The organism is Amaricoccus tamworthensis, from assembly GCF_049800875.1.
GTDB classification, from domain to species: Bacteria; Pseudomonadota; Alphaproteobacteria; order Rhodobacterales; family Rhodobacteraceae; genus Amaricoccus; species Amaricoccus tamworthensis.
Genome location: NZ_JBNAFV010000012.1, coordinates 1 through 57,671 on the forward strand (window position 1 = coordinate 1; position 57,671 = coordinate 57,671).

General features: G+C 59.5%; 53 protein-coding genes, 1 tRNA gene and 1 pseudogene (1 of these 55 running past the window's edge). 26 read left to right on the forward strand and 29 right to left on the reverse strand.

What is annotated here, in order from left to right; translation table 11 throughout:
- A partial coding sequence (locus tag ACP15P_RS16310) for a transposase (RefSeq protein WP_424929514.1) occupies positions 1-706 on the forward strand: 706 nt, incomplete at its 5' end.
- 9 nt (positions 707-715) lie between these two features.
- Positions 716-1,012 (forward strand): annotated as a pseudogene (locus ACP15P_RS16315) (transposase); the annotation flags it as partial.
- Positions 1,013-1,025: 13 nt separating this feature from the next.
- Here the strand turns inward: ACP15P_RS16315 and ACP15P_RS16320 are convergent.
- The 14 genes from ACP15P_RS16320 to ACP15P_RS16385 form a co-directional block, all read right to left on the reverse strand.
- A complete protein-coding gene (locus ACP15P_RS16320) occupies positions 1,026-1,859 on the reverse strand; it encodes an AAA family ATPase (protein WP_424929515.1) in 834 nt (277 codons plus the stop codon).
- 6 nt (positions 1,860-1,865) lie between these two features.
- Entirely contained in the window at positions 1,866-2,066 is a 201-nt protein-coding gene (locus ACP15P_RS16325) for a hypothetical protein (RefSeq protein ID WP_424929516.1), read from the reverse strand.
- Complete coding sequence (dndC, locus tag ACP15P_RS16330; RefSeq protein ID WP_424929517.1) at positions 2,067-3,227, reverse strand: DNA phosphorothioation system sulfurtransferase DndC; 1,161 nt, start codon at positions 3,225-3,227, stop codon at positions 2,067-2,069.
- A 737-nt stretch (positions 3,228-3,964) separates the two neighbouring features.
- Positions 3,965-4,372: a hypothetical protein gene (locus ACP15P_RS16335; protein WP_424929518.1), complete on the reverse strand. Its 408-nt coding sequence runs from the start codon at positions 4,370-4,372 to the stop codon at positions 3,965-3,967.
- Positions 4,344-7,127, reverse strand: a complete 2,784-nt coding sequence (locus ACP15P_RS16340; protein ID WP_424929519.1) for a BPTD_3080 family restriction endonuclease — start codon at positions 7,125-7,127, stop codon at positions 4,344-4,346. Before ACP15P_RS16340 ends, ACP15P_RS16335 begins: the two co-directional genes overlap by 29 nt.
- Before the next feature lie 3 nt (positions 7,128-7,130).
- Positions 7,131-10,400, reverse strand: a complete 3,270-nt coding sequence (locus ACP15P_RS16345; protein WP_424929520.1) for a site-specific DNA-methyltransferase — start codon at positions 10,398-10,400, stop codon at positions 7,131-7,133.
- A gap of 59 nt (positions 10,401-10,459) precedes the next feature.
- The gene (locus tag ACP15P_RS16350; protein WP_424929521.1) at positions 10,460-11,395 is read right to left on the reverse strand and encodes a tyrosine-type recombinase/integrase; all 936 of its coding nucleotides are present in this window, start codon (positions 11,393-11,395) and stop codon (positions 10,460-10,462) included.
- A gap of 139 nt (positions 11,396-11,534) precedes the next feature.
- Entirely contained in the window at positions 11,535-11,960 is a 426-nt protein-coding gene (locus tag ACP15P_RS16355; RefSeq protein ID WP_424929523.1) for a helix-turn-helix domain-containing protein, read from the reverse strand.
- On the reverse strand, positions 11,960-12,163 hold the full coding sequence (locus ACP15P_RS16360; RefSeq protein ID WP_424929524.1) for a helix-turn-helix domain-containing protein: 204 nt from the start codon (positions 12,161-12,163) through the stop codon (positions 11,960-11,962). Before ACP15P_RS16360 ends, ACP15P_RS16355 begins: the two co-directional genes overlap by 1 nt.
- 135 nt (positions 12,164-12,298) lie before the next feature.
- On the reverse strand, positions 12,299-13,240 hold the full coding sequence (locus ACP15P_RS16365; protein WP_424929525.1) for a hypothetical protein: 942 nt from the start codon (positions 13,238-13,240) through the stop codon (positions 12,299-12,301).
- Entirely contained in the window at positions 13,230-14,447 is a 1,218-nt protein-coding gene (locus ACP15P_RS16370; RefSeq protein WP_424929526.1) for a tyrosine-type recombinase/integrase, read from the reverse strand. The genes ACP15P_RS16365 and ACP15P_RS16370 overlap by 11 nt, the downstream gene beginning before the upstream one ends.
- Before the next feature lie 130 nt (positions 14,448-14,577).
- Positions 14,578-14,667: transfer RNA gene (locus ACP15P_RS16375), tRNA-Ser, on the reverse strand.
- Positions 14,668-14,802: 135 nt separating this feature from the next.
- Positions 14,803-16,374, reverse strand: coding sequence for an SGNH/GDSL hydrolase family protein (locus tag ACP15P_RS16380; RefSeq protein WP_424929527.1), 1,572 nt, complete (start codon positions 16,372-16,374; stop codon positions 14,803-14,805).
- A 68-nt stretch (positions 16,375-16,442) separates the two neighbouring features.
- On the reverse strand, positions 16,443-17,126 hold the full coding sequence (locus ACP15P_RS16385; RefSeq protein WP_424929528.1) for an N-acetylmuramoyl-L-alanine amidase: 684 nt from the start codon (positions 17,124-17,126) through the stop codon (positions 16,443-16,445).
- Between the two features lie 50 nt (positions 17,127-17,176).
- Here ACP15P_RS16385 and ACP15P_RS16390 point away from each other — a divergent pair, with 50 nt between their 5' ends.
- Together ACP15P_RS16390 and ACP15P_RS16395 are read left to right on the forward strand one after the other, a co-directional pair.
- Complete coding sequence (locus tag ACP15P_RS16390) at positions 17,177-17,806, forward strand: hypothetical protein (RefSeq protein ID WP_424929529.1); 630 nt, start codon at positions 17,177-17,179, stop codon at positions 17,804-17,806.
- Between the two features lie 57 nt (positions 17,807-17,863).
- A complete protein-coding gene (locus ACP15P_RS16395; RefSeq protein WP_424929530.1) occupies positions 17,864-19,213 on the forward strand; it encodes a CoA transferase in 1,350 nt (449 codons plus the stop codon).
- Positions 19,214-19,243: 30 nt separating this feature from the next.
- Here ACP15P_RS16395 and ACP15P_RS16400 read toward each other — a convergent pair whose 3' ends face one another.
- Genes ACP15P_RS16400 through gatC form a run of 3 tightly spaced genes read right to left on the reverse strand, consistent with a single transcriptional unit; the run spans position 19,244 to position 21,667 of the window.
- Positions 19,244-19,852: a hypothetical protein gene (locus tag ACP15P_RS16400; RefSeq protein WP_424929531.1), complete on the reverse strand. Its 609-nt coding sequence runs from the start codon at positions 19,850-19,852 to the stop codon at positions 19,244-19,246.
- 40 nt (positions 19,853-19,892) lie between these two features.
- On the reverse strand, positions 19,893-21,380 hold the full coding sequence (gatA, locus tag ACP15P_RS16405; RefSeq protein WP_424929532.1) for an Asp-tRNA(Asn)/Glu-tRNA(Gln) amidotransferase subunit GatA: 1,488 nt from the start codon (positions 21,378-21,380) through the stop codon (positions 19,893-19,895).
- Positions 21,380-21,667, reverse strand: a complete 288-nt coding sequence (gene gatC / locus ACP15P_RS16410; protein ID WP_424929533.1) for an Asp-tRNA(Asn)/Glu-tRNA(Gln) amidotransferase subunit GatC — start codon at positions 21,665-21,667, stop codon at positions 21,380-21,382. Before gatC ends, gatA begins: the two co-directional genes overlap by 1 nt.
- 167 nt (positions 21,668-21,834) lie before the next feature.
- Between gatC and ACP15P_RS16415 the strand changes: the two genes are divergently transcribed.
- Complete coding sequence (locus tag ACP15P_RS16415; protein ID WP_424929534.1) at positions 21,835-22,527, forward strand: metal-dependent hydrolase; 693 nt, start codon at positions 21,835-21,837, stop codon at positions 22,525-22,527.
- Positions 22,528-22,630: 103 nt separating this feature from the next.
- Positions 22,631-23,761, forward strand: coding sequence for an aminotransferase class V-fold PLP-dependent enzyme (locus tag ACP15P_RS16420; protein WP_424929535.1), 1,131 nt, complete (start codon positions 22,631-22,633; stop codon positions 23,759-23,761).
- A gap of 4 nt (positions 23,762-23,765) precedes the next feature.
- Here ACP15P_RS16420 and ACP15P_RS16425 read toward each other — a convergent pair whose 3' ends face one another.
- Positions 23,766-24,218, reverse strand: coding sequence for a nucleoside deaminase (locus tag ACP15P_RS16425; RefSeq protein WP_424929536.1), 453 nt, complete (start codon positions 24,216-24,218; stop codon positions 23,766-23,768).
- Between the two features lie 85 nt (positions 24,219-24,303).
- Here ACP15P_RS16425 and ACP15P_RS16430 point away from each other — a divergent pair, with 85 nt between their 5' ends.
- Positions 24,304-25,107, forward strand: coding sequence for a pseudouridine synthase (locus ACP15P_RS16430; protein ID WP_424929537.1), 804 nt, complete (start codon positions 24,304-24,306; stop codon positions 25,105-25,107).
- On the opposite strand, the gene ACP15P_RS16435 is transcribed toward ACP15P_RS16430, so the two are convergent.
- Positions 25,094-25,300, reverse strand: a complete 207-nt coding sequence (locus ACP15P_RS16435) for a cold-shock protein (RefSeq protein ID WP_424929539.1) — start codon at positions 25,298-25,300, stop codon at positions 25,094-25,096. The genes ACP15P_RS16430 and ACP15P_RS16435 overlap by 14 nt on opposite strands.
- 401 nt (positions 25,301-25,701) lie before the next feature.
- Here ACP15P_RS16435 and ACP15P_RS16440 point away from each other — a divergent pair, with 401 nt between their 5' ends.
- From ACP15P_RS16440 to ACP15P_RS16465, 6 genes are read left to right on the forward strand one after another with little or no spacing between them, the layout of a single operon-like run.
- On the forward strand, positions 25,702-26,604 hold the full coding sequence (locus tag ACP15P_RS16440) for a 5-bromo-4-chloroindolyl phosphate hydrolysis family protein (RefSeq protein WP_424929540.1): 903 nt from the start codon (positions 25,702-25,704) through the stop codon (positions 26,602-26,604).
- Between the two features lie 17 nt (positions 26,605-26,621).
- Entirely contained in the window at positions 26,622-27,812 is a 1,191-nt protein-coding gene (locus ACP15P_RS16445) for a toxic anion resistance protein (RefSeq protein WP_424929541.1), read from the forward strand.
- An 11-nt stretch (positions 27,813-27,823) separates the two neighbouring features.
- On the forward strand, positions 27,824-28,849 hold the full coding sequence (locus ACP15P_RS16450; protein ID WP_424929542.1) for a DUF2927 domain-containing protein: 1,026 nt from the start codon (positions 27,824-27,826) through the stop codon (positions 28,847-28,849).
- 13 nt (positions 28,850-28,862) lie between these two features.
- A complete protein-coding gene (locus ACP15P_RS16455; RefSeq protein ID WP_424929543.1) occupies positions 28,863-29,975 on the forward strand; it encodes an SPFH domain-containing protein in 1,113 nt (370 codons plus the stop codon).
- Positions 29,976-29,988: 13 nt separating this feature from the next.
- Positions 29,989-31,110: a TFIIB-type zinc ribbon-containing protein gene (locus ACP15P_RS16460; protein WP_424929544.1), complete on the forward strand. Its 1,122-nt coding sequence runs from the start codon at positions 29,989-29,991 to the stop codon at positions 31,108-31,110.
- A 2-nt stretch (positions 31,111-31,112) separates the two neighbouring features.
- Positions 31,113-32,081, forward strand: a complete 969-nt coding sequence (locus ACP15P_RS16465) for a hypothetical protein (protein ID WP_424929545.1) — start codon at positions 31,113-31,115, stop codon at positions 32,079-32,081.
- A 6-nt stretch (positions 32,082-32,087) separates the two neighbouring features.
- Here the strand turns inward: ACP15P_RS16465 and ACP15P_RS16470 are convergent, their stop codons facing one another.
- The 3 genes from ACP15P_RS16470 to ACP15P_RS16480 form a co-directional block, all read right to left on the reverse strand.
- A complete protein-coding gene (locus ACP15P_RS16470) occupies positions 32,088-32,729 on the reverse strand; it encodes an SOS response-associated peptidase (RefSeq protein ID WP_424929546.1) in 642 nt (213 codons plus the stop codon).
- Between the two features lie 69 nt (positions 32,730-32,798).
- Positions 32,799-34,406 (reverse strand): bifunctional metallophosphatase/5'-nucleotidase, encoded by a 1,608-nt coding sequence (locus ACP15P_RS16475; protein WP_424929547.1) that lies wholly within the window; start codon positions 34,404-34,406, stop codon positions 32,799-32,801.
- Between the two features lie 125 nt (positions 34,407-34,531).
- Positions 34,532-35,914, reverse strand: coding sequence for a GntP family permease (locus ACP15P_RS16480; protein WP_424929548.1), 1,383 nt, complete (start codon positions 35,912-35,914; stop codon positions 34,532-34,534).
- A gap of 241 nt (positions 35,915-36,155) precedes the next feature.
- Between ACP15P_RS16480 and ACP15P_RS16485 the strand changes: the two genes are divergently transcribed.
- From ACP15P_RS16485 to pap, 5 genes are all read left to right on the forward strand, one after another.
- The gene (locus ACP15P_RS16485) at positions 36,156-37,541 is read left to right on the forward strand and encodes an aminotransferase (protein WP_424929549.1); all 1,386 of its coding nucleotides are present in this window, start codon (positions 36,156-36,158) and stop codon (positions 37,539-37,541) included.
- The gene (locus ACP15P_RS16490) at positions 37,541-38,485 is read left to right on the forward strand and encodes a DMT family transporter (protein ID WP_424929550.1); all 945 of its coding nucleotides are present in this window, start codon (positions 37,541-37,543) and stop codon (positions 38,483-38,485) included. The genes ACP15P_RS16485 and ACP15P_RS16490 overlap by 1 nt, the downstream gene beginning before the upstream one ends.
- 44 nt (positions 38,486-38,529) lie before the next feature.
- Entirely contained in the window at positions 38,530-38,868 is a 339-nt protein-coding gene (locus tag ACP15P_RS16495; RefSeq protein WP_424929551.1) for a DUF952 domain-containing protein, read from the forward strand.
- Entirely contained in the window at positions 38,865-39,917 is a 1,053-nt protein-coding gene (locus ACP15P_RS16500; RefSeq protein ID WP_424929552.1) for a quinone-dependent dihydroorotate dehydrogenase, read from the forward strand. Before ACP15P_RS16495 ends, ACP15P_RS16500 begins: the two co-directional genes overlap by 4 nt.
- Before the next feature lie 457 nt (positions 39,918-40,374).
- Positions 40,375-41,835, forward strand: a complete 1,461-nt coding sequence (gene pap / locus ACP15P_RS16505; protein ID WP_424929553.1) for a polyphosphate:AMP phosphotransferase — start codon at positions 40,375-40,377, stop codon at positions 41,833-41,835.
- Between the two features lie 15 nt (positions 41,836-41,850).
- Here pap and ACP15P_RS16510 read toward each other — a convergent pair whose 3' ends face one another.
- Genes ACP15P_RS16510 through ACP15P_RS16520 form a run of 3 tightly spaced genes read right to left on the reverse strand, consistent with a single transcriptional unit; the run spans position 41,851 to position 44,113 of the window.
- Entirely contained in the window at positions 41,851-43,158 is a 1,308-nt protein-coding gene (locus ACP15P_RS16510; protein ID WP_424929554.1) for an MATE family efflux transporter, read from the reverse strand.
- Complete coding sequence (locus ACP15P_RS16515; protein ID WP_424929555.1) at positions 43,155-43,673, reverse strand: PaaI family thioesterase; 519 nt, start codon at positions 43,671-43,673, stop codon at positions 43,155-43,157. Before ACP15P_RS16515 ends, ACP15P_RS16510 begins: the two co-directional genes overlap by 4 nt.
- On the reverse strand, positions 43,673-44,113 hold the full coding sequence (locus ACP15P_RS16520; protein ID WP_424929556.1) for a PaaI family thioesterase: 441 nt from the start codon (positions 44,111-44,113) through the stop codon (positions 43,673-43,675). Before ACP15P_RS16520 ends, ACP15P_RS16515 begins: the two co-directional genes overlap by 1 nt.
- A 234-nt stretch (positions 44,114-44,347) precedes the next feature.
- Between ACP15P_RS16520 and ACP15P_RS16525 the strand changes: the two genes are divergently transcribed.
- From ACP15P_RS16525 to ACP15P_RS16560, 8 genes are all read left to right on the forward strand, one after another.
- Positions 44,348-44,743, forward strand: coding sequence for a MerR family transcriptional regulator (locus tag ACP15P_RS16525; RefSeq protein WP_424929557.1), 396 nt, complete (start codon positions 44,348-44,350; stop codon positions 44,741-44,743).
- A gap of 14 nt (positions 44,744-44,757) precedes the next feature.
- A complete protein-coding gene (locus ACP15P_RS16530) occupies positions 44,758-46,518 on the forward strand; it encodes an acyl-CoA dehydrogenase C-terminal domain-containing protein (protein ID WP_424929558.1) in 1,761 nt (586 codons plus the stop codon).
- A gap of 184 nt (positions 46,519-46,702) precedes the next feature.
- Positions 46,703-47,344 carry a glutathione S-transferase family protein gene (locus ACP15P_RS16535; RefSeq protein ID WP_424929559.1) on the forward strand — a complete coding sequence of 214 codons (642 nt, stop codon included), beginning with the start codon at positions 46,703-46,705 and terminating at the stop codon, positions 47,342-47,344.
- A gap of 12 nt (positions 47,345-47,356) precedes the next feature.
- Positions 47,357-48,568, forward strand: coding sequence for an acetyl-CoA C-acetyltransferase (locus tag ACP15P_RS16540; RefSeq protein WP_424929560.1), 1,212 nt, complete (start codon positions 47,357-47,359; stop codon positions 48,566-48,568).
- Positions 48,569-48,753: 185 nt separating this feature from the next.
- Entirely contained in the window at positions 48,754-49,206 is a 453-nt protein-coding gene (locus ACP15P_RS16545; RefSeq protein WP_424929561.1) for a hypothetical protein, read from the forward strand.
- Positions 49,207-49,273: 67 nt separating this feature from the next.
- Positions 49,274-51,475: a 3-hydroxyacyl-CoA dehydrogenase NAD-binding domain-containing protein gene (locus ACP15P_RS16550; protein WP_424929562.1), complete on the forward strand. Its 2,202-nt coding sequence runs from the start codon at positions 49,274-49,276 to the stop codon at positions 51,473-51,475.
- 199 nt (positions 51,476-51,674) lie between these two features.
- Positions 51,675-52,427 carry a hypothetical protein gene (locus ACP15P_RS16555; protein ID WP_424929563.1) on the forward strand — a complete coding sequence of 251 codons (753 nt, stop codon included), beginning with the start codon at positions 51,675-51,677 and terminating at the stop codon, positions 52,425-52,427.
- Positions 52,428-52,508: 81 nt separating this feature from the next.
- Positions 52,509-53,522 (forward strand): hypothetical protein, encoded by a 1,014-nt coding sequence (locus ACP15P_RS16560; protein ID WP_424929564.1) that lies wholly within the window; start codon positions 52,509-52,511, stop codon positions 53,520-53,522.
- Positions 53,523-53,531: 9 nt separating this feature from the next.
- Here ACP15P_RS16560 and ACP15P_RS16565 read toward each other — a convergent pair whose 3' ends face one another.
- The 4 genes from ACP15P_RS16565 to proS form a co-directional block, all read right to left on the reverse strand.
- Complete coding sequence (locus ACP15P_RS16565) at positions 53,532-54,212, reverse strand: ABC transporter ATP-binding protein (RefSeq protein WP_424929565.1); 681 nt, start codon at positions 54,210-54,212, stop codon at positions 53,532-53,534.
- The gene (locus ACP15P_RS16570) at positions 54,205-55,491 is read right to left on the reverse strand and encodes a lipoprotein-releasing ABC transporter permease subunit (protein WP_424929566.1); all 1,287 of its coding nucleotides are present in this window, start codon (positions 55,489-55,491) and stop codon (positions 54,205-54,207) included. Before ACP15P_RS16570 ends, ACP15P_RS16565 begins: the two co-directional genes overlap by 8 nt.
- Positions 55,492-55,608: 117 nt before the next feature.
- Positions 55,609-56,310 (reverse strand): DUF599 domain-containing protein, encoded by a 702-nt coding sequence (locus ACP15P_RS16575; RefSeq protein ID WP_424929567.1) that lies wholly within the window; start codon positions 56,308-56,310, stop codon positions 55,609-55,611.
- Between the two features lie 74 nt (positions 56,311-56,384).
- A protein-coding gene (gene proS / locus ACP15P_RS16580; protein WP_424929568.1) for a proline--tRNA ligase crosses the window boundary here: on the reverse strand, positions 56,385-57,671 show its 3' portion. 51 nt of this gene lie beyond the right edge of the window; 1,287 of the gene's 1,338 nt are visible here — the last part of the coding sequence; its start codon lies beyond the right edge, outside the window; it ends in the stop codon at positions 56,385-56,387.

Below are 57,671 nucleotides of genomic sequence, written 5' to 3' on the forward strand. Positions count from 1 at the left end.
TGGCATGATCGAGGCATTACGTGTTCTGAAAACCTGCAGGAAAACAGCAGTCTCCGCCCGCCGCGTTGCCCTTCAGCTTATCCAGAACAACATTGTGAGCGCCCCGGATCACCTGCGAGAGCAACTCCGTTCCATGAGCCGGATGCAGCTGATCCGAACACTTGCGGCATGGCGACCCGATCTGACGGACAGCGGGAATGTAACATCGGCCTATCGGATCGCACTGAAATCGCTCGCACGCCGGTATCTCGAGCTGACCGATGAGGCCGCTGACCTCGATACCCTGATCAGGGAAATCGTCGACAGTTTGGCACCGGACCTGATTGCCCGGCCATCAATAGGGTATGAGACCGCGGCACAGCTTTTGATAACCGCTGGCGATAACCCGGAGCGTTTGCGGTCGGAGGCAGCGTTTGCCGCACTCTGCGGGGTCAGTCCTGTTCCCGCTTCATCAGGAAAAGTACAGCGTCACCGTTTGAACCGGGGCGGAGATCGGGCAGCCAACTCTGCCCTCCACATCATCGCCATAGGCCGTCTGCGAACCGACGCGCGAACGAAAGTATATGTTGAGCGTCGGGTCGCAGACGGCCAGTCAAAAATGGAGGCAATCCGATGTCTGAAGCGCTACATTTCCCGGGAGGCCTACCACATCATCCGAAAACGAAACCTCGAGATCGCGAAAACCAAATCAGCACTTGACTGTTAGAAGGGCATCCAGGGTTCGCAATTCACCAGCACGGGTTTCACAGATGTGCTGCACGACGCCAGGGTGAAGATCTCCATGGATGGCCGCGGCCGATGGATCGACAACCGGATGGTGGAACGACTGTGGCGATCCCTGAAATATGAGTGCGTCTATCTCAACGCCTTTGAGACCGGTTCGGAAGCCAGGGCAGGCATTGGTGCCTGGATGGAATATTATAATGACAGACGCCCGCACTCATCCCATGGTCTGATGACGCCGGCGGAGGCCTATGATACCCACGATCCAAAACTCAGAACCGCCGCCTGAAATGAAACCCACGTCAAAGCTTAAGCAGGCGGAAAACCGGTCGAATATCTGGGACCATCTCTCTGAGGCTTGGCTCGATCTCAGCGTATCGCTCGGCCTTCTTGTCATGCTCGAATGTCAGCTGATGGCGGTCGAGCTCCAGCTTCTCAATCGTCCTGTCCGAGACGTTCGGAGAGTCCTTGCGCCGGACTTCCGCATAGCTGCGCAAATCCTTGGCTAGTGTCTTTAGAACAGGAATGCCGAGCAACCCTTCAATGCCGGAGCGGACTTGCGCCGACATCTCGCGCTCGGCAAGAACGCTGACCTGTTCGCCGTCAAACATGAAGAAATGCGCAAGCGTAAATGGCAGCAGGTTTTCTGCAATAAACTCACGGAACCAGTCCGCACGATCATTGCCCTGCAAGGCTCCAGCACCAACCGCCTTGCGTGTTGTCCCCTGAAATATATGGATTTCTTCATCTTGCGGGCGGTAAATACCGGCATCGTTAAAATGCCAAATACGCTGTATTTCCAGCGGCTCGTCATCATCATCCATGAAGGTCAGCTTGACCGAACAAGAATTGCGGCCAGCTTGCGTCGCGCCTCTATGCAGGGCTTTTTCCAAGAAGGCCTTGTAGGACGTCGCAAGCCTTTCTTTGTCGCCGCCCGAAAAAGGAGAGCGCGCAATAAGCGGCAAGCCATCACGACCAAACATCCCAAGCACAATGGCTTCAAACAGACTGGTCTTGCCATAACCGTTTGGCGCGCCAATCAGAATGATATTTTTATCAGAAGCCGGAGCAGGAAATTCGAAATTTGCCGTTGTGTAGGCTTTCCAATCTCGAAGAGTAATTTGAGAAATATACATGTGCGCTCATTCGTCCAGCTGAATACGGTCCAGAATATCATCAAAGGAGTCCCAAAGGCCGGCGCGGCGTTGTTTGCCAGTTTGTTCAACTTCTGACTGCACCAATTCCTCAAACTCAGCGAACAAGAGCCCGCTTTCCTTGCAGGCTGCCTTGATCATGGACCGTCCATCTTTGTTATCGAGTAGTACGACGACGTTGCGTGGCATCTATTTGTCCTTCTTGATCTCACGAACGCTCATTGGCCTAGCATTGGCATAGGTACCGATCTCTGCTGACCAGATTTCATGGATCAAATCAATTTCTTCCTGTGTGATCAAGGCTTGTCCCGTCTCCTTCTCAAGACCCCTAAGCCGCTCAAGGACTTCAGAGCGGGTCTGAAGCGTGAAAGGGCCAGGCACAAACGTGCCGCCGTCGGTAATCGTGATGCGCCCATCTCGCCGACGTGCCTGCCTGCGCTCCTTGTCGTTGCGAATAGAAACAAGCCAGTCGCGGAAGTCCAGCAAGGGACCAAACTCCGTGTAGCCATACTCGACAAAGCCCTCAAGGCTGCGATCCTTTTCGACAACCGTGCATGTCCAGCAGCCAAAACGTGAGGATGTGCTCCCGCAGGACGGGGCATCGTCTTTGGAGGTAACAACAGGGCACTCACCGCCGCTTGCTTCGCGGTACAGGCGGATCAGCTTCAGGTGTGATCCGCCCCATGGCGGCTCATTCAGGGCAAGAAACTCCCATACATCATCTGTATCAAGCTCGACAATTGGCCGGAACACCATGCAGCCTTGCAGATCATTGTGCTTGTTTAGCCGCTCACCATTGTCGTAGCGGCCAACAGAGGCCGCGCGCGTGGCGCTTTCTGAACGTCGAACACCAAGCAGCAGTATCACTTGTCCTGCTGTATCGGCCAAACTCTTGATATAGCGGCTTGTCGGTAGAATTTTCATCCGGTCTGTGCACCACCGGAATGAGCGATTGGGAGACGGATAGCCGCGTCCGATCAGATTGACCCAAAAAGATTGTTCCGGAGAAGGCCGTGTAATCTTTGTAATAACGGGTAATCCAAATGCGTCGGCTGCGCTTTGAATTTCATTTGTGCTTTCAATAATGTGCTGAACGAGGAGCGGGCTTTCGACCAGAGTATCATTCGCTACAATATGTACAGGCCGTTTTCTCTCACTGGGCGGCAATTTCATCAGCATTTCGAATGCAAGATGAGTTACGAGGGTGCTGTCTTTCCCTCCAGAATATCCTATGATCCAAGGGTAATTGTGATCCTGACGGTACTCATCGAGCAAATCAGCTTGAATCTTTTCAAAGGCTGAGGTGCTGTCCGGCTCCATCATTGTCGCTGCTGCGCTGTCTAGCCCCATCGTTTGCCCCATGATTCTGATTTTTCTGCTGTATCTTGTGTAGCAGCCGCGTTCGCCCACTGTAAATTGCGGATCACACCTTGATACGCGGCGTGAGCGCTTCTTGCCATATCTTCATGCCTTGCGGATCGGCAGTGGCTTCAGCCATGCAAGCTCATCAGGAACCAGCCCCCAACGCCATCGAGGGCCTCAAGCTCGGTTTGCAGGAGTTTGCACGCACAGCTGATCCCAAACGGTCTTTATTAGCTTGGTGCAGCCTTGTGGCGTCGCAGAAAAAACGCTCTCCTACAGCTTTCATTGATGTCGACTGTCAAAATACTTGAATGATCGGTTAGCACGTGTGCCTAACTTTTTCTTTTTGCCCATCGCGCCGGGTGCTGCATCACGGCGCCCCAATTCGGCCGAGCCATTGCCATCGCACCCCAAATTTTCATCCAGGTCCCATCTGAGCCGGACGCGACTCCAATCCAACTCAGATTTGAGTGAAAACATAAATCAATACTGTCAAAGACTTACAAGCTGAACACCCAATCCGCACAGTCATGAGGTCCGGAGAATATCGGCCCGGAGAGACCGCTTCCCGACCACCTGGCGCCAGCGCCAGTGCTCAGCCCCTCCCGCATAACCCTCGAAAACAACGACAAAATCCGGCCGCGGGCGGATCGGGAGAACAGTTTCTCAAGGGCAAGTGGCGGAGACGAAGTCCGCTTAATTTTTTGTTCAACTATCTGAAAAATTTAACTAAAAAATTTTACTTTCGAATTCATACCACAAAAAATACCACCGTAGGCAAAATTCGCAAAGTTCCATTGCCGGGAACAAAGGTGCTTTTGCATGTCCCGAAACGCGTTTCGTGTAATCGAGAAATCTCCCACGCGCTTCTTGCTTTCGCCAACGCTACCGTACTTCGCGATAAGGAAAACGCCGAGCATCTTCGTTGCCAGCTCGTCTTCGCCCGGTTGCGCGCCCGGCACATCCATGGACTGGGCTCTGGCCATAGTGATTGCATCCTCGGCCATTTGCGGAACCCCGCGCAGATATGCGGCAGACTGTGTCTCCTGCCCGACGATGCCATGATAAACCTCATTCCTTAGAGTATGCAAAAAACCTAAACCGTCAGCCCCGGTCCCAGTTTCTTTGAACAATGTCCGCAACCTCGTTGGGGGAAAACGCAACATCCCAAGACCACTGCCCTAAGCCTCCTGCGGCATTTACAGCCTCAACCCACTCTGCCAAAGCGTCTCTTTTTGCCTTGTTTTGTGGGCTGTCCGCACCTTTGATTTCCAATGCCAACAGTTTGCCGTTGGTGAACTTCACAAGAAAATCGGGAATGTATCGCCGACGAGAACCAGACCATAAATACTTTATTTGAAATCCTAGGTGATCGTTCTTTGCATACGCCAATACTTCGTCTGATTGCTCAAACACCTTGGCAGCGTAACCTTCCCAGGAGGAGTCACCAACCAAGTGGCTGATGTGCGACTTGACGACCGGAAAATTGGGTTTCGTCGTGTACCAGGTCCGCATCTGAGCCGTAGAGCCAATGGGATTTTCCTCGTCGAAAATCGGCGTTAGGCTTGTTCGGTTTTGCTCGTCAACGCTTTGCATAAGATGCTGAACGATCAGGTCGATGTTCAAAGCTATCAAGATGCGACGGCGCAGTGGATCAGAATGAAAGAAAGAAGGTATCTGAAGAACATCGGAGGCGATGAACTCTTCCACGATCCGCACCAATTGGGCTGCGAGGAGGTCTTCTGAGCCCTTGAAGCCATGGTTCATACTGGCAAAACCCTTACGAGCTGCTTGGAACACAAGCCGCTGTAACCGGAAGCCATCAGGGAGCTTTTCGAGATCAATCGATGACATTTTGCCGAGATCGGTTGCGCCACCAAGCGCAGGCGCGAGATCGGCGCTGATCGGTGTTGAAGCAGGGTCAAGCGTCAGCGTTTCAACGTTGGTCCAATCAACTGCCAACTCTCTGCGCACCACAGACTCGACGCGTACGACATTAGGCCACTTAATCTCAAGATTCGCTCTTTCGGGGACAACCTCAATTTGTGTCGATTGCTTCGCTGTCGGCGGAGCTTCTCCGGGATCACCCGACTCTGAAATCGAAAGCGGCACTCCGAACACGTTCACGTATTCAGGCAAGAAAAGGCCGTCTTCATCGCGGTCGTATGATACGCGTCTCAATCCCCGACCTACTACCTGCTCGCAAAGCAGCTGAGACGTAAAGGCGCGCAGGCCCATGATATGGGTGACATTCTTCGCGTCCCAACCCTCTGAAAGCATTGCGACTGAGATCACCTTCTGGAGGTCTTGGCCAGCCTGGCCGCGCTTGCCGACATTGTCGATTATCTCGCGCAGCAGTTCTTCCTTCTTCAGCTCACCGAGCTGGCGCTTCCTCGTTTCAGGAATGTCAGAGGCCTTAACGATCTCCTGCAAGCGCTGATCATATGCTTTGTCCGAAGTGGCCGCCTCGCCGATCTCCGCCTTGTCCAGCACCTTGGAGTCCACGCGCAGGGTCTTGTTCGGGGCCTGAAGCTCAGGCCAATGGGCGTCACCCTGATTGAAATAGTTCTCGATCCGGGCGGCTGTCTCTGTCCGGTTGCAGACCGTCAGCATGACCGGCGGTGAGTGATGCCCGGCTTCGGCCCAGTCCTTTGCCGTCTCGCGCCAATCGGCGCCAAGAAGTGTGTAAGCATCCTGTACGAGCTTTGGCAGCGCCTCGTGCGGCTCTGCCCTCGCTCGGTTCAGATCTTCGGAGACCGATTTGTCACGATAGATGTGGTAGAGCTTCGATCGCAACGTTTTGGAATCCGGCAGCGCATCATCCCGCACCACTACGCGCGGCGTCTTTACCAGCCCTGCCTCAATTGCATCGTTCAGCCCGAAATCCGAGATGATCCAATCGAACAGCGCCGTGTCGGTGCTCTTCTTGCCAGTGGGGGCAAAAGGGGTCGCAGATAGATCAAAGCATCGCTGAATGCGGCGGGTCTTGTGGATGCGGTCCAGACCTTCGATCCAGCGCGTCGCCTCGTCCAGGTCGATACCCTGTTCCGCCGCCTGCTTCTTGGAAATCTTCAGCTCTGGCGGTTTACGATAGGCGTGGTGCGCTTCATCGTTGATGACGATGATGTCCTTGTGCGCGGCCAGCTTGCCAAGCACACGGCGGGTGAACGCCTCGTCGGATTCCTTGCCCTTCTGCACGACCGACCGCTGCACCTCTTTCAACGGCATGAGCGTGTGCCAGTTCTCGATCAGCACCTCAGCCTGGTTCAGCTTCTGGCGCATCGATTCAGACGGACACAGGTTGAACTCGTCGTAGTAACTGCCCTCAGAAGGCAGCAATACCTGCAACCGGCCCTTTACCGTCAGGCCAGGGGCCACGATGAAAACCGCACGGCTGAAATCCTTGTTCCGCTTCGGGTAGGTGAGCGAGTTCAGCACCTGCCAGGTGATGATCATCGCCATCACCGTCGTCTTGCCCGCGCCGGTGGCCATCTTGTTGCACAGCCGTTCCCACGCGCCACCATCTCCCGGCACATGAATGCCTTGCTTAAAGGCGTCCGCGCCCTCGACCCACCAGATCAGCGTTTCAATCGCTTCCAACTGGCAGAAATAGAACGGGTGCTGGCGCGCATCCTCGTCATGCCAGTGCTCCAACAGCTTGCGCGTCACGATGGTCACACCGGGATAACCATCCTCACGCCACTGATCCACGCGATCACGGATCGTGTTGACCATGGCCAGCACTTCGGTGCGCTTGGTGTTGTTGCGCGCGTCGAAGACTTCATAGCTGGCAGGCCGCCGCTCTGGCTTGATCTCAAGCTTGCCGCCTTTGCCTTCGATCCAATGCTGCTCTGGCCGCTCCCACGGGCGGTTGATGATCAGGGACATGGCCTATCCCTCCAGCGCGACGATCTTGAGGGACTCGATACCCCGATCATCCACGATCTTCACCGCGATCCGCTTGTTTTCACCGGCCTCAAAAGGCAACGACACCGTCCCGTGGAACTGCTCCAGAAGGTCCTCGTCCAACTCCGCACGGATCGTTTTCTTCAACCGGTTCCAGCCGCCCTTGGCATCGGCCATTGGAAAGAACACCTGATGCGGCATGAGCGAGCGTTGATCGTAGTCGGTGTCCAGAGACCACATGGCGATCTGCTTCTTCCCGCCACTTATCAAATCCGGGTCATTGGGATTCTTCTTCGGTCGTGGGTCAAAATAGTCAAAGCCATGCACCTCGACCTCCCACATCCCGTCCTTGCGTTTGCGCACCTCGACCTCGGGCTGGCCCATCAGCCAGAAGGACTGGTTCGAGGAACGCGCCTTTTTCAGATCCTCGGTCAGCAGGTCCGTGTTCATCTGCACCTTGAGGAAGGTCATACCCGGCACATTCATCTCGTCGATGTCCTTGGCGGCCTCCGGATCAAAGGTGAAGGCGCAGAACAGCAGGAACTTCGGCTTGGGCATCAGCGTGTAGGCTTCGTTCATCGCCTCTTCGACCTGCCGCTGTTCCAGCGCGGCATGTTCGGGGCCGAAACTGACCACCACACGCTCGCCCGTGTCGGCGACCGATCCGCTGGCATGCAGGAAACGGGTGCCGGGGATCACTTCGAACTCGGCGAAAGTCATCATGTTGCCGCCCTTGCCGCGCACGCCGGTCTTCAGCAGTTCGTCGCGCCAGAGCGATTGGCGGGAGGTTTCGCCAGACCGGGCGACGGTGCTGTCGGCTTCCTCGGCGGGCAGGCTTTCGTCCAGTGAGAGCACCGTGGGCGCGGGCACCGCCTCGACGCTAAAGGGGCCGGTGATGCGCAGCTTGTTCTTGTCGATGCGGGGCTTGTCGTAGAGCGTTTCCTGATCGGCGTGATCGGCGATGGACTGGTCCATGCGGCGCTGCATGGCTTGACGGGCCTTGTGAAACGCCTCGAACGGTGTCTTAGCCGCATCCGGCCAATCGTCGGGCAGGTCAAAGGGCACCTCCCATTCTTCCAGCACGTCGCCATCGCGGAAGGAGACTTGCTTGCCCTTGCGATAGCCTTGGGTGGCCTTGATCGGCAGCGGTGGCGCGGATGTGAGCGCGGCGTTCAGATCGTCCAAAGCCGCCGTGATCTTAGGGTGATCCTCATCATAGATCGTGTCGATATCGGGGTTGTTGGCGATGGATTTCAGCGTGACATGCGGCACGGTTTCGTAATCGAACCCGCCCTTCAGGCCTTCGTGGGGATAGCGCAACGCGTAGTAGTCGAAACCGGCGGTCATCAGTCGCTGCTTGGCCAGCGTGATCGCCACGCGCGAGGTGTCGCAGGTGATCCAGCGCCGCCCCCATTTCTCGGCGACGAAAGCGGTGGTACCGGAGCCACATGTTGGATCGAGCACCAGATCGCCGGGATCGGTGCACATCAACATACAACGCTCAATCACCGTCCGAGTTGTTTGCACGACGTATGATTTCGCCTCAAATTCGATAGTATCGTGCCAAGAGTTAACCTGAGAAAGGTAGCCGAAATCGTTGAAGAACATTTTGAAGTACGGCTTCGTGCCCGGCTTATAAAGCCGAGACGCCTTCTTGAGCCTAGTGACACCGTCTTTTGTGGTGCGCCAACTCTTTGCACGAGCCTTCAGTGGTTCGCCAAAAAGCTCAAAATCGTAGGTACAACTTTCGGTATACCCTGATGAAAGCAGGTCAGAGCGCTTAAAGACACCTTCCAACTTGAAAGCGTACTCAGGATCGTCGAGCTCGTCTCTCGTTACACTTCGAAAATCAGTTGGTGAAACTGCAACGTTCTTGAATTCTGAGCCTTGGCCGGATTTCTTTCGGACCAACAGGTTGCGGTACTTGGGAGAAGCGTCTTGGTCCTTCACGTACCAAATCACATAGTCATAGATCGACTCAATGCTCCCCGATTCCAAGGGCATCATGCTTCGGTAATTGATTATGGCGACGAGGTTCCTTGCACCGAAAACCTCGTCCATCAGTTCCCTAATATGGTGAAGGTTTTCGTCGCTTATTTGGACGAATACACTACCGCGCTCATTCAGCAGTTCCCGCGCCAAGAGTAGCCGGTCGCGCATATACGCAAGATAGGAATGGATGCCCAGTTCCCAGGTGTCCCTGAACGCCTTGATCATCTCGGGCTCTTGCGTCAGGTCTTCGTCTTTTCCATCATCTACCTTTCGCTTGTTGGTGAACGGCTGAAAATTCGACCCGTATTTGATGCCATAGGGCGGGTCGATATAGATCATCTGCACCTTGCCGCCCATGCTTTCCTTGGTCAGCAGCGAGTTCATCACCAGCAGGCTGTCCCCCGCCACCAGCCGATTCGACCAGCCTTTTTCATGGCTGTAAAAATCCAAGGCTTGGCGCAGCGGCAGGTTCTCGAACGGGGCCGCGAACAGGTCCGCCTGCCGCCACTGCGCGCTTGCGTCCTGCCCCTTCAGCCGCTTGGCCGCATTGGCGAGGATCGTCGCCGGGTCCACCCGTTCATGAACATGCAGGGATACGGTATCGACCTCGAACGATGTCTTCTCCGCCTTGCCCGTCCAGTTCAGATAGGGCTGTTGCAAGCGTTTGAGTTCCGTCAGCGCATCTTTCATTCGCACCGGATCATCACTGGCCAGTGCCTCATCGATCAACGTCTCAACCGCCCCGCGCGCGCTGTCAAAGTTCAGCACCGGGTCCAGATGCGGATCGTACTGCCAGCGCGTCTTTTCCCCATCCGGGTCGGTATCTGCATGGACCATCCCCACCTCGGGATTGTTCACCCGTGTCTCGCCATGACGGTAACTCAGGACCTCTGACGGTTCGCCAGTTTTCCGTGCAGTCTTCTTTTTTTTACGCGGCACTCTCTGCTTGCGCGGCGTCGGCTCGTCCGTAAGCGTCAGTTCGAAAGTGTCCGCATCGTCTTTTCCACCACTCTCATCAGTTTCGTCCACCACACGCATGATCGATCCGCTGCGGTTACTGGCAAGCAACCCGTTATGGATCAAGGCATCACGGGACGCTACATAGTCTTCGTCACGAAGATCCGGCATACGCTCACGCAACAGAGCCAACATCGCGCCGTTGTTAATGGAGGAGCCGTCTTCCGGGATCAGGGACAGGATTTGGGTGCCTAATACGTCAGTCATTTCAAAAGTGCGCCAATCAAGAAATACAATGCGCCACAAAGAAGCTTTCCTGCCCAACTTTGTCCAGTACGATCTCCTCAGATCACCTGCTGCACGAGCTACTCCAACGTGAGCGACTGGATCAGTTCCCGCTGTCTTTCCCTTGAGACCGGCATATAAGCGCTGACAGTGGTCGCAAGCTGTTCATGACCAAGGTTGCGGGACCACGCTTTCCGCTCCTCCATTGTCCTGCAGCACCTGTCCATAAGCATCGCCAGTGTCTTCCGTACACTGTGAGGCGTGTAAGGATACATCCCGGCTGAAACGAACGCCGCCTTAAAGACTTTATTTACAACCTGAGCATTCGCATAGGGTTCATATGAAAAACCCGTGACCTTGAATTTTCCGTCTTTCGCTTCAACAAGCTGCTTTGGAAAAAGGGCATCTGTCGGGCCAAAGAGCCTTGTCTCCCTCAGATGCCGCACCCACGCCTCAAGGTGGCGCCGGTACATTGGCTCAACAGGAAAGAACCAGGTCTCGATCGTTTTTGAGGCTTTTGTTTTTACTTCACGGGCGTCCTGGAACACCATCCCCTCAACGACGTCGACGTGCTTCAGACGCAGGGTAGCTGCCGCCCCGTCCCTGGCTCCGGTCAGAACCAGAAGAGCGAACATGGCCTTGTCGCGGCGCTCAATTTCGGTGTCCTCAGGCATTGCCCGAAAAGCGGCGTCACACTGCTCCAGCGAGGGATAGCGGATTTGCCGCAAACTCCGGGCTGCGCGCGCATTTTTCATGTTGTTGTTGAAATACTCCGCATCGGCATGGTTCACTCGCGACCTGTAGCCGTTTTGGAACGCCAGCCATTCGATGAACTTTTTCACAATACGCAGCGATGCGTCGCGCGTGGAGAGACCGAGCGGTTTGCCGGTGCGCGTGTTTTTCCTGCGTTCGAGGTGCCGTTTGTAGGTGGCAGCCCAATCCCTGTGAAAGAGCTTGAACGGCTTGAATCCGACCGCTTTCTCAAAATCCAGCAGCGTCGAGCCAACCTTGTCCAACGTGGCTTCGTCCTGCCCTTTTGCTTCCCTCAGATAGCTGACGTAATCGTGTTTGATCCGCTCGTTATCCTCGTTAAATTTTCTCATGCCGTTACCGTGCCTCCGAAGTCATGGTTTTAACGCAGGTCCAGGGGTTCCTTTAGTCTGGTTCATCGCTATTGTCGGGAACCTCATAAAACGCGGGCCACGAGGGCAACTGGTCGGCGCGGATGTTACGGTTCAGGATGCATTCGCAGACTTCACAGAGCGCTCTGAGCCGACCATGTGTCGGCGATCTGGGGTGGTATTCGACCATGTCGATGGCAGCGCGTCGAGGTTCCTTGCAACTGAAACAAAAGAACTCTCCAAGACGAAGCGGTCTTTTTTGGCCCTGTTGTTTCCGTGTGATGAAGTCCTTCAATGCCCATCCAAGAATTAGCATCGGACGCTTCGCGCTGAGCACCGGCAAACCCTGGGTAATCCAGATACGGATGGTTTGCTCGGATACTCCGATCGCATCGGCGGCCTGCTCGACCGTATAGGTTCGATTGGATTTGACCTTCGAGGCGCTGATGCGGCGGGCCATCACCTCTGTTCCGGATCAACGCGATGAGCCTCTGCCCATGCATTCAAATCGGCACCGCGGTAAACGATCTTGCGGCCAAGCCGATAAAACGCCGGTCCGGTGCCCCTGTGGCGCCACTGCGCCAACTTCTCACGGTTGCCGAGAATATCCAGTTCAGGATCACCCAGTACGTAGTTCCGTTCATGCTCGAAAAGATTGGCCATCACCAGATTCCTTAGAAATCGATAGGATGACTATGCTTTGTATTCAGATTTATCTGTTTGTGAACAAGAGATTATTTGGCTGCAGCCAATTGAAAAAACATGAAACGCTTAAGGATTCTTTCTTGGGAGCAAAGGCTAGAGCCTTTTCTTCCGCTGCGCCTCTTCGATCAGTTGAACGATGTCCAGACGCCGATCCTCAATCACATTCCGAAGGAACCATACTTCGCTGTATGGCTTGCCAGAGCGCTGGAACTTTTCCGGATGCTCTTGAAGTGCTCTCTTCCGCAGTTCCCGCGCCTGCTGTTCCGGAGGTGCCATCATCACACGTGGCCCCGCTTCAACCGCAATTTCGACAAAAAGTTGCACACAGTAATCCCTGAGTTTCTCGGCCTTCCGCCTTGTTGCCGCTGTGCCCTTTTTTCTAGACGTCTGCTCTTCGGCAAGCTTGGCATAATATGCTGAAAGATCGCCTTCGAACTGCTCCTTCATGCACAGCTCTTTGTAAAGCATACCAATCAGAAAAGCGCTTTCAGGCCGAATGGGAAACTCGCGAAAATACTCTTGGACAATACGTGCGAGATACCAATCTTCTGAGAGCATTCCCCCATCGTTGCAGATATCGTGAACAATCAACCACGCTGCTACACCCAGCCTGCTGGCAGGAGGTTCTCCCAGAAGGTCGAGCTGCTCTTTAGAATAAAGCGGAGCTCCCTTACAATCTGTGATTGAATAATCTTCCCAACTTTCGATGTATGCGCCGTGGTACTTACCTTTAGGTAGTGCACCATATCGGGTTCCGACCTCTGTCTTCTCAGGCAGATATTTTGTTAGCTTCAACATTGCAGCGCATATTGAGACGATTGAATCCAGATCACACTGAATTGAATCAGACAGTACGTAATCCGGCACTTGTTCTAGAAAATCGTCTTCAAGTTCATCGAGGAAAGCTACCCCGGAAGACAGGCTGGTAATACCTTCTTTGAGATGAAAGTGAGCCATGTGGTTAATACCCATTGGCCCCTTTAGTTTGTCGCTCCTGATTAATTGAGAAACTCTCTCTTTAAAGTCACTTTTCAAAATCGAATACCTCGCCAGATGATCCAGCCACAAATCGAGACCAAAGTCTCATCAACTCACGACGTCTTTCTAAAAGATCAGTCCTTGCATAGGCCCGCTCAACATCGGACCCGACCTTGTGGGCCAGGCTCATCTCAGCCACTTCGCGTGGCGCATGCGCCTCTTCCGCGGCCCAGTCGCGGAATGTGGATCTAAATCCGTGCACGGTGACGCCCTCCACCTTCATCCTGCGCAAAAGCATGAGCATTGACATATTGGACAACGGTCTGTGCCGCTTTTGCCCCTCAAAAACATATTCGGACCGCATGGCCTCCAACGGCCCAATGATTTCCAGCATAGCATCCGTGAGCGGCACCCTGTGGCCGTCACCACCCTTCATGCGCTCCGCGGGACAGGTCCACAGCCGGTTTTCCAGATCCACCTCATCCCATTTCATCCCCAACACCTCCCCGGTGCGCGATCCGGTCAGGCAGGTGAACATCAATGCCTTGGCGGCCATCGCATTGCGGGTTTTGAGTTCAGAATAAAACGCGGGCACATCCTGCCATGCCATAGCCTTGTGGTGTTTCGGTTTTGACTTAACCTTCGGCAGCACGTTGGCATCTTTGATACCCGTCACGGGATTCTCACCGGACCGAAATCCCCTGGACCTGGCCACGTCCAAAACGGTCTTGATCCGCTGCGACAACCTTCGCGCGGTTTCATGCTTTTCCGTCCAGATCGGCGAGAGGCACATCAGCACTTCCGGTTGCCCGATGCTGTCGACCGGCATTCGGCCGATTTTTGGGAAAGCGTAATCTCTAAGTGTATTGATCCATTGCTGTCCGTGCTTGGCGTTCTTCCAGGTCGGCATACGGTCAATATGCACCTGTTGCGCGATTTCCTCGAAGGTCGGGATTTCCCGTTTGGCGTTAAAGCGGGGATTTAGACCCTGTTTTGCCATGCGCCGATATTCCAGGGCACGCTCACGTGCCTGGTTCAGCGTAACGACATCCGCGCCGCCCAAACCAAAATCCGTTCGCAGCGGAGCACCCAGCCTGTTTTTCTGACCCTTGACCACCACCCGCACGATCCAGCGACGCGCTCCGGACGGATCAACCACCAGGTAGAGGCCATTGCCATCACCGTGCCGTCCAGCGCCAAGGTTCTCAACCAGCTTTCTTGTCAGTTTCCCGGATAACGCCACGTTGAAAATACCACATTTCATACCACTCAATGAAAGGATACAACGGCAATCGAAAGAAATCCAACACAATGTCACTTTGGCCATAGAGGCTGGTAAACAAACAAAAAAGGCCGCCCAAAGCGACCCAGCCAAACTAAGAAAAAAGGTAAAGTGGCGGAGACGAAGGGATTCGAACCCTCGAAACGGTTCCCCGTTTACTCCCTTAGCAGGGGAGCGCCTTCGACCACTCGGCCACGTCTCCGCCGGTGGGTCTAACGGTCGGAAAACGGGAAAACAAGTGCGAATTCCCGTGAAGTGGAAAAACAGCGCGAAAAATCAGGAACGAGGCTGGATGGCCGAATTTTGGCAGACACGACAGCAGGGGCCCAAGGCAATACTAAACGAACCCCCACAGATCCGCCTCTGCCAGACGCGCGTTCAGTGTTGTGCTGCCGGTTTCAGGAACAAGCACGTCCTCGACCGAGAGATCCACGAACAGGACCTCCTCAACCGCTTTCAGGCGAACCCCAATGGTTTCAAGTGTGAAACCGGTACCTGTCTGCTCCGAATATTCGCGTGTGACCTCGTCAAACGTCGCCGTATCAGCCAGATGGAGGACCACAGTGTCCTGGCCACGCCCGCCGTAAATGCGGTCAAGACCATCATCCGCAGCATTTCCCCACCATGTCGTGTCCATCCACAGGAACCAGTCGTCGCCACTGCCACCCTTGAGGGTATCCTGCCCCCCTGTATCGACTAGGACATCCTCTTTGGAACCGCCCAGCAGACTGTCATCGCCATATCCACCGGCAAGAACGTCACGGCCACCGTCGCCATGTATGTTGTCGTTTCCGGAACCGCCCGCGACAATATCCGCGCCAGCACCCGCTTTAACAGCGTCATGCCCCTTGCCGGCAAGAATGACATCGTGTCCGGCGCCTGAAGTCACAGTGTCATGACCGCGTCCCGAAAAAATGAGGTCGTCATCCGCACTTCCGAGCACATCATCCGCACGCCGACCGAAATCCTGGAGGCCATTACGGTAAACCTCCGCCTCGAATGCCGCCATCACGCCATGCATGGCTGCAGTGGGATGCACGGAGTCGATGAAACCAATGCGGTCGGTGTAGTGCGTCAGACTGGTATCGAAACCAAGGTCGGGGTTCACTGTCTGGCCGTATTTATCACTTTCGCCGAGCAGCCACGATTGCTCAATCTGCCCAAATCCAAACGTCCCTGGATCCCGCTCCACCTCCGTCGTGAGCGCGTTCATGTCGATCAGCCTGACATCCGCACCCGTTGCCGCAAATTCCTCAACCATGCGCTCAATCCGGTCGTTCATGTTGTCGACAACGCTGTCGCTGTAGTAGTCCACAATAAATCCGGCATCGTTGAACACGGGGAAGAACGTAGTCTCGGGCTGCGTCAATACCCGCACCTGGCCGGTCCCCGCCTCCAGGAGCCGCTCGACATTCGTTTCAATCGACGCGACAACATCGCGGACGAGATCCTCGATCTCGTTGTCCCAACGCCACGGCCAAATGCTGTCCGGCTCCCAATTTGCCAGGTCATTTGACCCGATCCAGACATTGACGGAAACTCCCGCGAGATCACGGCCGTAGCTTGCGGCATCCGCCAAAAACCGGTCGGTCTGTGCGGTCAGGTTTATGTCCGTGTCGAGACGGGGATCGTCGATATCGACTTTCAGGATCGAAGGATCCTCGACAAAATCCCGGCCTGCGAGAGAGCCAACCGCCCGGCCGCCTGCAAACGCGTAATTGTAGGCATCGCCGCCCTCGATCCCCAAAAGGCCCGGCACGATTGATGAATGCACCTCACCATTGGTGAAACGGGTGGAATACCACTCGGCATTGGGAAGAGGGACCTTTAATACCTGTGACGAAAGACGGTAGAACTCGTCGCTGTCGCTCAGGCTGTCGCCCAACCAGGCCATCTTGGTTATGGTCATGTCGCATCCCCATCCCTGTTTCGCTCAAGTCTATGGCAATAAAGAAATCGAACCAAGGCGGACCCGGTTCAATCCTGCCCTTTACCCGGCTGCGTCAGACATCCCACATCCCAGGCATCCGGAGCTTTCCCCTCCGCCCATGGACGATGCCTCAATCGTACCGCCCGCAACACCGCTTCCGCGCTGTTGTCGGCAACGTCGTATCCTGCCGCTGCGGCCCTGGTCTCAAACGCGTTCCATCCACCGGTTCCGGCCTCGGACACCACCGATGGCGCGGCAAGTCCCTGTAAAGCCAATCTGCCCCAGTCGAACTTCGGCCCCGGATCAGCTTTTCTTTCCGGCGCAATGTCGGAGTGGCCTATGACGCCTTCGGCCGGAATGCCCCAACGGCTCAAAATCTCCCAGAGCAGCGCTTCCAAAGCCGCCATTTGCACTTCCGGAAACGGTGGAAACCCCTTCAGAGACGCCGGATTGGCCAGTTCAATGCCTATGGACCGGGAGTTGATGTCATCCAGTCCTTTCCAGCGCCCAAGGCCGGCGTGCCATGCCCGTTCCGCCTCATCCACCAGCCGCCACACCCGGCCATCGCGGGCGATCAGATAATGGGACGAAACCTCCGCCTCCGGATCGCACAGCCGGTCCAGAGCCGCCTCCGCCGTCTCCATGGCCGTATGGTGTAAGAGAACCAGGGACGGCCGCAAACCATCCCTGCGCGGGCCGAAATTGGGGCTTGGGTGTTCCAGTATGCGCATGTTCGGTTTCCTGCCTTTCCCGTCCCAGAGAAAACAGGCAGCATGCGGCAATGTCGAGACCTTCGCCCCTGCAAAACCGCTGTGCCCCTGACGGAACGCTGGTCGCCCATCCGGCACGCGGGACGATGATGGGCAACCGCGGTGGTCGCCTGCACGATTCCGACAGACATTTGAGGAGGGCCGGATGGCGGTCGAAAGCATGGATCTGCTGCCATTTGAACTTCCGGGACCGGCACCGAGAGGTCATGGGCACCGGCTACACCGAACTGTTTTTCCTCGATGAGGTAACCGCCCTCGCGGCGGGACACCGGCCCTGCTTCGAATGCCGACGGACCGACGCGCTTGCGTTTGCTGCCGCATGGGCTGCCGCGCATCAGTTGGCCTCTCCGCCCAGGGCCGGTGAAATGGACCTGATACTGCACCGCGAGCGACTGGCGGATCAGGATCCAGGAGACGCGGCAGACCTGCCGGACGGCTGCATGTTCAGACTTGAAGGGTCATTCTGGCTTCGCTGGAAAAAGAATATGCACCGGTGGTCCTTTGAGGGTTACGATGAAGCGCTTCCCCTGCCCACCGACGAACAAGCCGTCATTCCGATCACTCCACCGACTATCCAGTCGGTATTTCAAAACGGATACCTGCCTTCCATTCACGGGAGTGTGCGGGGCCGAAATCCGTAACCGGTTCCCACAAGCGGGAAACGGCCTTCACCAGGATTCACTACGACAGGTCACACGATGAACAACCCCTTACTGAACGCCTACTACGATCAGATTTCCCAGGCTGTTTTCGGACACCGGCGGCCTGACCTCAATCTAACCGGCACGGCAAAGCTGCCGTCCAAATTTGCCGTGACCGATTTCGCCTGCGCATGCATCGGTGCCGCGGCTACTGCGCTTGCGGACCTTTCCGGAACTCCCGCTTCAGACGTTACCGTGGACCGACGCCTTGCCTCAATGTGGTTCGACCGAACCCGTCGGCCGCTCGGATGGAATCTTCCAGATGTCTGGGATCCTCTGGCTGGAAACTACCGGACCAAGGACGGCTGGATCCGCCTTCACACCAACGCCCCACATCATCGTGACGCGGCTCTCCGTGTCCTTGGCTGTCCGCCCACTCGTGAAGCGATAACCAGAACGGTCCGCGGCTGTTCCTCTAGCAATCTCGAAACCACAATCGTGGAAGCGGGAGGCTGCGCCGCAGAACTGCGCACAATGGAGGCATGGGCGGCGCATCCACAGGGACAGGCCGTTCAGTCTGAACCGCTCATCCACTGGACACGACATTCGACTGCCCCCCGTAAACACACATTCCCCGAAGTTCGACCGCTGGCCGGCGTCCGCGTACTGGACCTGACAAGGGTTCTCGCCGGCCCTGTTGCCAGCCGGTTCCTGGCTCAATTTGGAGCCGATGTGCTGCGTAATGATCCGCCCGGGTGGGACGAGCCCGGCGTGGTCACGGAAACCACACCTGGCAAGCGGCGTGCATATCTCGATCTTAAGAGTGCAGTAGGCAAAAAGACATTCGAACCCCTGCTCCGAGAGGCAGACATTCTTCTCCACGGATACAGGCCTGGCGCGTTGGATGGCCTCGGGTTCGGCCGCGAAAGCCGAAGAAGCATTAATCCCGCCCTCATCGACATCAGCCTCAACGCCTATGGACATACCGGCCCCTGGCGGAGACGCCGGGGCTTCGACAGCCTCGTCCAGATGAGCAGCGGTATCGCCAGTCCAAAAGGCACAGTCGATCAGAAACCCACTCCACTGCCGGTTCAGGCGCTCGACCATGGCACCGGATACCTGATGGCCGCTGCGGCCCTGCACGCACTGAAAATCAGGTCCAGCGGCGAGATACGCTCCGCCCGCCTGTCTCTGGCCCGCACCGGACACTTGCTGGCATCCGTCCCGAACGCCGAAAATCAGGCCCCGCTGCAGGCCGGGGATGACGATTATTCAACCGAAATTGAAAACACGGATTGGGGCCCAGCGCACCGCATGAGTGAGCCGTTCACAATCGGCGCGAGGACAAAGCCCGCATTTGCCTACCCGGCTGGCCGCCTCGGAAAGGACGATGCCGCTTGGCGGTAAGCTCTGATAGGTTAAAACGTGCTGAAAGCTTTAAGAGCCAAGCTCCCGGTACGGGGCCGGATCCCAGTCACAGGCAAATCCATCCCCATCGGCATCGAGACGAAGCGGGTCCTCATCCGGACCGCCATTAGCGAGGAACGCCCGCTGGGCATCGTCATCCGTGGAATAGCGACGGCATCCCGATGCGACCGCTGAGCCGAAGCTGCGGCGGTAGATCTTGTTGCCAACCTCGTTTGTGGACTGCTGCGCATAGAGTGCAATATTGGCACCCTGAACCTGATTGGGCACGCCGGTTGTGGGCACGATCACCAATTGCGACCGCGCCTCGGCAAGCTGCTGTTCCGCGATCTCCCGGTCAATCTTCTGCTGCTCCTGGGAATAGGCATTGAGGTTGATCCGGTCGTCATCCAACTCCGCACCAACCGCCTGCGCCCCCTCGAGTGAAACAGCTCCGGTTGCAGCCGCAGCGGCGGCATCGCCTCCGGCAACAGGGTCCGGAACAGGCGTCGCGGGGGGAACGTCATAGGTTGGCGGAGAGTATTGCGGCACCTCGTAAACCGTGACGTTTTCCGGCACGGAAACACTCGACGTGCAGGCCGACAGGCCAACAAGGGACAATGCGGCAACAACGTATCTCAACTGGCAACTCCTGTTATCCCGGCGTAACGGCGGCAGAAGTCTACCACCAACGCTCGGGTTTATCATTAAAACCACAGGCAGCCTCAATCGTATAGGCCGTATTGAGCATATCGGCCTCCTCCCACGGGCGCCCAATGATCTGGAGGCCGTTGGGAAGTCCGTTATGATCCAGCCCTACCGGCACCGAAACCCCGGGCAGCCCCGCAAGATTGACCGTAACGGTAAACACATCGTTGAGATACATCTCAACGGGATCCGCATCGTCCATCGAGCCCAGCGCAAAAGCGGGCGACGGCGTAGCCGGTGTCAGGATCGCGTCGATGCCATCGTTAAACACGCGCTCAAAATCCTGGCGGATCAGCGTACGAACCTTCTGCGCCCGGATGTAGTAGGCGTCATAGAAACCGGCCGACAGAACGTAGGTGCCAAGCATCACGCGGCGCTGAACCTCGTGCCCAAAGCCCTCGGCCCGGGTCCGCTCGTACAGGTCCGTGATACCATCGCCCGCACCCAGTTCAGCGCGACGTCCGTAGCGAACGCCATCATAGCGCGCCAGGTTGGACGAGGCCTCAGCCGGCGCAATCACGTAATAGGCGGGCAGCGCGTATTTGGTATGCGGCAGGGATATATCGACGATCTCGGCACCCGCATCGCGCAGCATGTCCGCGCCTTTCTGCCACAGAGCCTCGATATCCGCGGGCATCCCGTCGATCCGGTACTCCTTCGGGATACCTATCCGCTTGCCGCGAATATCTCCGGTAAGCGCCGCTTCGAAATCCGGCACGGGAATATTGGCCGAGGTTGAGTCTTTTGGATCGTGGCCGGACATCGCACCCAGCATGATCGCGCCATCGCGCACCGATTTCGTCATCGGCCCGGCCTGGTCGAGGGACGACGCAAATGCCACAATTCCCCAACGGGAAACACGTCCATAGGTCGGCTTGACCCCGACAATCCCGGTGAACGCGGCCGGCTGACGGATGGACCCGCCGGTATCCGTCCCGGTCGCCGCAATGCACAGATCCGCCGCAACGGCCGCCGCCGACCCGCCTGAGGAGCCACCAGGCGTCAACGGGCGGTTGTCGCCCTCAAGCCGCCATGGATTGACCACCGGACCATAGCAGGATGTCTCGTTGGACGAACCCATTGCGAACTCATCCATGTTCAGTTTGCCGACGCAGACCGCCCCCTGCTCCCACAGTTTGGTGGTAACCGTGCTGTCATACTGCGGCTTAAACCCACCCAGAATGTTCGACGCCGCCTGGCTAGGGACGTTCTCAACACAGAACAGATCCTTGATGCCGAGCGGAATGCCACACATGTCGGGCGCGTCACCCGCATCAATCCGTTTCTGCGCCGCACCGGCCTGCTCCAGAGCCAGTTCTTCTGTCACGACCGAATACGCGTTCAACTCACCGGAGGCCTTCGCCGCCGAGACGCAGCCCTCAGCCAGTTCAACAGCGCCAACATCACCCGACCGCAACCGGTCGCGGGCTTCGGAAATCGTAAGACCAGTAATATCCGACATTACTCAACCACCTTCGGAACCGTGAAGAAACCGGCGCGCGCATCAGGCGCATTCGCAAGAACCCGGTCCCGCCTGTCACCATCCGTGACCTCATCGTCACGCCAGGCCAGTTTCATGGGTGTCACCGACGTCATCGGCTCAACGCCATCCACATCAACCTCGCCCAGCTGCTCCATAAACCCAAGAACGGCGGACAGTTCCTTTGCCAGCGGATCGAGATCCGTTTCCGGCACCTCAATTCGGGCCAGATGCGCAATACGTCTTGCGGTTTCCTTATCGATTGCCATCACGTCTTTTCCTGGAAAACATTCGGTCGGGGATTACCTTGCATGGCCCTGCTGTGCAAGTGCGGCGCGGCGGATATGACGGGAAACCGGTTGACCGCACGCCCTGGTCAAATTGATACTCCGCGCAAGCGTTCAATGTCGGGCACGCACAACCTGGGGGTATCGTCATGAAAATCACGTTTTTGGGGCATTCCGGTTTTCGCATGGAGATTGGAAACACGACGCTGCTGGTGGATCCGTGGCTGGAGGGGAACCCGGTTTTCGATCCGGCCGACCGGGCCAAAGCCATCGAGGGTGCGACCCACATTCTGATCAGCCACGGCCACGGCGACCATGCCGCTGACGCACTCTCCCTCGCAAAGGAACTCAACGTTCCAATCGTAGGCATCTACGACATGATCAGCCACTGGGAGGCGTCCGAGGGCATCGAGGGTGTCGGCTTCAACAAGGGCGGCACGGTGAATCTGGACGACGTTGCCGTAACAATGGTCAACGCAACACATTCATCCTCACAGGCGTCGGACAACGGCCCAATATACACCGGCACCGAATCCGGTTTCATGATCGAGGGAGAGGACAAAACCATCTATTTCTCCGGTGACACCGACGTCATGGCCGACATGGAAATCTTTGAGGAACTCCATCAGCCAGATATTGGCATCCTCTGCGCCGGCGGGCACTTCACCATGGACATGAAGCGCGCGGCCTTCGCCGCGAAAAGGTATTTCAATTTCAAAACCGTCATTCCCTGTCACTACAAAACCTTCCCGATCCTGGAACAGTCGGCGGAAGAGCTCAAAAACGCCCTTCCCGGCGTCGACGTGATAGAACCGGAAGTCATGAAGACGATTGAACTCTGACCGGCACCCGGTCATTGAGACCGCAAATCAGGGCTGGCACAAACTGGCCCAATTGCATCCGGCGGCAAAACGCCGCTTTCGACCAAGACAGGTTTTACGCACCATGAAAGCACTACTCCCCAACGTGGATCCCGACGGACTGCGGGAATTCTCGGTCGTCTTCACCGACCGTTCACTCAACCACATGAGCCAGAAGTTTCAGCAGGTCATGCGTGACCTCTCCGAAAACCTGAAGGACGTCTACGGGGCCGACCACCTGGCGATCGTTCCGGGCGGCGGCACCTTTGCGATGGAAGCGACGGCAAGGCAGTTCGCGGGTGATAAAGACGTGCTCGTCCTGCGCAACGGCTGGTTTTCCTTCCGCTGGTCGCAGATCCTCGAGGCGGGGCAGTTCCACAAATCCGAAACCGTGCTCAAAGCCTCCCGAACCGGCGACGCGGCAACGGCACCCTTCGCCCCTGCCCCGCTCGATCACGTCATCGGGGAAATCCAATCCCGGAAACCCGACATCGTGTTTGCTCCACACGTGGAAACATCATCCGGCATCATCCTGCCAGACGCCTACCTCAAAGCGGTCGCCGACGCCGTGCACGAGGCTGGCGGCCTCTTCGTCCTCGACTGCATCGCATCGGGCTGTGTCTGGGTCGATATGGCCAGCCTTGGCATCGACGTCCTGATTTCCGCCCCGCAGAAAGGCTGGTCCTCCACGCCCTGCGCCGGTGTGGTGATGATGAGCAGCCGGGCGTGGGACATCATGCAGGACAGCACATCCAGCAGCTTTGCTGCCGACCTGAAAACCTGGTCGAACATCATGAAGGCATATGAAAACGGCGGTCACGCCTATCATGCAACCATGCCCACCGAAGGGCTGGTGATGTTCCGGGACACGGTGCTCGAAACCCGTGACTGGCAGTTCGAAACCGCCAAATCCGCACAGTGGGAACTCGGCCGTCGGGTCCGTTCTATGCTGGAAGCGCGCGGCATCCAGTCCACGGCGGCGGAAGGCTTCAAGGCTCCGGGTGTTGTCGTAAGCTACACATCCAGACCCGAAGTTCAGAACGGCAGCGCATTCGCCAAAAACGGCACCCAGATCGCGGCGGGTGTTCCGCTTCGCTGCGATGAACCGGATGAATTCAGCACGTTCCGTCTGGGTCTGTTCGGGCTCGACAAGCTGCGCGACATTGACGGGACAGTCGCCACACTGGAAACCGCTCTCGACGAAGCCGGCCTTTAAAATATCAACGCAGGCCCTCGAAAAACTCCTTCAGAAGGCCCACGCATTCCGTCTCCGCGATCCCACCATGCACCTCCGGGGCATGGTGGCTCTGCTCCCGGGCAAAGACCCTCGCCCCCTGCTCCACTCCACCGGATTTGGGATCGGCCGCACCGTAGTAAAGCCGCGCAATCCGGGCCGCGGAAACAGCCGCCGCGCACATCGCACACGGTTCCAAAGTAACGTACAGCGCGCAGCCGGTAAGCCGCTCCGACCCGAGCCTCGCACAGGCCTCACGAATAACCAGCATCTCTGCATGTGCCGTCGGGTCCGACAGCTCCCGTGTTCGGTTCCCGGCCCTTGCGATCACCGTTCCCTTCGGGTCAACAAGCACCGCACCCACGGGAATCTCCCCCCTGTCCCGGGCCGCCCGCGCCTCCTCCAGCGCTAGATCCATCATGGGTGCAAAACGTGTCATCGCGACCTTATCCGCCCGAACCGTCACCGACCGCAAGCGCGATAGACGTTGCGGGAAACGCATGATGCGCGATAAGGACCAACGTATGAGTAAAAACACCGCATCAGAACGCATCGCAAAGCGCTTCGCCCGCGCCGGTCTCGCGTCCCGCCGTGGCGCAGAGGCCATGATTCTGGCCGGGCGCGTCTCCGTGAATGGGACGGTCATCGACTCCCCGGCCCTAAATGTCAGCGAATCAGATGTCATTCTGGTCGACGGCAACCCGGTCGAATCCGCCCAGGAAACCCGCCTCTGGCGCTACCACAAGCCCGTAGGTCTCGTAACAACCGAACGCGACGAAAAGGGCCGACCCACGGTCTTTGAGAAGCTCCCCGGGGAACTGCCGAGGGTCATCAGCGTCGGGCGCCTCGACATTAACTCCGAAGGGCTCCTGCTCCTGACCAATGACGGCGAGCTAAAACGACGGCTGGAGCTTCCCTCCACCGGCTGGGTGCGGAAATACCGGGTTCGCGCACGTGGCCGTCCCACCGACGCCATGCTGGAACCACTCCGCAAAGGCGTCACAATCGACGGCGAGCGGTTTCAGCCCATGTCGGTGACAATCGACCGGGAACAGGGTGCCAATGCATGGCTCACCGTAGGCATCCGCGAAGGACGCAACCGAGAGGTCAGACGCGCACTTGCTCATGCCGGTCTAATTGTAAACCGGCTTATCCGCGTATCCTACGGTCCGTTCCAGCTTGGAGACCTCAAAGCCGGAACGGTGGAGGAGGTTAAGGGAAGGATCATCCGCGATCAGCTGGGGCAAAAAACCAGGCATCCCAATACCGAACCGCAGAAATCCTTACAAAAGCCCAAAAGGGGCAAATCGCGAATCAGACGACCTTAAGTTCGCCCGCGCTTTTTCGACCGTCACGGCCATCTACAAGTTCATATTCAATCGGCTGGTCGTCCCGAAGGGTCTGAAGACCGGCGCTCTGAACGGCCGTGATATGCACGAACACGTCCTTTCCGCCATCTTCCGGCTGAATAAACCCAAAACCCTTTTCGGTATTAAACCACTTCACCGTGCCTTTGGCCATTACGGTAAGTCCTTAGTTATCCCACCTGAACACTGCGCACAGGCTTCTGCGACGACATCGCTCAAGGTCTACCGCGAGCCATGCGGAAAACGCTTTGATTGGCTGCCGTTGCACCACCATAACGCGAATCAGCGTTATAACAAAGGATGATCGCCAGTGTTCCTGAGAATTGAACACCCTGAATTGGCCGGTTTTCGCGTATTCCGCCCAAATGATGGGCATCACGTCCTCCTTTAAGGTCATCAATACTGGCATCCGGCGGTTACGGGCATTATCTTGCACTGCAACCGAACGCGGGACCTGGTGGGGCAGATGAACACATCCGGAATGAAACTTATTGGATTTATTGTGCTTGCGGCCATCGTTCTCACGACCGGCCTCGGCGCACTGGGAGCGTCCTGATGTCCGCAAAACGCTTTGGCGGCAAATACTCACCAGGCGCATCACGTGGCTCCAGCGCCCCGGCAGCCAACCCGTTTCGAAACCGCAACGCCAGCCGGGTAAGCATACGGGCACGACTGATGTACCTGTTGCCCGTGCCGCTTCTGTTTGCGGCGCTGGGTTCAATCGGTCGCGGCAACGCCACCGAAATGCTGGCGGAACTGCTCGGCCTCGTTGGCCTGATGACTTCCGCCTGGCTCCTGAATGACGGCATCAGGGCCGAAAACGCCTTCAACGCCAGAACCGTTGCCCGCCCGCCATCCGTCCCGCGCAAACTCTTTGCAGCGGTCCTGACCGGAGTATCTGTCTGCGTCGTAGGTTGGCTGAGCATCGGCCAACCCCTGCCCGGTGCCATAGTATTCGGCGCGGTCGCCACAGCGGCCCAGGTCCTGGCGTTCGGCCTCGATCCGATGAAAAAGAAAGGCCTCGACGGGGTCAACGAATTTGAAACAGAACGCGTCGCCAAAGCCATCGACAAAGCTGAGGGCCTTGTTCGCCAGATCACCGGAGCGGCCTCCCGCATCGGCGACCGGAGGCTTGAGGAGCGTATCGACCGGCTCTGCGACCAGGCCCGGGAGGTGTTCCGCGTGGTGGAAGCTGATCCCAGAGACCTATCCAGGGCGCGAAAGTTCCTGAGCGTCTACCTGCTGGGACTGCGCGATGCGACGACCAAATTTGCCGAGATTTATTCACGTACCGGCGATCCGGAGCCACGCAAGGAATACGAGGCCCTGCTGGCCGATCTTGAAACAAGTTTTGAAGCCCACAGAACCGATCTGCTGGCCGATGACCGTACGGACCTTGATGTCGAAATCGAGGTCCTTCGGGAAAGGCTGAAACAGGACGGGCTGACCACCGAATAATATCAGGAGATATCATCATGGCAGAAGACGTACGGGCGCAGGCCGAGGCCACGCTGAAAGAGGTCGAGGAGATTACCACGAACCTCCTTCCCGAGGCATCCGGTGAACTGATTGCGGTGGAACAGGCCGACCCGGCGCTGCAGGCCGAGATCAACAAACGCATGTCGGAAATCGATGTGTCAAACACGCAGTCGATCATCCGCTTCGGCTCCGCCGCCCAGGCCGAGCTTCAGGCCATCAGCCAGGACATGCTTGCCGACGTGCGCAACAAGGACGTCGGCCCCGCCGGCGACAGCCTGCGCAGCATGGTCGCCTCCCTGCGCGGTTTCTCGGTGAAGGAGCTGGATCCCAACCGCAAACAAAGCTGGTGGGAAAAACTTCTCGGTAAAACCAAACCAATGGCCGAGTTCATGGCGCGGTACGAAACCGTACAGGGCCAGATCGACGGCATCTCCAACGAGCTCCTCGAGCATGAGCACACCCTGCTCAAGGACATCAAGTCGCTGGACAAGCTCTACGAAAAAACGCTCGATTTCTACGACGAGCTTGCCGTCTACATCGCCGCGGGTGAGGCCAAAATCGCGGAGCTCGACAACACGGCTATTCCCGCCAAGGAAGCCGAGGTTCAGGCCGCCCCCGAACAGGAAGGCGTAATGAAGGCCCAGGAGCTGCGCGACCTGCGGGCCGCACGGGACGATCTGGAACGCCGGGTCCATGACCTTAAGCTGACCCGCCAGGTCACGATGCAGTCGCTTCCGTCGATCCGGCTGGTTCAGGAAAACGACAAGAGCCTCGTGAACAAAATCAACTCCACTCTGGTCAACACCGTGCCGCTCTGGGAAACCCAGCTGGCACAGTCGGTCACGATCCACCGCTCCCGTGAGGCGGCCAATGTGGTGCGTGAAGCCAATGACCTGACCAACGAACTGCTGACCAAAAACGCCGAAAACCTGCGTACGGCAAATGCCGAAATTCGCAAGGAAATGGAACGCGGCGTGTTCGACATCCAGGCGGTTGAGAAAGCCAACGCCGATCTGATTGCCACCATCGAGGACAGCCTGCGCATCGCGGACGAGGGCAAGGCCAAGCGGGCGGAAGCGGAACAGAGCCTGATCCAGATGGAAAACGACCTCAAGCAGACGCTGGCGGCGGCCAAGGCCAAGGAAACCGGTCTGGGCGACACCGTCGCCAACAGCACGACGAGCTAGGAGGCGCACCATTGTTCGGGGCAGGACCAGCAATCAACCGGTCGGGAACCTTCCCGTCGACGGCAGGGGCCGTTTTGTCCCTGCTGTGGGTTGTCGGCTGTTCCGGCCCGGATACCTCCGACACCACCGCGGCGGGGGCAGACCTTGAGCCACCCGCACCGGCAACAGAACCGGTGGATGCCGCGTCCGCCGCTCAGGATTCACTGACAAGCTACTATGCGAGCGTGGAGAACAACCTTACCTCGACAGGCCGAATGCGTCGCGAAACCGCACCGGCCGACGCGCCTTTCGGGGTGGAAGACCTCGTGCGCAATTTCGACCGTATTGCCCTGAACGTGGAATATGTCGAGCAGGATGGACGCTACGTCTCCGCCGAGACTCCAGGCATCCTCAAGCGGTGGGAACGCCCCATCCGCGTCGGCATCATGAACAGCGCCTCCATCTCCGAGGCCGAAGCCTCCCGCGACCGCGCGAACGTTGCGGCATACACGAACCGTCTTGCCGGCCTGACCGGCGTCGACATGCGCGTCGTGGACGCGACCGAGGGCCACGCCAACTTTTTGGTTCTGTTCCTGAACTCCCAGGAAAGTGCCCAATTCGCCGAGCGCATCACGGAAACCTACCCCGAATTTGCACCGGCTGTCATGCGGGGCATCCGTGACGCCACCGCGGACCTGTTTTGTGTCACCTACTCCTTCAGCGACCCGAACAATCCGGCGACCTATGGGGCGGCCCTGATCCTGATCCGCGCGGAACACCCCGCTTTCACCCGGCTCTCCTGTGTACACGAGGAAATGGCCCAGGCGATGGGTCTGCCCAATGACAGCCCGGACGCCCGCCCGTCGCTCTTCAACACCAATCTCGAGTTTGCCCTCCTGACCGAGCATGACGAAATGCTCCTGCGGATGCTCTACGACGAGCGGCTTCAGCCGGGCATGACGGCCGAGGACGCCCAGGATATCCTGCCGGACGTTGCACGCGACGCCATGAACGAACATCTGCTAAGCCTTCAGGCGACGGCTGCCGTAATAAACTGACCGGAGAGGGAACATGTCCATTTTCGATTTCCTGCGTGGCGAGTTCATCGACGTCATTCACTGGACCGATGACAGCCGTGACACGATGGTGTCCCGGTTTGAGCGCGAGGGCCACGCAATCAAATACGGAGCCAAACTCACGGTCCGCGAGGGCCAGGCCGCGGTCTTTGTCCATGAGGGTCAATTGGCGGATGTTTTTGAGCCCGGCCTCTACCAGCTCGAAACCAACAACATGCCGATTTTGACCTCGCTCCAGCACTGGGATCACGGGTTCAACAGCCCCTTCCTCTCCGAGATCTATTTCGTCAACACCCGCCAGTTCACCGACCTCAAATGGGGCACCCGAAATCCGGTAATCTGCCGTGACCCGGAATTCGGCCCGGTCCGCCTGCGCGCTTTTGGCACCTATTCCCTGCGTGTCACCGACCCGGCCAAATTCATGGTTGAAATCGTTGGCACCGACGGTGATTTCACGACGGACGAGATCACATTCCAGATCCGCAACATCATCACCACCCATTTCAGCCAGGTCATCTCCACATCCGGCATTCCCGTGCTCGACATGGCCGCCAACAACATGGATCTCGCCAAAATCGTTCATCAGCGCATTGAGCCTATGGTAGCGGCCTACGGCCTTGAACTGATCAACTTCATGATTGAGAACGTCTCGCTCCCCGCAGATGTCGAAAAGGCGCTCGACAAACGGACCTCCGCGTCGGTGGCTGGTGACCTCCGCAAATACACCGATTTCTCCGCCGCCGAGGCCCTGACAAACTCCGGCGAAGGGAACAGCGGCCTCTCCGCCGGTGTTGGCGCCGGGATGGGCATGGCGATGGCCGACCGCATGATGCGCAGCGGCCCCTGGGGACGTGCGCCCGCAGCTGAAAGCGGCACGCCAACACCGCCACCACCACCGGCCGCCGATCCGCGCTGGCACGTGGCCGAAGGCAGCGTCGCCCGCGGCCCCTTCACGCAGCTACAGCTTGAGGCCATGTACCGTGAGGGCAAACTGACCCCGCAAACTCTCGTCTGGACCCCGGGCAGCACCGGATGGGCCAAGGCGGGTGGCGTTGAGGAACTGACGCCAATCTTCGGCGACGTGCCGCCCCCGATCCCAACCTCCTGACGGGATCGACACCTTGGCCGCACCACGGCACAACTCCCATAGCCCGGAACTGGAGGATCACAGGTTCCCCTGTTCCTCCTGCGGATCGGACCTGCGCTTCGATCCGGCCTCAGGCGATCTAAAATGCGACCATTGCGGCAATACCGAGACCATCCCGCGCAGCACCGGCGCAATGGCTGAGCTCGACCTGCGCGCTGTTGAAAGTGACGGCGACGCCGCCGCCCGGATGGAGGAAACCCGCGTAGCGCGCTGCGACAGCTGCGGCGCCGAGGTGGAATTCAACGACGACATCCACGCCCGGGAATGCCCGTTCTGTGCCTCACCGCTTGTTGCCGGAACCGGCGTCAACCGTCACATCAAACCACAGGCCCAGCTTCCCTTTGCCCTGACGCAGGAAAACGCGCAGGAAGCCATGCGCTCCTGGCTTGGCCGTCTCTGGTTCGCGCCGTCCGATCTGCGCAAGGCCGCCCGCTCGAAGGGCGGCATGAGCGGCATCTATGTCCCCTACTGGACCTATGACGCCGAAACCCGTAGCCGCTACACTGGCCAGCGCGGCACAGTGTACTACGAGACCCGACGTGTTCCGGTTGTCTCGAAGGGCAAACGCCGCATGACGAACCAGCGGGTCGCCAAGGTCCGCTGGCGCCGGGTCAGCGGCCGCGTTGCCCGGAACTTCGACGACATTCTCGTTCTGGCCTCCAACAGCCTGCCAAAACGGTTTACCGACGCCCTCGCGCCGTGGGATCTCGGTGGCCTCAAATCCTATGAACCTAAATTCATCGCGGGCTTCCGTGCGGAGGCCTACGGAAAATCCGTGCGCGAGTCCTACCCCGAGGCACAGGAACAGATGAACATCGTCATCTCCCAGGACGTGCGACGGGACATCGGCGGCGACCGGCAGAAAATCCATTCGCTCGATACGGATGTCGGCCGCCTGACATTCAAGCATGTCCTGCTTCCCGTCTGGATGGCGGCCTACCGGTATCGCGGGAAAACCTACCGCTTTGTGGTCAACGGTCAGACCGGCGCCGTCGAGGGCGAACGCCCCTACTCAACAATCAAAATTGCCATAGCGGTGATAATTGGACTAATGTTGGCTCTGGCTTTCGCCTATCTACAGATTACTCAAGGCTGACAATGATATCCGGTACGGTCTTTCGACTGCAATTTTTAACCGCACCGCTCCTGCTGTTGGCATCAGGCGGGCAGGCATTCGCAAGTGATCTTCCACCCGTCCTGTTCGAATACACCGAAGAAGCATTTCTCACCTGCCAGACCGCGGGTGGCGAGGCCCAAATAGGAGAAGGGTACAGCACAACAGCCGACCTCAACGCCGATGGCGTGCCGGATTTCATTACCGACCTGTCCGCGGTTGACTGTGCCGGGGCCCCGAACGTGTTCTGCAACAACGGCGCCTGCCCGGTGGACGCCTGGCTATCGACACCGGACGGAGGCCACACCCGTTTCGAAATTGGCCCGGCACTTTCGTTCTCCCTGACCGAACAAACGGATGGCAGGACGCGGGTTCAGACGGCACACACCCTGGAAACATGCGCTGACGCCAATGTGGAGAGCACAAACTGCGCCAAGATCTGGAATTTCAGCGGCGCGGGTGAACCGACATTCGCATTTGCCCAATCGGACGCTGATGCCCCAAGGTCCCGCCCCGCCGACCTCGTTCCGGTTGAGAAAAAGGTTGCGGTCGAACCAGACGCCGCGGCCCAGACCGGCTGGAGCCTTCGCGCCGTTCCCGGAGCCAGCCCGGTAGCCCTCGCGTTCGGCCCCGGCAACATCTACAATGTGGCAGCGTTCTGCCTCGCCGACGCGCCTTTCATCGCCCTGAGATTCCGCGAACCGCCCACGGATGAAACACTGTCCGTACAGTTCTCATTTGGCGGCACATTCCTGACCGCTGAAGCCCTGCATGAGGAAACTGCGGGTGGCGCCTATATCATAGACCTTACCGCGAATGATCTCGCTGAGGGGCTCGCGGGAAGTTCGACCAGTACCACCATCTCCGTCGATGACACCGACCAGGGCACCATGTCGCTGGAGGGATCCACCCGGACGATCCGCACCGCGTTGGAAACCTGCTACGCGTTTTAGGGGAGGTCACCCGCCGCGCCGTTTCAGGATCTCCCGCGTCCGCTCGTCCGCTTCCTCCACCTCAAGCAGGTCGTCATCCGCCGGCACCATAAGAAGCGCTGCGCCGTGGCCATCCTCGCCCAGCCACAGCCCAAAATCGTCCGGCTCAATCACGACCGGCATCCGGTGGTGCACATGCGAGAGGGTATCGTTCGCCGCACAGGTCACAATCGCACAGGTCCGCATTAATTCGTTACCCTGCGTCCAATCCTGCCAGACCCCGGCGAGCACCAGAATATCGCCTTCGGGTTTCGCGATCACATATGGCGTCTTGGCCCCCTTCTCCCCCTTCCATTCGTAAAATCCGTTGGTCGGGATCAGACACCGGCGCTCCCGCACGGCCGAGCGAAACGCGGGTTTCTCAGCTATCGTCTCAGACCGCGCATTGATCAGCAACGGGCCCGCATTGGGTGCCTTGTACCAGTGCGGCAGGAACCCCCACCGCATGGGCTCAATCACACGCTCGCCGTCGTGCGACGTTACAACAGGGATATGCTGCGTGGGCGAGACGTTCAGCCGTTCCGTATCAGGACCAAGCTCACCGGCGACAGCGCCGAAAAGATCGCTCATCGCCTCAAAATGGGACGTGATCAGAAACCTGCCGCACATCACAAAGCGCCTTCCCAAAAAACAAAGGGCTCCCCGGATACGGAGAGCCCTCGCGTCATTTCGACCGTATCACTCTACCTTTGTGATGCGACCGTCGGTGTAGGGCTCATAGGCCGCGTTACCGGCCAGATATTCCGCCACAACTTCCTCAAGACCTGGCCCGTAGTCATAGGCATTGCTGCCCTCATCACGGAACGCGACATAGCCATCACCACCGCCGCGCATGAAGTTGTTGGTCACGACCGAGTAGACCTTCTCAGGATCGATCGGCACCCATTCGTCACCTTCCTGAACCAGAACCTCCCTGATCCGGCCTTCCATCGGAGCCGCGTCCGCCGTCCAGGAATATTTTATCCCGGCAACCTGGGGGAAGCGTCCGCCGCCCTCCTCGACCTGACTCACACCATTCTCCAGAGCCTCAACCAAAGCCGCGCCCTTGATATCGAAGGTCGACAGCGTGTTCTGGAACGGCAGCACCGTCAGAACGTCACCCATGGTGACGGTTCCGGCCTCAATGGAGGCGCGAAGTCCGCCGCCATTCTGAACCGCGATCGTCACGCCCTGATCCTTTACGCGATCAAGCATGGCATCGGCCACCAGGTTGCCCATCGTGCATTCCATCGCGCGGCAGGTGTCCCTTGATCCATCAATCAAGGTCGACGTCTCACCGACCCTGCGGGACTTCAGTTCCTCAATGGGACCCGCCATCTCCGCAACCCGCTCAAGCGTAGCGGCATCGGGCTCAACGGACGCATCCAGAAGCATTGTATCACCGGTGAACTCGGTCACGTTGCCATCGTCGTCAAAGGTCAGCGTCGCGTGGCCAAGATACTTGGTATAGGCCCCGGCCTGCACCACCGGCGTCTGGTAGCCCTCCGGCCCCTCAACCATGTGCGGATACTCATAGGGCGCATCCTCAACCGTGTTTGAGAACAGCGTATGTGAATGCCCGCCAATCAGGATGTCGAGCCCCGCCACCTCGCTGGCGATCTCCAGGTCAGAGGTCACACCTACATGGGTAAGCCCGATGATGTGATCCACCCCATCGGCCTGCAATTCCTCGATGTGCCGCGACATGGTTTCCACCGTGTCCGTGAAGACAATCCCATCACCCGGGCTGGAAATTTCCGCCGTTTCGGGTGCCACCGCACCAACAATACCAATCCGGTGGCCGTCGACCTCCAGGATCACCGGGTCGGGATTGAGATCAGCCATGAACTCGTCACCGGTGGCGTCGGTGTTGCCATAGGCCACCGGGAACTCCACCGCATTGATAAATGCCGCCAGCGGTTCGGTTCCGAGGTCAAACTCGTGGTTGCCCAGCACCATGGCGTCAAACCCAATGGCGTTCATAAACTCCGCCTCGGCCTGCCCCTGGTAGGTCGTGAAGAACAGGGAGCCGGAGAACTGATCCCCCGCACTCAGCAGAATGACCGGCTCTCCCGCGGCTTCCGCTTCGGCCCTGATCTCGTTGACTGCCGTCACAAGCCGGGCCACGCCCCCGAAACACGCACCCTCCGCCTCATCCTCGGCGGAGCAGGTCGAGTCATACTTGTTGATGGACTCGATCCGGCTGTGCGCATCATTGATGTGCAGTATGTGCAGCGTAAACGCCTGGGCGCCCCCCGCCCAGAAAGCCATGGCGGCTGAGGCCAGAAGTGTTTGACGTATCGACATGAAATCATCCCCGGTTCTGCGCGGAAGCGCGGCTTAAATCCCGGGACAGAATGACAGCGAACACGCCGTCATGGCAAGCCCCGCAACTTCACCACCTTTTACCGCGACAAAACCCGCCGATCACCTCAAAGCACCGCAAGCGATGCCGCAAGAATAACGCCGACCGTCATCGTGAACGGGATCAGAACTGCAACGACAAAGATGTCACCATAGCTTTGGCGATGGGTCAGCCCCGTAATCGCAAGCAGAGTGATAACCGCACCATTATGCGGCAGGGCATCGAACCCACCGGAGGACAGGGCCACAACCCGGTGCATGATCTCCGGATCAATGCCGGCCGCCTGTGCGCTCTGCATGAACTGGTCGCCCAGGGTTTCCAGCGCAATTGACATGCCACCCGAAGCGGACCCGGTGATCCCGGCCAGAACATTTGTGGCAACCGCAGAGGAAATCAGCGGATTGGCCGAAATCCCCAGCACCGCATCGCGAATGACCACAAAGGCCGGAAGCGATGCAATCACCGCGCCATATCCAACCTCCGACGCCGTATTAAATACCGGCAGGAGCGACCCCATCGTGCCCTTGTTGTAGCTCGATTTCAGATCCACGAACCGCGACCAGTTCAGGGCGGTACAAAGCAGTATTGAGATCACCAGAGACGCGATAATGGCCCAAATGCCCTTCACATCGTTCAGCGCAATGCCACCGTAATCCGGCTCCTGGAGATAGCCTGTGTCCATTGACGGGATCACGAGGTACGTGAAGATGGCGTTCAAAACGATGACCGCCACCACCGGCATCATCGCGATCAGGATCGACGGTAGCGGCTGGTCCGAAACTTCCGAGTCGGAATCCGTCCGCTTGTGCTCCCCGTAACCTTCTCCTGCCTGATTGGCTTTTGCCCGGCGCCGGTTAAGCCAGAGGATGCCAAAAACCATCATCCCAAGCCCGGCCAGCGTCCCAAAAAACGGAGCCGCAAACGGCGTGGTCCCAAAATACGGCATGGGAATTGCGTTCTGGATCGCCGGAGTGCCCGGGAAGGCTGTCATGGTGAAAGTGAAGGAGCCCAGCGCCAGTGCCGCCGGGAGCAGACGCTTCGGCGTATCGGAACGGCGAAACAGCGCGTTCGCGATCGGATAGACCGCGAAAGCCACCACGAACAGCGACACACCACCATATGTCAGGACACCACAGGCCAGCACGACGGCCGCAATCGACTGCCCCGCTCCCATCTTCTCAGTGAACCATTCGGCAATCGTCCGGGCCGACCCGGAATCCGCCATGAGTTTGCCGAAAATGGCTCCAAGCAAAAACAGCGGAAAAAACTTCAGCAGGTAATTGCCCAGCGCGGGCATGAAGACCTGCGTATAGGTCGCGAAAATCGGCAACCCACCTGCCATTGCAGTCGCGAGAAGCGCCAGGATGGGTGCGAGAATAAGTACGTTGATCCCGCGATACGCGAGATACATCAACAACCCCAGCGACAAGAAGATTCCAATCAGTCCCATTTGCGTCCCCCAATTTATTGAATCCGGCCCAACCACCGGTTGACGGTTAACGCCCCGCCACTTCCGATTGTTCCGGCACTGCACCGCAGCATGATCCGGGCAGCCGGACCCTGGGTCAACCGCTGTGTCGGCAAGTCTGTCCCCGACACCGGCAATCGCCGCGTCGCCCAATTGACCTTCCACATCACGCGGGCCTAGAGTGCCAGCATTCAGGATATCTCCAGCTCCCCAGGTCCGGCCCATGAACACAACCCTGTCGAATTCCCAGGCCCGTGCGGCCGAGGCACTGCTTCTGCCGTATACCGATGCGGCAATGGCGCGCGACACGGGCGTGATGATTATCGAACGGGGCGAGGGGGTACGGGTCTTCGATACAAACGGACGCGGCTACATCGAGGCCATGTCCGGCCTGTGGTGCGCGGGACTGGGCTTCGGCAACCAGGAGATCGTGGAGGCGGCGGCTGAACAGATGGGCAAGCTGCCCTACTACCACATGTTCGGCGGCAAGACCCATGAGCCGTCAATCGAACTCGCTGAAAAGATCAAGGAACTCACACCCGGCCGAATGGCCCGCGTTTTCTACCAGTGCAGCGGCTCCGAGGCCAACGAGACCCAGGTAAAACTCGCCTGGTTTTACAACAACGCCCGCGGTCTGCCGGACAAAAAGAAGATCATCAGCCGCAAGCGCGGCTATCACGGCGTCACTGTAGTCTCCGGCTCCATGACCGGGCTCCCCTACAACCACACGGATTTCGACCTGCCGGTGGACCGTATCCTTCACACCGGCACCCCGCATTACTGGAAAGAGGCGCGGGCCGGTGAAGACGAACCCGCATTCTCCGCCCGTCTCGCACGCGAACTCGAGGAACTGATTGAGGCCGAAGGCCCCGAAACCGTCGCCGCCTTCATTGCCGAACCCGTCATGGGCGCGGGCGGTGTGGTGGTACCCCCAAGAGGCTATTTCGAGGCCATCAGCGAGGTCTGCCGCCGCCACGATGTTCTAATGATCGCTGACGAGGTCATCTGCGGTTTTGGCCGCACCGGCGAGTGGTTTGGATCCCAGACCTTCAACTGGGTACCCACCTCCGTCTCAATGGCCAAGCAGCTGACCTCCGGGTTCATGCCGCTCTCCGCTGTGGCCATCAACCAGGACATGGCCGATGTCATCGAGGCCAACACCTCAAAAATCGGCACGCTCGGACACGGCTTCACTTACGGCGGCCACCCGGTCGGCTGCGCAGTCGGCATAAAGGTCATCGACATCTATCACCGCCTCGACATCACCTCGCATGTCAAATCCGTCGCAACCCGTTTCGCGGCCCATCTCGACCGCCTGGCCGAACACCCGCTTGTGGGCGAGGCCCGCCACGTCGGTCTGGTCGGAGCACTGGAACTCTCCCCGAACAAATCCCCGGACGGCTTCAGGGAAACCGGTAAGGTCGCCGCGAAAATGAGCGCCGAACTGCTTGAGCACGGTGTCATCAGCCGACCTGTCGCGGACGCCATGGTGTTCTGCCCGCCCATGATCATAACCGGCGAGGAGATCGACGAGATGTTCGACCCGGTTGAGGCCGCTCTCGACCGCACCCTCGACTGGGCAAAGGCCGAAGGCCACTGGTCCGCGTGATGCAGACCACAACGGAACTTACTCCCAACCCCCTGCGCGGGATCGGCCTCAAGGTCATCTCCGTCAGCATCTTCGTCGTCATGGCCGTCTGCATTAAAAGCGCCGCGCCAAACGTTCCTCCCGGCGAGGCCGTATTCTTCAGGTCCATCTTCGCCGTGCCCGTCATCGTCGCCTGGCTCATGTGGCAGCATGACCTGCGCCACGGGCTCGACACGTCAAATCCTTTCGGTCACCTCTGGCGCGGACTGGTGGGCAGCGCCGCCATGGCGCTGAATTTCACCGCGCTCGGTCTCCTGCCGTTGCCCGAGGCAACCGCGCTTGGCTACACCGCGCCACTGTTGGTAGTTATCTTCGCGGCCATGTTTCTGGGGGAACAGGTGCGGCTTTTTCGGCTGACCGCCGTTTTCATCGGCCTCATCGGCGTGATGATCGTCCTTGCACCACGGATGCAGATCCTGAGCTTTGAGGAAGCCTCAAAGCTGCAAACCATCGGAGCGATGGCGGCCCTCATGGGCGCAGTGTTTGCCGCACTTGCCCAGGTTTTCGTACGCAAACTGGTACAAAGTGAGTCCACCGCCGCGATCGTGTTCTACTTCTCGATCAACGCCAGCGTTCTCTCCCTTTTCACCGTCCCCTTCGGCTGGGTCATGCCCAACCCGGTGGATTTCGCACTTCTCGTGTGCGCCGGTCTTTGCGGCGGCGTTGGCCAAATTCTCCTGACATCGGCCTACCGTTTCGCGCCGGTGGGTGTCATTGCCCCGTTCGAATACGTCTCGATGATCCTGGCACTCGTCATAGGATACGCACTGTTCGACGAGATCCCGACACTTCCCATGCTCGCGGGGGCCGGTCTGATCGTTTTTGCGGGTCTCTTCATCATCTGGCGCGAGCGTCAGCTTGGACTGCAACGGGGATCGCGCAAGCATCTCACGCCCCAGGGCTGAAGCAATCTTGACCTCGGCCGCAGGCTGGGCCAAAGGTGCGGGCCATGCGGATTTACAAGGTCTTTCGCGCCCGGGAATGGGCTGAACTCGAACAGGACGGCTCGACGCCAGGAGCACCGGTCGACCGTCAGGACGGCTACGTGCATTTCTCGACAGCGCGTCAGTTGGACGAAACCCTGCGCAAGCATTTCTCAAACGAGACGGAACTGTTTCTGCTGACGGTCGACGCCGAAGCTTTAGGCAACGACATCCGCTGGGAACCCTCGCGGGGCGGCGACCTCTTCCCTCATCTCTACCGGGAGTTGCGCCTGTCCGACATTCTCTCAGCCGAGGAACTCGCAACCGGCCCTGACGGACCCCAGGCCCCCATCGGCCTTACATGAGCGCACTCGAACGCATGGGGCTCGCCGCCCTTCACCGTATCGACCCGGAAACGGCTCACTCCCTCGCCATCAGGGCACTTAAACTTGGCCTCGGCCCCAAAGAGGGGGCCATCACCTCCCCGGCTCTGGAAACGGAAATTGCCGGCATCCGGCTTCCCAATCCGCTTGGCCTCGCCGCCGGTCTCGACAAAAACGCCGAGGCCATTGAGCCTCTCCTGAACACCGGGTTCGGTTTCATCGAGGTGGGCGCGGCCACGCCATTGCCGCAACCAGGAAACCCCAGGCCACGCCTCTTCCGTCTCAGCGGAGACCAGGCCGTCATCAACCGCTTCGGCTTCAATAACGATGGTATGGAAGCGATCACCGCCCGCCTTGCGAAGCGGCCATCGTCCGGTGTTGTCGGCCTCAACCTTGGCGCAAACAAAACCAGTGAGGACCGCGCCGCCGATTTTGCCAAAGTTCTGACCCATGCCGGGCCACATGTGGATTTTGCCACCGTCAATGTCTCTTCGCCCAATACCGAAAAACTCCGGGATTTGCAGGGCCGCGCCGCCCTCACCGCCCTGCTGGAACGCGTGATGGAAGCCCGCGCCGGGCTAGACCGTCCGGTGCTCGTTTTTCTCAAAATCGCCCCAGACCTGACGGAGGAGGAGCAGGCTGACGTGGCCGAATGCGCCATGACCGCCGGTATTGCCGCCATCATCGCGACCAACACGACCCTTTCCCGCGACGGTCTGCACAGCCCGCACCGGGAAGAGGCCGGGGGCCTCTCGGGTCAGCCGCTGTTCGAAAAATCGACGACGGTCCTGCGCAACATTTACCGCTTCACCGGAGGACAAATCCCGCTGATCGGTGTGGGTGGCGTGGGATCGGCCGAACAGGCCTACGCCAAAATCCGCGCCGGTGCGTCCGCCGTCCAGATTTATTCGGCTCTCGTCTACGGCGGCATGTCGCTTGTCCGTGAAATCCTTGATGGACTGCCGCCCCTTCTTGCCCGGGACGGGTTTTCCAACGTCTCCGAAGCCGTAGGCGCGGACGCCAAATCCTGACATCCCAATTGACCGCGACGCAATCCCGCGCTGTCACCTCGTTAAGCTGGCCCTAAAAACAACGGCCCGCTGGCACAAAGGCTTGCGGGTCGCAACATGCTGGCTTGTTTTGATCATCTGGCTGGGTGGCTATCCAGGGACGCTGCCTGGCGGGATGACAAAACTGGCTTGCAGTTCTTACTGACAACCTCCCTAAACTGTCCCGGCGAACAGATCAACCGAAAAATCAACGATTTCAATTAGTTGACCAAATTTGTCGCCTAAAGAAAAATCAACGGCCTCGCCACCATGCGGCCCCAACAACCGGGAAATCCCAATAGCCTCAAACCACCGCGGCTCGGATAGCCCCACCCTCCCCAACGATCAATCTTCTCTTCCGACAATATTACCACCCCCTTGCAACTCCGGCCACGCACGCCGAAACTGGCGAGGCATGGCACCTGACAGGGCGGGCGGAATGGACACACAAAACGAGAGCGAAACCCCGACGGTAGAGGAGGACCGCGAGTCCGCGTTGCGCACCGCGCTTCTCGACGCGCAGTTCGAATTTGCCGAGGACAAATCCCAGGCCCTGCTGGTTCTCATTAACGGGCCCGATGGTTCCGGCAAAGGCGAGGTCACCAACCGCCTGAACGAATGGCTCGACCCGCGCGGCGTGTCGACGCTGGCCTATGACATCGGCAAGCACAAAAAATACCACGGCCCGCTGGCCCGCCGCTACTGGCTGGACATGCCCGAACGCGGCCGCATCGCCATCGTACTCGGCTCCTGGTACCACCAGCTGCTCTACAACCGCATCACCGACAAAACCGACCTGAAGCAGTTCGAAGCCTCCCTGGAAATGACCCGCCATGTCGAGGCCATGCTCAAGGCCGAAGGCGTCCGCGTCCTGAAGATCTGGCTCAAACTCTCCGCCGGCAAGGCCCAGAAACGCTACGAGGAAAAAAGCAACGCTCCGGGCAGCTTCCGCAAACCCCTGATGGTTGAATGGGACAAGCTCCAGGACAAGAAGGAACAGAAACGACTGGTTGAGGCCGCGGAGGAACTCTCCGGCATGTCCGGCGAGCCCTGGCACGAGATTTGCGCCATAGACACCGAAGCCCGCGATTTTGAGGTCGGCGAACTGGTGCTTCAGGCGCTCACGGTCGCCCCCGTCAAAACGCCTGCCGAAACATGGGACCATGCAAACCGCATCGCGCCGGGCAAACCCGTCCTGCCCGCCCTCGATCTGACCCAAAGCCTCAAAAAGGACGAGTACAAGAAACGTCTTAAGGACGCACAGAACGAACTCTACAAACTCACCCGCAGCCCCGAAATGACCGAACGTGGCATGGTCCTTGTCTTCGAGGGCAACGACGCCGCTGGCAAGGGGGGCGCCATCCGACGCGCCCGCGCCGCGCTCGACCCGGTCCAGAGTACGGTGGTCCCCATCGCTGCACCCAGCCAGGAGGCCCTTTCACGCCCCTATCTCTGGCGTTTCTGGCGACGCATTCCAGACCAGGGCGACATTACCATCTTCGACCGCAGCTGGTACGGCCGTGTGCTCGTGGAACGCGTGGAAGGTTTCGCCGCACCCCATGACTGGGCCAGGGCCTATGAGGAAATCAACGACTTCGAAACACAGCTTATCCGGGCGGGCTATATCGTCCACAAGTTCTGGCTGGCCATTGACGCCGATGAACAGCTGGCCCGCTTCAAGGCCCGCGAAAACACACCGCACAAGCGTTTCAAGATCACCGATGACGACTGGCGCAACCGCGAGAAATGGGATCTCTACGCCAGTGCCGTTGAGGATATGGTCGCGCTCTGCTCCAAACCGCAGGCGCCCTGGACAATCGTCGAGGCCAACGACAAGCGCTTCTCCCGCGTCAAGGTTCTGGAAACCCTGGTGGACCGGCTGAAAACCGAACTGTCCTGAGCCGACGACGACCCGCTATACAGCCGCTTCCAGTGCCGGATACCGCAGCGCAAGAGTAACGCCCCGCGCCGTGTTCAAAATCATAAGCGCCGCCCAAAGCCCGTGATTGCCGAACTGTGGCAGAAGGATCAGCACCGCCACAACATAGATCGCAACGGACAGAATCATCGCATTTCGCATGGGCCCGGTGCGTGTCGCGCCAATAAACACCCCGTCCAGCATCCAGGACGCAATCCCGACCACCGGAGCCACCGCAATCCAGGGCAGGTATTCCCGCGCGGCAATCCGGACATCCGGCGCGGTGGTCATGATATCGATCACCATCGGCCCAAAGATCCAGAACACCACGCAAAGCCCAACGGACACCGCCACACCCCATTGCGATGTCACAATGGCGGCCGACCGCAGTTCCGGCCTGTTCCGTCGGCCAAGCGCCTGACCCACCAGTGTCTCCGCCGCAAAGGCAAACCCGTCGAGCCCAAAGGCGGTAAACTGCAGAAACTGCATCAGCACCTGGTTCGCCGCCAGCTGCACGTCACCAAGGCCCGCCCCCAGAAAAAGAAAACTCGTAAAACTCGCCTGCAACAGGACCGAACGGATCAAAATGTCCCCGTTGACCGCCGCCATCCGTATGAGCTTCACCCGGTCAAACACGACCGACGCCGCCCGGGACATCGGATCGGCAAACGCGTCGCGACAGAGATACAGACCGATAACCAGCCCCGAAAACTCCGCCGCCAGAGTGGCCCAGGCCACGCCAACCACGCCCCAGCCAAGCCCAAGCACAAACCACAGGTCCAGCACCACATTGACCATGTTCATGCCAAGCTGCAGCCACAACACGCCCCGCGTCCGCTCCATGGCGATCAGCCAACCCGTCAGCGCGTAAATCGCAATGGTCGCCGGCGCGCCCCAGATACGGACCGACATGTAGGCACGCGCCAGGTCCTCGACCTCCTCAGACGCAGGCGCAATATGAAACGCCGCCTGAAAAAGCAGCGGCGACAGAACCAGATAGACCAGCCCCGCTCCCAGCCCGATCAGCAGCCCCCGCACCAGAAGCGCGCCAACCTCGACCGTATCACCCGCCCCATGGGCCTGCGCCACCAGGCCCGAGGTCCCCATCCGCAGAAACCCGAAAATCCAGTAGAGCGACGCCAGGATCACCGCCCCAATGCCAACCGCCCCCACCGGCGCGGCCAAACCGATCTGACCAACCACACCGGTATCGACCGCTCCCAAAATTGGAATCGTTGCATTGGATAGAACAATGGGTACGGCTATGCGCAAAACCCGCCGATGGCTGATCGAAGGGGTCGTCACCCGGCGGTTTTCCCGCCCTGTGGCATCAGAAAATGTCCCGTCCCCTGAGCGAAGAGCCGCGCCCGGTTATCCTGCCAGGCCTCCACATGCACACTGGCATAGCGTCGGCCGGACCTGTTCACCCGCGCCCGTGCATAGGCATCACGCGGCAAACCGCCCCGCAGGTAGTCCACCGTGAAATCAATCGTCTTGGGCAACGGCGGAAAACGCCCCGCCTCAATGGCTTCAGCCTCCGGCCCGCCGCCTTCCATCAGGTTCCAGACCTGCTGCCAGGACAGCTCCATGATCGCGGTGATCTCCAGAAACGCACCTATCGCGCCCCCGTGCAGGGCCTGCAGCACCGGATTGCCGACCAGCTTCTCATCATACTGCAACAGGGCGGTCAGCTCATCGCCATGCCGCTCAAACACCACGCCCAGATGCTGAATATAGGGCACCTGCGCCACCATCTGCTTCAGCGCCGCATCGCGCCGCTGCTTGACCACCTGGACCGGTTCGGGACGTTTGAACGGCATCAGCTCAACCCCTCCACCGTGAAAGCCCCGGTTGCCGCCGCGACCGGAACATCGATGTCATCCGTGTAGGCCGTAGCCCGAACAAACGCGACGTTCTTCGTCATGCGATAACACTCGGCTCTGCTGTAGATCCGCTGCCCCGGCTCCGCCGGTCGCATGTAGTCAATACGAAGATCAATCGTGGCCGTTCCCTTCGGCGCCATCGGATGCGCCATCACCGCCGTCCCTCCGCTGGTATCGAGCAGCGCGGTCACCACCCCACCATGCAGCACACCTGTCTCCGGATCGCCTATGAATCGCTCGTCATAGCCCAGCGACATGATCACCCAACCGGGCCCAAGATCATCCAGATGCATGCCCAGATCGGCCGAATGGGGCAGAGCGCCCACAAACTGCCTCGCTATGCGGATTTTGTCTTCCTTGCTCAGGGTGTCGCCCACGATGCCACCTGTAGATTGCCCCGTCCGGTCAAAACCGGCACCATTTTCCGATGCATAAGCCCGTTTTCGTCACGATAACAGGTCAAATTCCCAACGAGGACACTGCGGACGGCGGATGGACGCGGCCAGTATGACGTCGCGTCAACTTTACGTTTACGTAAAGCAATTTACTTGAAAAGCGACAAACCTGCGAGCATGTTTCGCAAAACGACAACAATCGGCCACGGAGGGAACATGAGTGACACACTGCTGACTATCGGCGAAATGTGCGCGAAATATGACGTAACCCCCCGAACGCTGCGGTTCTACGAGTCGCGGGAACTCCTGTTCCCGAGGCGTGAAGGAACCAAACGCCTGTTCGGAAAATCCTGCCAGGCCCGCCTTAAACTGATCCTGCGCGGCAAGCGTTTCGGCTTTGCCCTCGAGGAAATCCGCCAGCTTCTCAATCTCTATGACGCGGGCGATCAGCAAAGAACACAGCTTCAGCGAACCTACGATCTTGGGGTGGAACACTTCCGGAGCATGGTGGCCCAGCGCGACGAACTCAACGAGGCCATCGCCGAGTTTGAGGAACAGCTCAACTGGGTCAAATCCGTCCTCAACGAAACCCCGGCCGAAGCGGCAGAATAAAGAAGGAAACACCAATGGCCTCCTACACGCCCCCTCTTCGCGACATGGAATTTGTCCTGCACGACGTCCTGAAAATCGAGCAGTCGGAAACCCCCGGCTATTCTGAACTGGACCGGGATTTTACCTCCGCCATTCTGGACGAGGCGGGCAAAATCGCCCGTGACGTTCTCGCCCCCACCAATGCCAAGGGCGATGAGCAGGGCTGTGTCCTGGAAAATGGTGTTGTCCGCACCCCGGACGGGTTTCAGGACGCCTTTGATCTTCTGCGTGAGGGCGGCTGGACCGGGCTCGACTGCGACCCGGATTTCGGCGGCCAGGGCATGCCCTACATCATGGGCGTGGCCGTGGGCGAAATGCACTCCGCCGCCAACATGGCCTTCAACATGTATGCCGGTCTGACCCACGGCGCCTACTCCGCCATTCACACCCATGGCTCGGACGAACAGAAAGCCACCTATCTGCCCAAAATGGTGTCCTGCGAGTGGACCGGCACCATGAACCTGACCGAACCCCACTGCGGCACGGACCTCGGCCTTCTGCGCACCAAAGCCGAACCCCAGGACGACGGCAGCTTCAAAATCACCGGCCAGAAGATATTCATCTCCGCCGGTGAGCACGACATGTCCGACAATATCATCCACCTGGTTCTCGCCAAAATCCCCGGCGGACCGGAGGGTGTGAAAGGCATTTCGCTCTTCATCGTCCCGAAATTCCTCGTCAATGAGGACGGCTCACTCGGCGACCGCAACGCCCTCTCCTGCGGCAAGATCGAAGAGAAGATGGGCATCCACGGCAACTCGACCTGTGTGATGAACTATGATGGCGCCACCGGCTACCTGATCGGTGAGGAGCACAAAGGCCTGCGCGCCATGTTCACCATGATGAACGAGGCCCGCATAGGTGTTGGCCTTCAGGGCCTCGGCCAGGCCGTCGCCGCCTATCAGGCCGCGACCGACTATGCCCGCGACCGCCTGCAGGGCCGGGCCGTCACCGGCACCGAAAACCCCGATGGACCCGCCGATCCGCTGATCGTCCACCCGGACATCCGCCGCACCCTCATGGACCAAAAATCCTTCATCGAGGGCGGCCGCGCCTTCCTGCTCTGGTCTGCCAGCCTGATCGACGCCGCCAACCTCGCCCGTGACGAGGACGCGCATGGCCTCATCTCCCTGCTCACCCCCGTCGTGAAGGGTTTCCTCACCGACCGTGGTTTCGACATGACCGTCCAGGCCCAGCAGGTTTTCGGCGGTCACGGTTATATCGAGGAATGGGGCATGAGCCAGTTCGTGCGCGATGCCCGTATCGCCATGATTTACGAGGGCGCAAACGGCGTCCAGGCACTCGACCTGGTGGGCCGCAAGCTCGCCCAGGACGGCGGCAAGCACGTCATGGCTTTCTTCGAGATGGTCAAGGCGTTCATCAAGGACAACGCCGACAACGAGGACCTCAGGACGGGCTTCCTTGAGCCACTGAAAGCCGCCTCCAAGGATCTCCAGGCCGCCGGAATGTATTTCATGCAGAACGGCATGAAAAACCCCAACCACGCCCTGGCCGGATCGTCGGATTTCATGCACCTCTTCGGCCACGTCGTCCTCGGCCTGATGTGGTCCCGCATGGCCAAGGCGGCTCTGGAAGGTGACAGCGATTTCCACAAAAACAAACTTGCCACCGGCCGCTACTACATGGCCCGCCAGCTCCCGGCGACCAAAATGCACCTCGCCCGGATCGAAAGCGGCGCCGACCCGGTCATGGCCCTCGACGCGGAGGCTTTTTAAGCCCGGCACAACGACGTGATGGAGCCTTCTTAGGGAAGGCTCCACCAGCCAACAAAGGACACGCTCCGCCCCGATCCGCTTAAGGTTGCACTACGGGAAAAACTCGACACCATAACAAATGCGGGCGGAACGGATTGGGCCGTCGAAATTCCCGCAAAACAAAGGTCACGACAGGGATCAAAGAATGAGCGAATATCGGCTTCACTGTTTTGCACAATCGGGGAACGCATACCGCGCCGCCCTGATGCTGGAACTGACCGGCCAGGACTGGGAGCCGGTTTTCGTCGACTTTTTCAACGGTGCCTCCAAAACACCCGAATTTCTGTCCCTCAACGAAATGGGGGAGGTCCCCGTACTTGAACATGGCGACCTGGTCCTGTCCCAATCCGGCGTCATCATGGACTACCTTACCGGCAAAACCGGCAAATTTGGGCCCAACGCTGAGACCGAACGCCTTGAGATCCTGCGCTGGACCCTGTGGGACAACCACAAACTCAGCAGTACGATCGGCACGCTCCGTTTCCTGATGAACTTCCTCGCACCGGAGAAACGCAACCCGGATGTGATTGCGTTCCTGGGCGGCCGCGCCAAAGCGGCGATGACCGTTCTGGAGCACCACCTGGCCGACCGCGACTGGGTCGCCACCGACCAGCCGACCACGGCGGATTTTTCCTGCTGCTCATATCTCTACTTCGCCGATGAGTTCGGCGCCGACATGAACCAATACCCCAACACCAGCCGCTGGCTCGACGGCATCGCCGCTCTGCCCGGCTGGAAACACCCCTACGACCTCATGCCCGGGCATCCCCTGCCCGGAGCCAAATAACCGGAGGAACCGATGACGGAAGCCTACATTTACGACGCCGTGCGCACACCGCGTGGCAAGGGCCGCAAGGACGGCAGCCTGCACGAGGTCACCTCCCTGCGCCTCTCCGCCGAAACCCTGAACGCGGTCAAAAACCGCAACGGTCTGCCCCAGGACGCGGTCGAGGACGTGATCTGGGGCAACGCCACCCAGGTCATGGAACAGGGCGGATGCCTCGCGCGCTCCGCCGTTCTGGCCTCCGACCTTGGCGAAAAGGTTCCCGGCCTCTCCATCAACCGCTTCTGCGCCAGTGGCATCGAGGCCGTAAACCTCGCCGCCAACCAGGTCCGTGCGGGCGCCGGTGACGGCTACATCGCCGGCGGCGTCGAAATGATGTCGCGGGTGGCCATGGGCTCGGACGGCGCGGCCATTGCCGTCGATCCGTCGCTGGCCATGAAATCCTATTTCGTCCCCCAGGGCATCTCCGCCGACATCATTGCCACGGAATACGGGTTCTCCCGCGATGACTGCGACGAACTGGCCGTCGAAAGCCAAAAACGCGCCGCCAAAGCCTGGGAGGAAGGCCGCTTCGACCGGTCGGTCATCCCCGTGAATGACATCAACGGCCTGCCGATCCTCGTAAAGGACGAATACCTCCGCCCCGGCACCGACATGCAGTCGCTGGGCGCGCTCAAACCCGCCTTCAAGGACATGGGAGAGACCATGCCCGGCTTCGATGCTGTGGCCCTTTTAAAATATCCACATCTTGAGAAGATCAACCACGTCCACCACGCCGGCAATTCGTCAGGCATCGTCGACGGCGCGGCAGCTCTCCTGATCGGATCAAAGGAATACGGCGAAAAGCACGGCATCAAACCCCGCGCCCGCATTCGCGCCACGGCCAAGATCGGCACGGACCCGACCATCATGCTCACCGGCCCGGTTCCCGTGACCGAAAAGATACTCGCCGAGTCCGGCATGTCCATGTCCGACATCGACCTGATCGAGGTCAACGAGGCCTTCTCCGCGGTCGTTCTACGCTTCCTTCAGGCCTTCGACGTGGACAGCTCAAAGGTGAACGTGAACGGCGGCGCAATCGCCATGGGCCACCCGCTCGGTGCAACCGGCGCGATCATTATTGGCACCGCCCTGGACGAACTCGAACGCTCCGGAAAAGGCACCGCACTCGCCACGCTCTGCGTCGCGTCAGGCATGGGTGCGGCAACGATTATTGAACGCGTATGAATACCGCAGCGTCCAAAATAATCGAAAACCGGCAGTTTGCAGGAGTTTCCCGGAATAGAAAGTCGCCATCCGGCAATTTTCCGGAACATTTCTCTTGCAACCGTGAGAAGATCAGGGCCTCTATACGCGCCGATAACGACGTTTCCGTGAAAAACGCGTTACACGCGCACCAAATGGGGAGGAAAATGGTACGCAGCCCGGCGACAGTTGGAATTGAACTGGTGGAGGCCTATGAACAGGCCGACATCCAGACTGTCGTCAGTATGATGTCATTTCCCTTTGCGATCTATCTCGGATCAGAGCTTCTGGTGCTCAACAGCCTGAAGGACGCCGCCAACCTGTCCGCGGTCTACAAACAGCTCGTGTTTCGCGGCAAGGTCCGCAAACTGCACGCCAGCCTGATGTGTCTGGGAACAACCCGACGCGACGAGACCACGGTGGATCTGCGCTTCCGTCACGAGGTTGCGGGCGATGCCCCGGGTCACGCGGCAATCGGCCGGTTTTATTTCCGAGATTTCGACGGAGTCCTGAAATCGGAGATGCTCGAGATTATCGAGTTCGATCCCGCCGGTCCCTTTGCGCTTGCGTTCGCCATGCTGAAGTCCAGCCCGCCCAAAGCGGCCGAACTCGCCATCTGAAGTCGAACCGGCCCCCTCAGGCCCGGTTCCTCCCCGCAAAACGTCTATCCTTTAGTGGAGACATCACATGACCATTTTCACCTCTGCCACAGACGCGGACGGCGTCGCCACGATCACCTGGGATCTGCCCGGCAAATCCATGAACGTCCTCAATATGGAGGGCATCGCCGAGCTTGAGAGTCTCTTCGACGCGGCTTTGGCCGACGACGCCGTAAAAGGCATCATCATCACCTCCGCAAAGCCCGACTTCGCGGCTGGCATGGACATCAACATCATCGCTAAAATGAAGGACAGCGCGGGCGAAACCCCCGCGCAGGGCCTCATGGACGGGCTGATGAACATGCATGGCATTCTGCGCAAAATCGAACGCGCCGGCATGGATCCCAAAACCAACAAGGGCGGCAAACCCGTCGCCGCCGCGCTTCCCGGCCTTGCCCTTGGCATCGGGCTTGAGATCCCGCTTGCCTGCCACCGCATTTTCGCGGCTGACAATCCGAAGGCCAGAATCGGCCTGCCCGAAATTCTTATCGGCATCTTCCCCGGCATGGGCGGCACCACCCGACTCGTGCGCAAAATGGGCGTCATGGCCGCGGCCCCCTACCTGATGGAAGGCAAAACCCTCGCCCCCGCCAAAGCCAAAAGCGCGGGCCTGATCGACGAGGTCGTGCCGCCCGAGGAACTTCTGGCGCGTGCGAAGGAATGGGTCCTGAACGCAAAGGACGCCGACATCGTCAAACCCTGGGACGCCAAGGGCTACAAAATGCCCGGCGGCGCACCGTACCATCCCGCCGGCTTCATGACCTATCTCGGCTCGTCGGCCATGGTTCACGGCAAAACCCAGGGCGTGTATCCGGCCGCCAAAGCCATGCTCTCCGCCGCTTACGAGGGCGCACAGGTTCCCTTCGACACCGCGCTTAAAATCGAGGCCCGCTGGTTCACCCATGTCCTGATGAATCCGTCCTCCGGCGCCATGCTGCGCTCAATCTTCATCAACAAACAGGCCCTTGAGAAAGGCGCCGTCCGACCCGAGGCCCCGGACCAGAGCGTCAAAAAGCTCGGCGTCATTGGCGCGGGCATGATGGGCGCGGGCATCGGCTACGTGGCCGCCAACGCGGGCATCGACGTGGTCCTTATCGACCGCGACCAGGAAGCCGCCGACAAGGGCAAGGCCCACGCCGAATCCATCCTCGACAAGGGCATGTCCCGCAAACGCGTGACCCAGGAGAAAAAGGACGCCGTCCTCGCCCGCATCAACGCCACCCCCGACTACAGCGCCCTCGACGGCTGCGATCTGGTTGTGGAGGCCGTGTTCGAGGACCCGGGCGTCAAGGCCGAGACCACCCAAAAAGCCGAAGCCGCCCTGCCCGACGACGCGATCTTTGCCACCAACACCTCCACCCTGCCGATCAGCGACCTGGCGAAAGCCAGCGGCAATCCGGAGAACTTCATCGGCATCCATTTCTTCTCGCCGGTGGACAAGATGATGCTGGTCGAGATCATCCGCGGCAAAGAAACCGGCGATCGCGCAGTGGCCAAGGCGCTCGACTTTGTGCGCCAGATCCGCAAAACCCCCATTGTCGTCAACGATGCCCGCTTCTTCTACGCCAACCGCTGCATCATCCCCTACATCAACGAGGGCGTGCGCATGGTGGCCGAGGGCGTCTCCCCCGCGCTGATCGAAAACGCCGCCAAACAGTTGGGCTTCCCGCTCGGCCCGTTGCAGCTCGTGGACGAGACCTCCGTGGATCTCGGCGTAAAAATCGCCAAAGCGACCAAAGCCGCCATGGGCGACGCCTATCCCGAAAGCCCCTCCGACGACGTGCTCTTCAAACTGTTCGATGAGGGCCGGCTCGGCCGCAAATCGAACGCGGGTTTCTATGAGTATGACGAGAAGGGAAAACGCACCGGCCTCTGGCCCGGCCTTGCAGAAAACTGGCCCGCGTCCGATGACCAGCCGGACCTTACCACCGTTCAGCACCGCCTCGCCATGATCCAGACGCTCGAGGCCGTCCGTGCCCTGGAGGAAAACGTCCTCATGGACATCCGCGAGGGCGATGTCGGCGCCATCCTCGGCTGGGGCTTCATGCCCTGGTCCGGCGGGCCTTTCTCGTGGCTGGACATCCTCGGCGCGGGAAAGGCTGTGGAAATCTGCGACGGTCTTACATCCGAATTCGGCGACCGTTTCACTGCGCCCAAAATCCTGCATGATCTGGCCGCGAGCGGCGAGGGCTTCTACCAAAAATACCAGCCGGAAGCCGACGCCGCCTGACACGACGCGTACAAACCGACACCATCCACGGGCCGCCCAACAGCGGCCCGTTTTCACGTTAGCGCCCCGGTCATGGTTGATACTTTCTTAAACCCCCGCCTCTAGGGTCCAACCCAAATCGGTGTGTTCACCGCCGGCAGGCCCGTCCCCCCCCCGGGCCGCGCGGCGGTGTCGTAGTTCGGAAGCTGTAACCATGCGTATGAGTATCAAAACCGCGGCCATTGCCATCGCCCTGGCGCTTTCCTCAACCGCCGCCCCGGCCATAGCCGCCACCATCACCGGCAGCCACAGCGTACTCGACAATTCCGCCACCAAAGGCGCCTTCTGGCTGCGCCCGTTCCGCCCTCAGACCGGCATGGGCGGTTCCTGGGCCATCACCCATTCCGGCGCCAGCCTCGACTGGAACGGTGACACCGCCACGCTCACCGGCAAAATCGTCAACCGCCGCAACACGTATCACAAATTCGGCCTCAACCTCGTCTTCTCCGGGCTTCAGGGCTTCTCCGACGGGCAGTCCCCCGCCTGTGGTTCCGCCGCCGGCGGCGCCTGCCGTGGCGACGAACTGAACTGGGCCTATTTCAGCAGTGTCGAGGGCCAGCTGACCGGCCGCCACGGCCTTTACGGTGTCAACCTCGACGTCGCCATGCGCGATGACGCGCCAAATTCCCAACTCGGCTTCGGCGCCAACAACTACGACATGGCCGAAGGCATGGCCTCCTGGCTTCAGGTCACCCTCAGCGAAGACAGCCATTTCCGCCATTTCGACCGCTCCAACATAACCTGGCGCCTCGGCCAGGGCGACCCGCTCCCGGCCAGCATGAATATCGGCCTTGAGGTCCCGACAAGCAGCAACGTCCCCGAAATCGACGCGGGCGCCGGCGCAGGCTCCCTCGCCGCCCTCGGCGCCCTTCTGGCCTTCGTCCGAAGCCGCAGGCGCAACCGGGTGGTCTGATACTCCCCCTGGACTTGACCACACCCACAGGGTAGGAAACGGGCAAAAAATTACAAACCCGTTTTACCGGATCAGGCACCCATGACCGCGCTGGACAATTACCTTTGGCTGGAGGCGACCGGCCACTGGACCGAAACACCCGACACCCCACCCCGCGAAGTCATCGTTTCCTTTCGCAACACCAGTCTGGTGTTGAGCGATCTGAGCGAGAACGTCCTCGGGCACTGGGCGCTTGCCGGGGTGCAGGCGATTGACCGCACCGGCGACACCACCGTCTATTCGATGAACTCCGATGGCACGGAGACCCTGCGCATAGCCGATCCAGAGATGAATGCCGCCATCGCCAAGGTCTCCCTCGGCGAAATCCTCCCCGAGCCCACCCGCATTCAAAAGACCAGACGCCTCTCCCTCGTGGGCCCGCTTGTGGCGCTGCTCATCATCCTGATCATTGCCGCGGTCAGCCCCGGCCTCGCGCCCCTGCTTGCCACCCGCATGGTTCCGCCCGCATCGGAACGCGAACTTGGCGACCGGATGCTCCTCGCCCTGATGGAAAGCAGCGGCCCAATCTGCCCCGAAACCCCAGGCCGCCGCGCGCTCGACAGCATCGGCACATCGCTCGCCGCCAATGGTGAAGCCCCCCGCATCCGCGTTCTCGACCTGAAGCAGACACCGGTCCTCGCGCTGCCCGGCGACACGATCCTGATGGGCTCCGCCACGCTGAAAACCGCCCGCGCGCCGGAAGAGGCCGCAGGCTGGATCGCACTCGCACGCGCCACTGATCCGGTCGCCGACATGATGCACGACGCCGGAACCCTGCAAAACCTCCGCTACGTCTTCACCGGCAATATCAGCCCTCGGCCTCTCGAGAGCCAAATCGCCGGGGATTGGGAGCCGCCCACAACAGCGGTGATCCAGCAGGCCCTCAACAGCCTGCATGACGCCGGCATCGACCAGCGTCCCCTCTACGACGCGCTCATCCGCTACGGCTGGCAGCCGGATCCTGAAAATCCGGTCGTCATGCAGGAAAACACCCGCTCCGAACGGCTGGTCACCGACCAGGAATGGGACGCCGTGCGCGCCATCTGCTCCGAATAACCCGGCCGATCAGGGGTTGGTAATCCGCCCCTGACCCAGTACCAGCCGCCGGTCCATCCGCGCGGCCAGGTCCGGATTGTGCGTCGCGATGAGCGCCGTCAGCCCCGTCTCGCGCACCAGCCCCATCAGCATGTCAAACACCGATCCCGCCGTCCCGGGATCGAGGTTCCCCGTCGGCTCATCGGCCAGCAAAACCCCAGGCCGGTTCGCCAGAGCCCGCGCAATCGCCACCCGCTGCTGCTCGCCGCCGGACAGTTCCGCAGGCCGGTGCGTCAGCCGGTGGCCAAGCCCCACCGCCTCCAGCAGCTCCCGCGCCCGCGCCGACGCCTTTTCACGCGCAACTCCCGCCGCCCATTGCGGCAGTTCCACGTTCTCGGACGCGGTAAATTCCGGCAGCAAATGATGAAACTGATACACAAACCCGACCGTATCCCGGCGCAGTCGCGTGCGGGCCCGGTCGTCACGCATCGGCGCCTCATGCCCCATGATATGCACCGACCCGGCCGCCGGCTCATCGAGCAGACCGGCAATATGCAGCAGCGTCGACTTCCCCGCCCCGGACGGCGCCTCGAGCGCGACGACCTCGCCTTTGGCAAGGCTCAGGCCCACATCCTCCAGCACGACGATCTCCGCGGGCGTCCCGGCATTGTACCGTTTCGCCACACCACTCAGCGTCAGGGCATCACTCATAGCGCAACGCCTCCACCGGGTTCATCCGCGCCGCATTGCGCGCCGGCGGAATGGTAATCACAAAGGACAGCCCCAGAGCCATCACCACCACCGCAAGCACATCCAAAAACCGCAGCCGCGCCGGGATCTCCGTCAGGAACCGCACCTCCGGGTTCCACACACTGCCGCCCGCGACCCACTCCACCAGAGCCTGGATCTCCTGAATGTTCGCGGCAAACAGACAGCCGAGGACAACCCCAAGCACCGTCCCCGCCACGCCAATCGAGGCACCACAGATAAAGAACACCCGCATGATCGACGCCCGGCTCAGCCCCATGGTGCGCAGGATGCCAATATCCCGCCCCTTGTTTTTCACCAGCATCACCAGGCCCGAGATGATGTTGAGCGCCGCGATCAACACCACCAGCGAGAGGATGATGAACATCACCCGCCGCTCAACATCGAGCGCCGACAGAAACGCCCCATTGGCGTTCTTCCAGGTCCAGACCTGCCCACGCGGCCCCGCAGCCTCCGTCAGCGGCCAGACCAGATCATCCACGCCGGACGGGTCGCTGAGCATCACCTCAACCTCGTCGGCGCTGCCCTCTCGGTTGAAATAGGCCTGGGCCTCCGTGAACGGCATGTAGACGCGCGTCCGGTCGATATCGAAGCGTCCCACGCCAAAAATAAACACGACCTCATAGTCGTTCAGACGTGGCTGCGTGCCGAACGGCGTGTCCATACCCTCCGGCGAGATCAGCGTCACCACATCGCCCAGCGCCGCGCCCAACTCCCGCGCTACGCCCGTCCCAATGGCAATCCCCTCGTCAAACCGCTCCAGGTCTCCCCAGCCCGTCTCCGGATCAGCAATCAGCGGCACCTGCTGCAAATCCTCCAGCCGCGTGCCATAGACCTCAACTCCGGCGGCACGACCGCCAGCGGACGCCATCACCTGCCCCTTCACCAGCGGCGTGGCCCGGTCGACCCCGTCGACCTCCGCCAGACGCCCGGCCAGATCGCCGTAGTCCCGGACCTGCCGGTCCCGGTTGCCAAACTCGTCCATCTCCGCCGTGTAATAGATCGACGCATGGGCATTCGCGCCCAAAATCCGCTCCGTGAACTCCTCGCGGAATCCGATCATAACGGCCTGCACCACGATCAGCGTGCCAACGCCCAGCATCACTCCAATGAGCGCATACCAGGCGATAACCGAAATACCGCCCTCCTTGCGACGCGCGCGCAGATACCGCCAGGCAATGATCCATTCAAACGCGGCGAATGGTGCAGGATTTGGAGACACGGCAACACTTCCCGGTACTGTTAAACGCGCCATGCCTACGCCCTCGCGCGGGCAATCACAACGACCCTGAATACCATCTGACCGTCTTGTGTGCGAAATCCGCCGACGCCCCATCCCTCACGGCGCCGCGTCATTCTCCAGGATGTCGCGCGGCTTCGACGAGAACTCGCGGTTCCAGATCGTCACGTTCACAACAACCGTCGAAGCAATCAGAAACAGCGGCCCCAGCAGCCAGGCCAGAGCCCCCAGCGAATAATACACCGCCCGCAGCCCCCGGTTGAAGTTCCATGCCGCCCGAATGTTGATCTCCGCCGCCTGGGCCGCACGGTCATAAACCTGGGGATGCTCCAGATCATTCGGCACCGCCCCCATCAGTACTGCACAATACCCAAACAGACGGTTGGACCAGACGAACTTGAGAAACCCGTGCGTCAGCAGCAGCGCCACCAGCAACAGCTTGATCCGCCAGACATATTCCGGCGCTTCAATCACCGATAGATCCACGGCAACCTTGTTGAGGCTTTCCGTATTCCCCAACAGCGCCAAAACACCGCCCAGCGCAATCATGCAGCCCGATGCAAAAAACGCCGTACCCTGCCGCAGGTTGGACAGGATGGTCGCGTCGAAAATACGCGGCTCCCGCGTGACCATCTGCCGCATCCATTCCCGGCGATAGCGTACCATCAGAACCGTCACCGATGGCCGCCCAAAACTGCTGGTTTCGATGCGCCAGCTCATGCCAAGCCAGCTGACGAGCACAAACCCCACCGCCGCGAAATCCAACGGGGCAAAATAGCCGAAGATGTCCACGATGGTCATGGCGCCGTCTCCGTCATTCACCGTGCGGCCCCCACAACTATCGCGACGCCCGCACGGTCATGTCTCACCGAAGCTCACAGCCCCGCATAGATGCCGTTGACCTTTACGATGGCGTCCTCCGGCGACATCTCCTCGCTCTCGCCCGTACGCCGCGAGGTCAGTTCAACCACGCCGTTCTTCAACCCACGCGGACCAACCGTAATCCGCCACGGCAGACCAATCAGATCCATCGTCGCGAACTTCGCGCCAGCCCGCTCGGAGCGGTCGTCATAAAGCGGATCGAGCCCCAGCGCCTGCAACCCTTTGTAGAGCGCCTCACAGGCCGCGTCAGTGGCCTCATCGCCCTGCTTGAGGTTCACGATACCCACATGGAACGGCGTCACGCCCTCGGGCCAGATAATGCCACGCTCGTCATGGTTCGCCTCAATGAGTGCTCCGACCAGACGGCTCACGCCAATGCCGTGCGAGCCCATATGAACCGGAACCCGCTCGCCACCGGCCGTAACCACGGTCGCGCCCATCGGTTCGGAATACTTCGTGCCGAAATAGAAGATCTGGCCAACCTCGATCCCCCGCGCCGTCCGGCGCCGCTCCTCCGGCACCTCCGCGAACACCGCCTCGTCGTGGGTCTCGTCGGTGCGGGCATAGCGTGAGGTAAATTCCTCCAGCACCGCCTGGCACTGGCCCACATCGGTGTAGTCGATCTCGCGGTCACCGAACGTCAGATCGGTGATCTCACTGTCATAGAACACCTCCGACTCGCCCGTTTCGGCCAGCACAAGGAACTCATGCGTGTAGTCGCCGCCAATCGGCCCGCCATCCGCGCGCATAGGGATCGCTTTCAGCCCCATCCGTTCATAGGTCCGCAGGTAGCTCACCAGATGCCGGTTATACGCGTGCAGCGCATCCTCCTTGGTCAGGTCGAAGTTGTACCCGTCCTTCATCAGGAACTCGCGCCCGCGCATCACGCCAAAGCGCGGCCGGATCTCGTCGCGGAACTTCCACTGAATATGATACAGCGTCAGTGGCAGATCCTTGTAGGAGCCAACCGCGCTGCGGAAAATATCCGTGATCAGTTCCTCATTCGTCGGACCGTAAAGCAGATCGCGCTTGTGACGGTCACGGATGCGCAACATCTCTTCGCCGTAGTCGTCATAGCGTCCGCTTTCCCGCCAAAGATCCGCCGACTGCAACGTCGGCATCAGCAGGGGAACATGCCCCGCCCGCTGCTGTTCCTCGTGCACGATGTTCTCGATCCGCCGCAGAACCTTGAAGCCAAGAGGCAGCCAGGAATAGATCCCCGCCGCCGCCTGCCGGATCATCCCCGCACGCAGCATCAGCCGGTGACTTGCGATCTGGGC

Coding starts and splice junctions, on each gene's coding strand:
- ACP15P_RS16320 (WP_424929515.1), bottom strand. CDS start 1,859: ATGTATATTTCTCAAATTACTCTTCGAGATTGGAAAGCCTACACAACG.
- ACP15P_RS16325 (WP_424929516.1), bottom strand. CDS start 2,066: ATGCCACGCAACGTCGTCGTACTACTCGATAACAAAGATGGACGGTCC.
- dndC (WP_424929517.1), bottom strand. CDS start 3,227: ATGGGGCTAGACAGCGCAGCAGCGACAATGATGGAGCCGGACAGCACC.
- ACP15P_RS16340 (WP_424929519.1), bottom strand. CDS start 7,127: ATGTCCCTGATCATCAACCGCCCGTGGGAGCGGCCAGAGCAGCATTGG.
- ACP15P_RS16355 (WP_424929523.1), bottom strand. CDS start 11,960: ATGGCCCGCCGCATCAGCGCCTCGAAGGTCAAATCCAATCGAACCTAT.
- ACP15P_RS16360 (WP_424929524.1), bottom strand. CDS start 12,163: ATGGCCAATCTTTTCGAGCATGAACGGAACTACGTACTGGGTGATCCT.
- ACP15P_RS16370 (WP_424929526.1), bottom strand. CDS start 14,447: ATGAAATGTGGTATTTTCAACGTGGCGTTATCCGGGAAACTGACAAGA.
- ACP15P_RS16380 (WP_424929527.1), bottom strand. CDS start 16,374: ATGACCATAACCAAGATGGCCTGGTTGGGCGACAGCCTGAGCGACAGC.
- ACP15P_RS16385 (WP_424929528.1), bottom strand. CDS start 17,126: ATGCGCATACTGGAACACCCAAGCCCCAATTTCGGCCCGCGCAGGGAT.
- ACP15P_RS16390 (WP_424929529.1), top strand. CDS start 17,177: ATGTCGAGACCTTCGCCCCTGCAAAACCGCTGTGCCCCTGACGGAACG.
- ACP15P_RS16395 (WP_424929530.1), top strand. CDS start 17,864: ATGAACAACCCCTTACTGAACGCCTACTACGATCAGATTTCCCAGGCT.
- gatA (WP_424929532.1), bottom strand. CDS start 21,380: ATGTCGGATATTACTGGTCTTACGATTTCCGAAGCCCGCGACCGGTTG.
- gatC (WP_424929533.1), bottom strand. CDS start 21,667: ATGGCAATCGATAAGGAAACCGCAAGACGTATTGCGCATCTGGCCCGA.
- ACP15P_RS16415 (WP_424929534.1), top strand. CDS start 21,835: ATGAAAATCACGTTTTTGGGGCATTCCGGTTTTCGCATGGAGATTGGA.
- ACP15P_RS16420 (WP_424929535.1), top strand. CDS start 22,631: ATGAAAGCACTACTCCCCAACGTGGATCCCGACGGACTGCGGGAATTC.
- ACP15P_RS16425 (WP_424929536.1), bottom strand. CDS start 24,218: ATGACACGTTTTGCACCCATGATGGATCTAGCGCTGGAGGAGGCGCGG.
- ACP15P_RS16430 (WP_424929537.1), top strand. CDS start 24,304: ATGAGTAAAAACACCGCATCAGAACGCATCGCAAAGCGCTTCGCCCGC.
- ACP15P_RS16435 (WP_424929539.1), bottom strand. CDS start 25,300: ATGGCCAAAGGCACGGTGAAGTGGTTTAATACCGAAAAGGGTTTTGGG.
- ACP15P_RS16440 (WP_424929540.1), top strand. CDS start 25,702: ATGTCCGCAAAACGCTTTGGCGGCAAATACTCACCAGGCGCATCACGT.
- ACP15P_RS16445 (WP_424929541.1), top strand. CDS start 26,622: ATGGCAGAAGACGTACGGGCGCAGGCCGAGGCCACGCTGAAAGAGGTC.
- ACP15P_RS16455 (WP_424929543.1), top strand. CDS start 28,863: ATGTCCATTTTCGATTTCCTGCGTGGCGAGTTCATCGACGTCATTCAC.
- ACP15P_RS16465 (WP_424929545.1), top strand. CDS start 31,113: ATGATATCCGGTACGGTCTTTCGACTGCAATTTTTAACCGCACCGCTC.
- ACP15P_RS16470 (WP_424929546.1), bottom strand. CDS start 32,729: ATGTGCGGCAGGTTTCTGATCACGTCCCATTTTGAGGCGATGAGCGAT.
- ACP15P_RS16475 (WP_424929547.1), bottom strand. CDS start 34,406: ATGTCGATACGTCAAACACTTCTGGCCTCAGCCGCCATGGCTTTCTGG.
- ACP15P_RS16480 (WP_424929548.1), bottom strand. CDS start 35,914: ATGGGACTGATTGGAATCTTCTTGTCGCTGGGGTTGTTGATGTATCTC.
- ACP15P_RS16485 (WP_424929549.1), top strand. CDS start 36,156: ATGAACACAACCCTGTCGAATTCCCAGGCCCGTGCGGCCGAGGCACTG.
- ACP15P_RS16490 (WP_424929550.1), top strand. CDS start 37,541: ATGCAGACCACAACGGAACTTACTCCCAACCCCCTGCGCGGGATCGGC.
- ACP15P_RS16495 (WP_424929551.1), top strand. CDS start 38,530: ATGCGGATTTACAAGGTCTTTCGCGCCCGGGAATGGGCTGAACTCGAA.
- ACP15P_RS16500 (WP_424929552.1), top strand. CDS start 38,865: ATGAGCGCACTCGAACGCATGGGGCTCGCCGCCCTTCACCGTATCGAC.
- pap (WP_424929553.1), top strand. CDS start 40,375: ATGGACACACAAAACGAGAGCGAAACCCCGACGGTAGAGGAGGACCGC.
- ACP15P_RS16515 (WP_424929555.1), bottom strand. CDS start 43,673: ATGCCGTTCAAACGTCCCGAACCGGTCCAGGTGGTCAAGCAGCGGCGC.
- ACP15P_RS16525 (WP_424929557.1), top strand. CDS start 44,348: ATGAGTGACACACTGCTGACTATCGGCGAAATGTGCGCGAAATATGAC.
- ACP15P_RS16530 (WP_424929558.1), top strand. CDS start 44,758: ATGGCCTCCTACACGCCCCCTCTTCGCGACATGGAATTTGTCCTGCAC.
- ACP15P_RS16535 (WP_424929559.1), top strand. CDS start 46,703: ATGAGCGAATATCGGCTTCACTGTTTTGCACAATCGGGGAACGCATAC.
- ACP15P_RS16540 (WP_424929560.1), top strand. CDS start 47,357: ATGACGGAAGCCTACATTTACGACGCCGTGCGCACACCGCGTGGCAAG.
- ACP15P_RS16545 (WP_424929561.1), top strand. CDS start 48,754: ATGGTACGCAGCCCGGCGACAGTTGGAATTGAACTGGTGGAGGCCTAT.
- ACP15P_RS16550 (WP_424929562.1), top strand. CDS start 49,274: ATGACCATTTTCACCTCTGCCACAGACGCGGACGGCGTCGCCACGATC.
- ACP15P_RS16555 (WP_424929563.1), top strand. CDS start 51,675: ATGAGTATCAAAACCGCGGCCATTGCCATCGCCCTGGCGCTTTCCTCA.
- ACP15P_RS16560 (WP_424929564.1), top strand. CDS start 52,509: ATGACCGCGCTGGACAATTACCTTTGGCTGGAGGCGACCGGCCACTGG.
- ACP15P_RS16565 (WP_424929565.1), bottom strand. CDS start 54,212: ATGAGTGATGCCCTGACGCTGAGTGGTGTGGCGAAACGGTACAATGCC.
- ACP15P_RS16575 (WP_424929567.1), bottom strand. CDS start 56,310: ATGACCATCGTGGACATCTTCGGCTATTTTGCCCCGTTGGATTTCGCG.